Source organism: Streptomyces sp. NPDC033174 (assembly GCF_055577795.1).
In genome coordinates, this window is record NZ_JBVIPQ010000010.1 from 241,048 (window position 1) to 289,221 (window position 48,174).

36 protein-coding genes and 1 pseudogene are annotated in these 48,174 nt (G+C 72.8%); 18 read left to right on the top strand and 19 right to left on the bottom strand.

Going from position 1 to position 48,174, the window contains the following annotated elements; translation table 11 throughout:
* Window positions 1–167 precede the first annotated feature (167 nt).
* The 4 genes from ACZ5VC_RS28855 to yczE form a co-directional block, all read right to left on the bottom strand.
* Window positions 168–542: an RNA polymerase-binding protein RbpA gene (locus ACZ5VC_RS28855; protein ID WP_026278069.1), complete on the bottom strand. Its 375-nt coding sequence runs from the start codon at window positions 540–542 to the stop codon at window positions 168–170.
* 254 nt (window positions 543–796) lie between these two features.
* Window positions 797–2,164, bottom strand: coding sequence for an MFS transporter (locus tag ACZ5VC_RS28860; RefSeq protein WP_469122910.1), 1,368 nt, complete (start codon window positions 2,162–2,164; stop codon window positions 797–799).
* 70 nt (window positions 2,165–2,234) lie between these two features.
* The gene (locus ACZ5VC_RS28865; protein WP_469122911.1) at window positions 2,235–2,999 is read right to left on the bottom strand and encodes a glycerophosphodiester phosphodiesterase; all 765 of its coding nucleotides are present in this window, start codon (window positions 2,997–2,999) and stop codon (window positions 2,235–2,237) included.
* Complete coding sequence (gene yczE / locus ACZ5VC_RS28870; RefSeq protein ID WP_469122912.1) at window positions 2,996–3,709, bottom strand: membrane protein YczE; 714 nt, start codon at window positions 3,707–3,709, stop codon at window positions 2,996–2,998. The genes ACZ5VC_RS28865 and yczE overlap by 4 nt, the downstream gene beginning before the upstream one ends.
* Before the next feature lie 64 nt (window positions 3,710–3,773).
* Here yczE and ACZ5VC_RS28875 point away from each other — a divergent pair, with 64 nt between their 5' ends.
* Window positions 3,774–5,291 (top strand): SCO1417 family PLP biosynthesis transcription factor, encoded by a 1,518-nt coding sequence (locus ACZ5VC_RS28875; protein ID WP_469122913.1) that lies wholly within the window; start codon window positions 3,774–3,776, stop codon window positions 5,289–5,291.
* Window positions 5,292–5,471: 180 nt separating this feature from the next.
* On the opposite strand, the gene ACZ5VC_RS28880 is transcribed toward ACZ5VC_RS28875, so the two are convergent.
* Both ACZ5VC_RS28880 and ACZ5VC_RS28885 read right to left on the bottom strand, forming a co-directional pair.
* A complete protein-coding gene (locus tag ACZ5VC_RS28880) occupies window positions 5,472–7,052 on the bottom strand; it encodes a hypothetical protein (RefSeq protein ID WP_469122914.1) in 1,581 nt (526 codons plus the stop codon).
* Between the two features lie 36 nt (window positions 7,053–7,088).
* On the bottom strand, window positions 7,089–7,283 hold the full coding sequence (locus tag ACZ5VC_RS28885) for a hypothetical protein (protein ID WP_215073481.1): 195 nt from the start codon (window positions 7,281–7,283) through the stop codon (window positions 7,089–7,091).
* Window positions 7,284–7,613: 330 nt separating this feature from the next.
* On the opposite strand from ACZ5VC_RS28885, the gene ACZ5VC_RS28890 reads away from it, so the two are divergent.
* The 4 genes from ACZ5VC_RS28890 (at window position 7,614) to ACZ5VC_RS28905 (ending at window position 14,362) form a co-directional block, all read left to right on the top strand.
* Window positions 7,614–8,006, top strand: coding sequence for an ankyrin repeat domain-containing protein (locus tag ACZ5VC_RS28890; RefSeq protein WP_469122915.1), 393 nt, complete (start codon window positions 7,614–7,616; stop codon window positions 8,004–8,006).
* A 231-nt stretch (window positions 8,007–8,237) separates the two neighbouring features.
* Window positions 8,238–9,665 carry a HEAT repeat domain-containing protein gene (locus tag ACZ5VC_RS28895; RefSeq protein ID WP_469122916.1) on the top strand — a complete coding sequence of 476 codons (1,428 nt, stop codon included), beginning with the start codon at window positions 8,238–8,240 and terminating at the stop codon, window positions 9,663–9,665.
* 936 nt (window positions 9,666–10,601) lie between these two features.
* Complete coding sequence (locus tag ACZ5VC_RS28900; RefSeq protein WP_469122917.1) at window positions 10,602–10,775, top strand: hypothetical protein; 174 nt, start codon at window positions 10,602–10,604, stop codon at window positions 10,773–10,775.
* Window positions 10,772–14,362 (top strand): hydantoinase B/oxoprolinase family protein, encoded by a 3,591-nt coding sequence (locus ACZ5VC_RS28905; RefSeq protein WP_469122918.1) that lies wholly within the window; start codon window positions 10,772–10,774, stop codon window positions 14,360–14,362. The genes ACZ5VC_RS28900 and ACZ5VC_RS28905 overlap by 4 nt, the downstream gene beginning before the upstream one ends.
* Here ACZ5VC_RS28905 and ACZ5VC_RS28910 read toward each other — a convergent pair whose 3' ends face one another.
* From ACZ5VC_RS28910 to ACZ5VC_RS28925, 4 genes are read right to left on the bottom strand one after another with little or no spacing between them, the layout of a single operon-like run.
* Window positions 14,363–15,223 carry a 5-oxoprolinase subunit C family protein gene (locus tag ACZ5VC_RS28910; RefSeq protein ID WP_469122919.1) on the bottom strand — a complete coding sequence of 287 codons (861 nt, stop codon included), beginning with the start codon at window positions 15,221–15,223 and terminating at the stop codon, window positions 14,363–14,365. It lies immediately after the preceding gene.
* Window positions 15,220–15,846 (bottom strand): 5-oxoprolinase subunit PxpB, encoded by a 627-nt coding sequence (gene pxpB / locus ACZ5VC_RS28915; RefSeq protein ID WP_469122920.1) that lies wholly within the window; start codon window positions 15,844–15,846, stop codon window positions 15,220–15,222. Before pxpB ends, ACZ5VC_RS28910 begins: the two co-directional genes overlap by 4 nt.
* Complete coding sequence (locus ACZ5VC_RS28920; protein ID WP_469122921.1) at window positions 15,843–16,607, bottom strand: LamB/YcsF family protein; 765 nt, start codon at window positions 16,605–16,607, stop codon at window positions 15,843–15,845. Before ACZ5VC_RS28920 ends, pxpB begins: the two co-directional genes overlap by 4 nt.
* A 25-nt stretch (window positions 16,608–16,632) precedes the next feature.
* Complete coding sequence (locus tag ACZ5VC_RS28925; RefSeq protein WP_469122922.1) at window positions 16,633–17,913, bottom strand: MFS transporter; 1,281 nt, start codon at window positions 17,911–17,913, stop codon at window positions 16,633–16,635.
* Window positions 17,914–18,055: 142 nt separating this feature from the next.
* On the opposite strand from ACZ5VC_RS28925, the gene ACZ5VC_RS28930 reads away from it, so the two are divergent.
* The 4 genes from ACZ5VC_RS28930 to ACZ5VC_RS28945 all read left to right on the top strand — a co-directional run bounded on the left by ACZ5VC_RS28930 (window position 18,056) and on the right by ACZ5VC_RS28945 (window position 26,720).
* A complete protein-coding gene (locus ACZ5VC_RS28930) occupies window positions 18,056–18,772 on the top strand; it encodes a GntR family transcriptional regulator (RefSeq protein WP_469122923.1) in 717 nt (238 codons plus the stop codon).
* A 90-nt stretch (window positions 18,773–18,862) separates the two neighbouring features.
* The gene (locus tag ACZ5VC_RS28935) at window positions 18,863–20,389 is read left to right on the top strand and encodes a hypothetical protein (protein WP_469122924.1); all 1,527 of its coding nucleotides are present in this window, start codon (window positions 18,863–18,865) and stop codon (window positions 20,387–20,389) included.
* A gap of 511 nt (window positions 20,390–20,900) precedes the next feature.
* On the top strand, window positions 20,901–21,824 hold the full coding sequence (locus tag ACZ5VC_RS28940; protein WP_469122925.1) for a hypothetical protein: 924 nt from the start codon (window positions 20,901–20,903) through the stop codon (window positions 21,822–21,824).
* Between the two features lie 27 nt (window positions 21,825–21,851).
* A complete protein-coding gene (locus ACZ5VC_RS28945; protein WP_469122926.1) occupies window positions 21,852–26,720 on the top strand; it encodes a hypothetical protein in 4,869 nt (1,622 codons plus the stop codon).
* Between the two features lie 28 nt (window positions 26,721–26,748).
* Here the strand turns inward: ACZ5VC_RS28945 and ACZ5VC_RS28950 are convergent, their stop codons facing one another.
* Window positions 26,749–27,231, bottom strand: a complete 483-nt coding sequence (locus ACZ5VC_RS28950; protein WP_469122927.1) for a hypothetical protein — start codon at window positions 27,229–27,231, stop codon at window positions 26,749–26,751.
* A 377-nt stretch (window positions 27,232–27,608) separates the two neighbouring features.
* On the opposite strand from ACZ5VC_RS28950, the gene ACZ5VC_RS28955 reads away from it, so the two are divergent.
* The 4 genes from ACZ5VC_RS28955 to ACZ5VC_RS28970 are packed head-to-tail and all read left to right on the top strand — an operon-like array spanning window position 27,609 to window position 32,040.
* Window positions 27,609–30,440, top strand: coding sequence for a sensor histidine kinase (locus ACZ5VC_RS28955; protein ID WP_469122928.1), 2,832 nt, complete (start codon window positions 27,609–27,611; stop codon window positions 30,438–30,440).
* On the top strand, window positions 30,437–30,877 hold the full coding sequence (locus ACZ5VC_RS28960) for a roadblock/LC7 domain-containing protein (protein WP_468712971.1): 441 nt from the start codon (window positions 30,437–30,439) through the stop codon (window positions 30,875–30,877). Before ACZ5VC_RS28955 ends, ACZ5VC_RS28960 begins: the two co-directional genes overlap by 4 nt.
* A gap of 10 nt (window positions 30,878–30,887) precedes the next feature.
* Window positions 30,888–31,454, top strand: a complete 567-nt coding sequence (locus ACZ5VC_RS28965; protein WP_469122929.1) for a DUF742 domain-containing protein — start codon at window positions 30,888–30,890, stop codon at window positions 31,452–31,454.
* Window positions 31,435–32,040, top strand: a complete 606-nt coding sequence (locus tag ACZ5VC_RS28970; RefSeq protein WP_469122930.1) for a GTP-binding protein — start codon at window positions 31,435–31,437, stop codon at window positions 32,038–32,040. The genes ACZ5VC_RS28965 and ACZ5VC_RS28970 overlap by 20 nt, the downstream gene beginning before the upstream one ends.
* 242 nt (window positions 32,041–32,282) lie before the next feature.
* Here ACZ5VC_RS28970 and ACZ5VC_RS28975 read toward each other — a convergent pair whose 3' ends face one another.
* From ACZ5VC_RS28975 to ACZ5VC_RS28990, 4 genes and pseudogenes are all read right to left on the bottom strand, one after another.
* Window positions 32,283–33,473, bottom strand: coding sequence for a lipid-transfer protein (locus tag ACZ5VC_RS28975; RefSeq protein ID WP_469122931.1), 1,191 nt, complete (start codon window positions 33,471–33,473; stop codon window positions 32,283–32,285).
* Between the two features lie 164 nt (window positions 33,474–33,637).
* A pseudogene (locus tag ACZ5VC_RS28980) lies at window positions 33,638–34,003 on the bottom strand (Zn-ribbon domain-containing OB-fold protein); the annotation flags it as partial.
* 286 nt (window positions 34,004–34,289) lie between these two features.
* Entirely contained in the window at window positions 34,290–34,637 is a 348-nt protein-coding gene (locus ACZ5VC_RS28985) for an Mpo1-like protein (RefSeq protein WP_469122932.1), read from the bottom strand.
* A 129-nt stretch (window positions 34,638–34,766) separates the two neighbouring features.
* Window positions 34,767–35,585, bottom strand: coding sequence for a M15 family metallopeptidase (locus tag ACZ5VC_RS28990; RefSeq protein WP_469122933.1), 819 nt, complete (start codon window positions 35,583–35,585; stop codon window positions 34,767–34,769).
* Window positions 35,586–35,749: 164 nt separating this feature from the next.
* Between ACZ5VC_RS28990 and ACZ5VC_RS28995 the strand changes: the two genes are divergently transcribed.
* Both ACZ5VC_RS28995 and ACZ5VC_RS29000 read left to right on the top strand, forming a co-directional pair.
* Window positions 35,750–36,310 carry an NUDIX domain-containing protein gene (locus tag ACZ5VC_RS28995; RefSeq protein WP_469122934.1) on the top strand — a complete coding sequence of 187 codons (561 nt, stop codon included), beginning with the start codon at window positions 35,750–35,752 and terminating at the stop codon, window positions 36,308–36,310.
* A 185-nt stretch (window positions 36,311–36,495) separates the two neighbouring features.
* Window positions 36,496–37,239, top strand: coding sequence for a class I SAM-dependent methyltransferase (locus ACZ5VC_RS29000; protein WP_469122935.1), 744 nt, complete (start codon window positions 36,496–36,498; stop codon window positions 37,237–37,239).
* A gap of 100 nt (window positions 37,240–37,339) precedes the next feature.
* On the opposite strand, the gene ACZ5VC_RS29005 is transcribed toward ACZ5VC_RS29000, so the two are convergent.
* Window positions 37,340–39,697: a glycoside hydrolase family 31 protein gene (locus ACZ5VC_RS29005; protein WP_469122936.1), complete on the bottom strand. Its 2,358-nt coding sequence runs from the start codon at window positions 39,695–39,697 to the stop codon at window positions 37,340–37,342.
* Between the two features lie 214 nt (window positions 39,698–39,911).
* Here ACZ5VC_RS29005 and ACZ5VC_RS29010 point away from each other — a divergent pair, with 214 nt between their 5' ends.
* Entirely contained in the window at window positions 39,912–41,888 is a 1,977-nt protein-coding gene (locus ACZ5VC_RS29010) for an acetoacetate--CoA ligase (RefSeq protein WP_469122937.1), read from the top strand.
* Window positions 41,889–41,916: 28 nt separating this feature from the next.
* On the opposite strand, the gene ACZ5VC_RS29015 is transcribed toward ACZ5VC_RS29010, so the two are convergent.
* Complete coding sequence (locus ACZ5VC_RS29015; RefSeq protein WP_469122938.1) at window positions 41,917–43,236, bottom strand: aminotransferase class I/II-fold pyridoxal phosphate-dependent enzyme; 1,320 nt, start codon at window positions 43,234–43,236, stop codon at window positions 41,917–41,919.
* A gap of 112 nt (window positions 43,237–43,348) precedes the next feature.
* On the opposite strand from ACZ5VC_RS29015, the gene ACZ5VC_RS29020 reads away from it, so the two are divergent.
* Window positions 43,349–44,554, top strand: a complete 1,206-nt coding sequence (locus tag ACZ5VC_RS29020) for an MFS transporter (RefSeq protein ID WP_469122939.1) — start codon at window positions 43,349–43,351, stop codon at window positions 44,552–44,554.
* A 22-nt stretch (window positions 44,555–44,576) separates the two neighbouring features.
* Window positions 44,577–45,467 carry a hypothetical protein gene (locus ACZ5VC_RS29025; RefSeq protein WP_469122940.1) on the top strand — a complete coding sequence of 297 codons (891 nt, stop codon included), beginning with the start codon at window positions 44,577–44,579 and terminating at the stop codon, window positions 45,465–45,467.
* 86 nt (window positions 45,468–45,553) lie between these two features.
* Here ACZ5VC_RS29025 and ptsP read toward each other — a convergent pair whose 3' ends face one another.
* A complete protein-coding gene (gene ptsP, locus ACZ5VC_RS29030) occupies window positions 45,554–47,224 on the bottom strand; it encodes a phosphoenolpyruvate--protein phosphotransferase (protein ID WP_469122941.1) in 1,671 nt (556 codons plus the stop codon).
* Between the two features lie 81 nt (window positions 47,225–47,305).
* Entirely contained in the window at window positions 47,306–47,755 is a 450-nt protein-coding gene (locus tag ACZ5VC_RS29035) for a PTS sugar transporter subunit IIA (protein WP_469122942.1), read from the bottom strand.
* Window positions 47,756–48,174: the final 419 nt, after the last annotated feature.

Here is a 48,174-nt window from a genome sequence, read left to right on the forward strand (position 1 = left end):
CGCACGGCCGCGGGCGACCTGGGCTGATCGGTTCGATGTGAGATACGGCCCCGGGGCTCTCCCCCCGGGGCCGTTCGCTTTCACCCACACCCCCCCCCCCCCCCCCCCCCCCCCCCCCCCCCCCCCCCCCCCCCCCCGCGGCTCTGTTTCGGCCTGAAGTGGTGCGCTTAGGCGGACTTCCGGCTGTCGCGCGGATGCACGGCAATGTTCATGGCACCGGAGCGCAGGACGGCCAGCCTCTCGGCCAGCACCTCCTCCAGCTCTTCGCGGGTGCGCCGCTCCATGAGCATGTCCCAGTGCGTACGCGCGGGCTTGCCCTTCTTTTCCTCGGGGCCGTCCCCGTCTACGAGGAGTGCCTGGCTTCCGCAGACCTTGCACTCCCACTCCGGCGGAATCTCCGCCTCGACCGAGAAGGGCATCTCAAAACGATGTCCCTTCTCGCATGCGTACTCCACCGCCTGGCGCGGGGCCAGATCGATGCCGCGGTCGGTCTCGTAGCTGGTCACCACGAGGCGCGTGCCGCGAAGAGCTCGCTCACTCATGAATCGTGCCTCCCGGGCTTGTCGCCCACAGGACAGGTGTCGCTGTCGTCGTCATCCGGTCAACGTCCGGTCGGCGGTAAAGATTCCCGTTGCGGGTCATGCGTCGCCCGTCGTGCCGCCCCTTGTTGTACCCACCAGTGCCCGGTTTGTCACATCTGGCAGCAGATGTCACCCAGCGTCTTCACTTTTAGAGCACGCAGTAACGGTCCGCCTGGCAGGCCAAAGGCGTACACTACCGGTTTTCACTTCAACGGCTAAATCCGTTCCGGAACCGGGTTTCCCGCAGCGGCCACCGCACGCCTCACGGGTACCCGCGCCAGCAGCGCGAAACCCAGTCCGAAGAAGATCACCAGCGAGATGATGGCATCCCGATAACTGCCGGTCAGCTGGTACGCGAGGCCGAACACCAGGGGCCCCAGCCAGCTCAGACCGCGATCGCTCATCTCGTAGGCCGAGAAATACTCGGCCTCCTTGCCGCGCGGCACCAGGTGTGAGAACAGCGAGCGCGACAGTGCTTGACTGCCCCCGAGGACCAGGCCGATCGCCGCCGCCATGCCGAAGAACCAGACCGGCGCCCCGGCCGGCAGGAAGTACCCGGCGGCCAGGATCAGCGTCCAGACGGCCAGCGAACCCAGGATCGTGCGCTTGGCGCCGTACGACCGGGCCAGCCGTCCCATCCCGAGCGCACCCGCCACTGCAAGGATCTGGACCAGCAGGACCGCGGTGATGAGCGTCGTCTGGTCGAGACCCAGCTCCTCGGAGCCGTAGATCGACGCCTGCGAGATGACCGTCTGCACGCCGTCGTTGTAGATGAGGTAGGCGAGCAGGAAGGACAGCGTCAGCGGATGGCGGCGCATGTCCTTGAGGGTCGCCGTCAATTGGCTCCACCCGCCGCCGACCGCGCCCTCGCCGCCCTGCACCACCCGTCGGTCGCGCAGCCGCCGCAGCGGTACGAGCGTGAACGCGCCCCACCACAGGCCCGCCGACGCCAGACAGATCCGGATCGCCGTCCCCTCCGACAGGCCGAAGGAGTCGTGGCCCGAGTACAGGACCAGATTGAGGACCAGCACCAGCGCGCCCGACGTGTAGCCGAAGGCCCAGCCGCGCGAGGAGACCGCGTCCCGCTCGTCCGGCTCCGCGATCTGCGGCAGATAGGCGTTGTAGAGCGCCATCGACACGGCGAGCGAGGCGTTCGCGACGATGAGGAGGAAGACGCCCAGCAGATAGCGGTCACCCTCGAGGAAGAACATCCCCGTCGTCGCGGCCGCCCCGAGATACGCCGCGACGGCCAGCAGCGGCTTCTTGCGCCCCGTACGGTCCGCGGCCGCGCCCACGGCCGGCATCGCCAGCACGGCCACCACGATCGAGGCCGACACGGCGTACGCGAACAACGACCCCGCGCGGACCGGGATGCCCAGTGGATGGACGAACCCCTCCGCGTCCGCCCCCGCCTTGGCGACCGAGGTCAGATAGGGGCCGAGGAAGACCGTCAGCACGCTCGTCGAATAGACCGAACACGCGAAGTCGTAGAAATACCAGCCGCGTTGCTCGCGTCTGCGGTCGCCGGGACCGGCGGTGTGCCCGCCGGCGGCTCCCTCTGTGTCGACGGTGTCGCCGCTCACGCCCGCGCCCCCTCGTTCGTCCCCGTGGCGAAACGCCCCGCCCGGAGGGCCGGACCCGGACTCCCGGTCGTCAGACCCAGACTCCCCGGTCGGTGAGCACCGTGCGCAGCGTCTCCAGATGATCGGTCATGATGCCATCCACCCCCAGGTCGAGGAGAGTGCTCATGCGCTCCGGATCGTTGACCGTCCACACATGGACCTGAAGGCCGCGGGCGTGGGCCGTATCGACGAACCGGCGGTCCACCACCCGTACGCCGTTCTGGCTCTCCGGGACCTGCGCGGCGACCGCGCCCCTCCGCAGCGCCGCCGGGATCCCGTACGACCGCAGACGCAGACCGAGCACCCCGCCCACGCCGTACGACGTGGCCAGCCGGGGACCCGCCAGCCGCAGCGCCCTCGTCACCCGCCCCTCGTTGAACGAGCCCACGCACACCCGGTTCCAGGCGCCCCTGCGGCGTATCAGCTCGATCAGCGGCGCGAGGGCCGACTCCGCCTTGATGTCGACGTTCCAGCGGGCGTCGGGGAACTCCTCCAGAAGGTCCTCGAACAGCGCCAGCGGCTCCTTGCCCGCCACCCGCGCCTCGCTCACCGCGCTCCACGGCAGGTCCCGGATCCGGCCGCGGCTGTCCGTGACCCGGTCAAGGGTCGCGTCGTGGAAGGCGACCAGCGCGCCGTCCGCCGTCGTGTGCACATCCGTTTCGAAGTAGCGGTATCCGGCCGCGGCGGCCCGCCTGAAGGCGGCCGCGGTGTTCTCGAGACCCTCGGCCGTTCCGCCCCGGTGGGCGAACGGGATGGGCGCGGGGTGGTCCAGGTAGGGGTGGCGTACGCGAGTCACCGCCGCAGTATCGCCTGCTCCGGGGTCCCGGAGGCGACCACGGTGCTGCCGTCGCCCTGAGCGGGGATGGCGAAGACGCGCAGGAAGACCTGCGCGAGCGGGCCGATGGCGAGCGCGTAGAGGACCGTGCCGACGCCCAGCGAGCCGCCGAGCAGGAAGCCGGTGACGACCACGGCCACCTCGATCGCCGTCCGGACCAGCCGGATCGAGCGGCCGGTGGCCCTGTGCAGACCGGTCATGAGCCCGTCACGGGGCCCGGGGCCGAAGCGGGCCGCGATGTACAGACCCGTCGCCACCCCGTTGAGGACGATGCCGGTCGCCATCACCGCGATCTGCGCGGTGAGACCGTGGCCCTCCACGTCCGGGACGAGGGCGAGGGTGCCGTCCATCGCGATACCGATCGCGAAGACGTTGGAGACCGTGCCCAGGCCCGGCTTCTGCCGGATCGGGATCCACAGCAGCAGCACCGCCGCGCCCACGATGATGGAGACCACGCCGATCGTCAGACCCGTGAGCTCGGCGAGGCCCTGATGGAGCACGCCCCACGGCTCCAGCCCGAGGCCGCCGCGGACCAGAAGGGCCGAACTGACCCCGTACAGAGCCAGTCCGACGTAGAGCTGAAGCAGGCGACGGGTGAGATGCCGGCCGGAGCGGCCGGAGGCGTCGGACAAGGTGTGCCCCCCTGGTGTGGTGGTAGTGGACTGGTTCATGACACTCTGTGGCTGTGGATCGGATGCCAACCAGGTCCAATTCGAGGAAGGTGGACTGAGTTCCATGGCGCAGTGGACTTCGGCGGTGGGACCGGCTCAGCTGGCCCGGCAGCTCAGCGCGCAGCAGCCCCGGCCCGCGGGCCCCGGCACCCGCAAGCCTCCCGCCTACCGCGGACTGGCCGACGGGATCCGCCTGCTCGTGCTCGAAGGACGGGTCCCCGTGGCCGCCCGGCTGCCCGCCGAGCGCGAGCTGGCACTGGCACTGTCCGTGAGCCGCACGACGGTCGCCGCGGCGTACGAAGCCCTGCGCGCGGAGGGCTTCCTCGAGTCCCGGCGCGGCGCCGGGAGCTGGACCGCCGTACCCGCGGGGAACCCGCTCCCCGCCCGTGGTCTCGAACCCCTGCCCCCCGAGTCCCTCGGCTCCATGATCGACCTCGGGTGCGCGGCACTGCCCGCCCCCGAGCCCTGGCTCACCCGCTCCATCCAGGGCGCGCTCGAGGAACTGCCGCCGTACGCGCACACCCACGGGGATTACCCGGCCGGCCTGCCCGCGCTCCGGCAGATGCTCGCCGACCGGTACACCGAGCGCGGCATCCCCACGATGCCCGAGCAGATCATGGTGACCACCGGTGCGATGGGGGCCATCGACGCCATCTGCCATCTCTTCGCCGGGCGCGGGGAGCGCATCGCCGTCGAATCCCCCTCGTACGCCAACATCCTCCAGCTCATGCGCGAGGCCGGCGCCCGGCTGGTGCCCGTGGCCATGGCCGAGGGGCTGACCGGCTGGGACCTGCCCCGCTGGCGCCAGGTGATGCGGGACGCGGCGCCGCGCCTCGCGTATGTCGTCGCCGACTTCCACAACCCGACCGGAGCGCTCGCCGACGAGGACCAGCGGCGGCAGCTCGTCGACGCGGCCCGCTCGGCGGGGACCGTTCTCGTCGTCGACGAGACCATGTCCGAGCTCCACCTCGACGACGTGGAGATGCCCCGGCCCGTCTGTGCCTTCGACCCCGCCGGCAGCACGGTCCTCACCGTCGGCTCGGCCAGCAAGGCCTTCTGGGCGGGCATGCGCATCGGCTGGGTCCGCGCGGCGCCCGACGTGATCCGCTCTCTGGTCGCCGCCCGCGCCTACGCGGACCTGGGCACGCCCGTCCTGGAGCAGCTGGGTGTCAACTGGCTGATGGGGACGGGTGGTTGGGAGGAGGCGGTGGCGATCCGCCGCGACCAGGCGCGGGAGAACCGGGACGCTCTGGTCGGCGCGGTCCGCGCGCAGCTGCCGGACTGGGAGTTCGTCGTGCCCAAGGGCGGGCTGACCCTCTGGGTCCGCACCGGAGGGCTGTCGGGCTCCCGGCTGGCAGAGGCCGGCGAGCGCGTGGGCGTCCGGGTGCCGTCGGGACCGCGCTTCGGCGTCGACGGGGCCTTCGAGGGATATGTCCGCCTGCCGTTCACGGTGGGCGGCCCGGTCGCCGAGGAGGCGGCGGCGCGGCTGGCGGCGGCGGCGCGGCTGGTGACGTCGGGTGGTGCGGGGACGGCGGCGGGGGCGGGGCCGGGTGCGGAGCCGCCGAGGACGTTCGTGGCGTAGGCCTTGGGCGGCCGGGGGGGCGGCCGGTCGGTCCGGTCACCGCGTGGGTGGGGCGGGGGTAAGCGTCCCGCCGGCTGAGGGCGACTGGGCCGCCGGGGTGGGGATCCGGTCCCCCCGGACGGCGTCCGGGGGAGGGTGGGCGCAGCCGCACGGCCGGCTGCCGGCAAGCCGCGGCCCGGGTCAGCCCTCCGCCGGGACCGGGGGCAGGGACTCCGCTGCCGGGCCCGGGTCCGGGCCGGGGACGGAGCCCATGGGTGCCTGTCGCTCGGGCAGCAGGTCCAGGACCGCCTGGCGGTGTGCCTCGCTCGTCTCGTCGTCGTACGGATCGGGCGTGGCCGGGACCTGGAGCCGCAGGACCTCCCCCGTACCCAGCCGGGCGTACCCGCGGCCCGGGGGGACGGTCGGCGTGGGGGTCGTGTGGGGCTCGGCGCCCAGGACGGACGCGATCTGCTGCGCTGACGCGGGCCCCAGGACGACCCGGGCGCGCGTGTGCGTCCGTACCGTCTCGCTCAGCGCCTCCACGCAGTCGAACTGCTCGGCCACGACCACCGTCACCTGGGCCGTCCTGCCGTGGCGCAGGGGCACCTGGAGGAGCTCCTGCGGGTCGGGCCGCCCGTCGGCCGCCGCGAGGTGGCCGAGGACGCTCGGGCGGTCCAGCAGGATCCACAGCGGGCGCTTGGTGTCGTCGGGGGGCGGGTGGCCCGCCTGGCGCGCCCGGTTCGCGGCGATCAGGCGGCGTTCGGTCTCGTGGGCCGCCCACTCCAGGCTTCCCAGCGCCCCGGCGAGCCCGCACTCGACCGTGAGGACCCCGGCGCGGCCGGTGAGGCATGCGTACTCCCCGGTGCCGCTGCCCTCGACGATCAGTACGTCGCCGTGCGGCAGGGCCTGGAGGGCGAGCGAGCGCAGCAGTGTGGTCGTGCCGCTGCCGGGCTGGCCGACGACCAGCAGGTGCGGCTCGGTCGAGCGCGGGCCGGTGCGCCAGACGACCGGGGGCGCGTCAAGAGGGCCGTCGTCGGTCGTGACCGGGACCGTGCGCGGGACGGCGCCGGCGTCGGTGAAGCCCAGCACCGTCTCGCCGGGAGCGGTGACGAAGTGCTGGGCGGCGATCGTGGTGGGCAGGGCCGGCAGCACGCTCATGTGGAGCTGGTTGCCCTCCTCGTCCCAGTCGAAGAGGTACTCACGGCCGCGCCCCGACTTGGCGCGCAGCAGCTGTTCGATGCGGGCCCGGGCGGTCGGCTCGCCGTCGGTGAAGTACGCCGGGTAGGCGATCCGCAGCCGGGTGGGCCGCCCGCCGTCGTCGAAGGCGTGGTCGGCGAAGACGGCCGACCAGTCGCCGCCGTGGGTGAAAAGCGGCGCCGGGTCCTCCGGCACGGAGAAGTACGGGACCAGTGCCTCGTACAGGCCCCGGAGGCGCTCTCGCTCGGATTCGTCGGGACCGGTCTTGGCGACCGTGCGCTCACGCCCCTTCCACGCGGCCGCCGCCATCACCGAGACCAGGGCGAGAAGCGGCCCGTACGGCACGAGGGCGACGACCAGGACACAGGCCGCGACCAGGAACAGCAGGGGACCACGCCGGTCTGTGGGGGTCGCGGCCCACTTGGCACGCACGAGGGCGGCCAGCCTCCGCAGACCACGAGTGATCATGATCAGCGGATGGAGGACGTCGGTGGCGCTGTCGGCGGCCGTGCGCGCGATCTCTCGGCTGCGAGCGATCTGGGCGCTGCCGCTGCTCAGAATGCGGGGAAGTGGTCGCCGGGCCACGTCGTACTCCTGAGGTGTGGAAGGGGGCGCGAGGCGTCAGAAGTTGATCCCGCCCAGGAGGCTGGCCAGGCTCTGGCCGCCTGCCGTGATACTCGGCGCGATCGCGGTGCCCGCGAGGTAGAAGCCGAAGAGCGAGCAGACGAAGGCGTGGGAGGCCTTGAGCCCGTCCTTCTTGAAGAACAGGAAGCAGATGATTCCGAGCAGCACCACACCTGAGATGGACAGGATCATGAGAGTTCTCCTGGTTGAGGGGGACAGTCACCATGAGTCCTTCCAGGTTCACAGGAAGTATCTATGCGATAAAAGGTGCTAATGGGTGAAAGTCGGACGTTTTCACTTGACTGGCCGATGGGCGGCGACCCCCCCGGGTGGCGGCCTGGTACGCGAGCCTTTCCGGGGACGGTTGGGGGGACGCCGGGCCGGGAAGGGTCGCCGTGATCTTTGCCATGGACGGGCCGGGTCATGTCGCCGGGCGCGCAGTACCCTGTCGATTCACTCGTACGGCGGCCCTGCCGTGCAGGTCAGCATGGGAAACGAAGCAAGCGAGAGGTGGTCGGTCCGATGAGCGAAGCCCCGGACTCCGAGGTGATCGAGCTGGCGTCCAAGATCTTCGATCTGGCGCGCCGGGGGGAGGCGGAGGCGCTCGCCGCATACCTCGACGCCGGCGTCTCCGCGAACCTCACCAACGACAAGGGTGACTCGCTGGTGATGCTCGCCGCCTACCACGGCCACGCCGGGGCGGTGGAGGCCCTGCTCGCCTGGGGCGCCGACGCCGACCGCGCCAACGACCGCGGCCAGACTCCGATCGCGGGCGCCGTCTTCAAGGGCGAGGACGCGGTCGTCCGTGCGCTCCTCGACGGCGGCGCGAATCCGGAAGCCGGGACTCCGTCCGCCGTGGACACCGCACGTATGTTTGGGAAGACGGAACTCCTGGAGCTGTTCGCCTCCCGGTGAACGGGGGTTGAACCGCAGGTGAGAGCCGTGCCGTAAATGTGGTCGCGGTGGCGAAATGGGTGGGTCATCATGACGTCGAGCCCGCATGGGGCCACCGACGAGAGGCAGAGGAAGATGGGAAACAGCAAGCGGAAGACGACGGGCGGCCACACATGTTGCTGCGCGGCCTAGGCGATCACCTTGTTCCGGTATTCCCCGGTTGCGTCGACAGCTTGATGTGAGGCATCTTCCATGTTCGATCCAGTCATAGCGCCGAGCGGCACCCTGCTCGGCCTGCTGCAGAGAGGCCGCGGCGACGGCACACTGCACGCGCTCGCGGCGCCTCGCGCCGAAGCGCTGGCCGCCCTCAACCACTGCGTTCTCCAGGACCCCCGCCACGACTGGCAGGTCGAGAACCGCTCCCTCTACTACGCCCGTCTCTTCCTGGACCTGCACGGCGGTCTCCAGGAGATCGAGGCCCACCTCTTCTGCGCCGAGGACCACTTCGAGGACGAGGAGTCGAGGACCGGGCTCGCGCTCGCCGTCCTCGGACACCTCGCCTCCTACGGCCGCAAGGATGCCCTGGTGCTGCTGCGGCGCTACGCCGCCACCGGTGCCAACTGGGCGTGGGCCCTCGACGAGCTCGCCCTGCGCGACGACGACTCCGGGCTGCGCTCCCTCGCCCTGCCGGTCCTCGCCCGTTTCCCGGCGACGCCGGAGGGCGCGGCCGAGCTGGGCGCCGCCGTACGGGACGCCTTCGAGCCCCGGCCGTGGCGGCTGTGGGCCGAGGACCCCCGGGACGCGGTCGGCGCCCGGGTGCGAGCCGCCCAGGAGCAGGGCTCCTTCGACCGCTGGCAGCGGCAGATGCGCCCCAGCGGCCCCCGGCCCGGCTGGAGCGTCCAGGCCGTCTTCGACTGGGCCCAGCAGGGTCTGGAGCGCGGCAGCCCGCTGCATGTGCCGGCCGCCCGCTGCCTCACCGCCGTCGCGGGCCCCGAGGACCGGCCCCTGATCCTCGACGCCGCGCGCGGCGGCCCCGACGGCGCCCGGTGCGCCGCTCTCCACTACCTCGCCGAATCACGCGACCCCGCCGTGCTCGACCTGATCGAAGCCGCCGCGGGCAGCGCCTCCCGTACCGTCGCCGAAGCCGCCGTCAGCGCCTTCGAGCGCATGTGCGGCGAGGACGCGGTCGACCGGGCCCGAGGCTGGATCCACCGGCCCGACGCGCTCGGCGCCTCCGCCGCCGGCGTCCTCGCCTGCCGCGGCGGCGCCCAGGACGCCCAGCTCGTCCTCGGCGCCCTGCGCGAGACCGTACGGGCCGAAGGCCCCGACGCCACGCCCCTCTACACCCTCGTGGACGGCGCGGGCCGGCTCGGCATCGCCTGTGCCGCGCCCGTACTGCGCCATGTCTACCGGGAGACCTCGTCCTCGCAGCTGCGCGGACGCACGGCCCGCGCCCTCGCCGCGACCGACCCGACCTTCCCCATCGGCTTCGCCGTCGAATGCCTGTGGGACTGCGAGGAGACGACCCGCGAGGTCGCCGCGCTCCACGCCGAGACCGGCGATGTGCGGGTGGCCGAGCGCCTGCGGCGACTCGCCGCGGACCCGGCCGAGGAGGCCGACGTACAGCTGGCGGTACGGAGCCGCATCGGCGGAGGCGGCCAGGAGACACCCGCCGTGTGAGCGGGGTGGCCGGGCGGGACCGGAGCGCGTGCGACAGGCCGCGTGACCGGGCGCCGAACAGGCCGGAGTGACGTTCCCGCGGTGTGACCGGCCGGCGGGACGGGGGAACGGCCGCCCTTCGGCACGGCAACACTGCGGCAGCCAGCCAGCCAGCCAGCCAGCCAGCCAGCAGGCCAGTCAGCCCGCCCACAGCGGCAGCCATCACGCGCGGCACGGCGCGGAAGGACGATCCGGCAAGCGGTCCCATGTCCTTGGCTCGGGGCCGTATGAAACGCGGCTTCCCCGCATGCCTCGCACGGGCCGGGGTCAAACGCTCATAGGACGTTCCCCGCCCGGAAAGATCCACGTTGGCGCAGCCACGCTGGGCGCGACGACAACACGAGTACGCGTGTCGTCATCGTCACCGAATCTTTCCCCCCGACGTCAACGGTGTGGCGCACTGCGCGGTCGGATTCCGGCCCGACATCGCGGCCGTCGTCGTCGGCGTCAACGACACCCTCAGACGCCCCCTCGACATCGAGGAGTTCGCCCTGCGCATCGACCGGGTCTGCGCGGACCTCACCGGGCGCGGGGCCGTGCTTCTCACCGCCTGTCTGCCCGACCCGGGCCGGATGCTCGCTCTGCCCGCCCCGCTCGCCCGGCCGCTTGCCCGCCGGCAGCGGGCCGTCAACGCCGTGATCCACGCGCTGTCCGCCCGCTACCGCGCCGTGCACGCGCATCTCGCGGACGTGGCCCGGGTCGACGACCGGAGGAAGTGGAACGCCGACCGGGGCCGCACCCCGGCGAGCGCGGCCACCGGATGGTCGCCAGGCGGTTTCACGCGCTGCTGGACGCCGAGGGCCTGGCCCGTGGCCCGGCGCCGGGCCACGAACCGGAAGAGCAGCCCCCCAGCCGTACGGACACCCGCACTGGCCGGCCACCGCCGGCACCGGCTGGGTGGCCCGGCGGTGCCACGACCTGCTGCCGCAGCTCCTGCGGCTGGCCGGCGCCGGACTGCGCCACCGGGCCGACGGCACCGGCGCCCGCCTCGACCGCCATGCCGAACACGCGCTGAGCGCCGCACTCGCGGCGGTGTCCCTGGACGTTCCGACGGCCAGAATGGGGGAATGAGCGGGCGCTGGGAGTTCTGGATCGACCGTGGCGGCACCTTCACCGATGTCGTCGGCCGCAGGCCCGACGGCCGGCTCGTGACCCGCAAGCTGCTCTCCCACGATCCGGAACGCCGTCAGGACGCGGCCGTCGCCGGGATCCGGCTGCTGCTCGGGCTCGGCCCCGACGACGCCGTACCGGCCGACCGGATCGACATGGTCAAAATGGGCACGACCGTGGCCACCAACGCCCTGCTGGAGCGGGGCGGCGAGCCCACCGTGCTGGTCATCACCCAGGGTTTCCGGGACGCGCTGCGGATCGCGTACCAGAACCGGCCCCGGCTCTTCGACCGCCGCATCCTGCTCCCGGAGGCGGTCTACGAACGTGTCGTCGAGGTCCCGGAGCGGATCGACGCGCACGGTGGCGTCGTGCGTCCCCTCGAAGAGGAGCCGGTGGCCGAGCAGTTGAGGGCCGCCCACCGGGACGGCTTCCGCAGCGCCGCCGTCGTCCTGACGCACGGATACCGCAACCCCGGCCACGAGACGCGTGTCGCCGCCCTCGCCCGCTCCGCCGGCTTCACCCAGGTCAGTTGCTCCCACGAGGTCAGCCCGCTGATCAAACTGGTGCCGCGCGGCGACACGACGGTCGTCGACGCGTATCTGTCGCCGATCCTGCGCCGCTATGTCGACGAGGTCGCCGCCGAACTCGCCGGGATCCGGCTGATGTTCATGCAGTCCAACGGAGGCCTGCGGGAGGCGGCGCACTTCCGCGGCAAGGACGCCGTCCTGTCCGGGCCGGCCGGTGGTGTCGTCGGCATGGCCCGTACGTCACGGCAGGCGGGATTCGACCGCGTCATCGGCTTCGACATGGGCGGCACCTCCACCGATGTGTCGCACTACGCGGGCGAGTTCGAGCGTGAACTGGGTACACAGGTGGCCGGCGTGCGGATGCGCGCGCCGATGATGAACATCCACACCGTCGCGGCGGGCGGCGGTTCGGTCCTGCACTTCGACGGCCGCCGCTACCGCGTCGGCCCCGACTCGGCGGGCGCGGTCCCCGGCCCGGCCTGCTACCGGCGCGGCGGGCCGCTCACGGTCACCGACGCCAACGTGATGCTGGGCCGCGTCCAGCCGGACCACTTCCCCGCCGTCTTCGGGCCCGGCGGCGACCAGCCGCTCGACGCCGAGGTCGTCCGCGAGCGCTTCCGGGTCCTGGCCGACGAGGTGGGCGGCGGCCGCTCGCCCGAAGAGGTCGCCGCGGGCTTCCTGGAGATCGCCGTCCTCAACATGGCGAACGCCGTCAAGAAGATCTCCGTCCAGCGCGGCCACGACGTCACCCGCTACGCCCTCACCAGCTTCGGCGGCGCCGGAGGCCAGCACGCCTGCGCCGTCGCCGACGCCCTCGGCATCGACACCGTGCTCGTACCGCCCCTGGCCGGGGTGCTCTCCGCGTACGGCATCGGACTCGCCGACGCCACCGCCATGCGGGAGCGGTCGGTCGAGGCGGAGCTGGACGGCGAGGCGCTCGACCGGGTCCGGGAGGTGTGCGCGGAACTCGGCGAACGGACCCGGCAGGAGCTGCGCGCCGACGGCCTCCCGGACGACGCCATCACGACACGCGCGCGCGTTCTGCTGCGCTACGCGGGTACGGACGCGAGCCTGCCCGTGCCGCTGGCCTCCGCCGAGGAGATGCGCGAGACCTTCACCGCCACCCACCGCGCGCGCTACGCCTTCACCATGGACAAGCCGCTGATCGTCGAGGCGGTCTCGGTGGAGGCCGTCGGCCTGGCCGGACCGCACGGACCCGCGGCGGTCGGCGAGGCTGCCAGGAAGGGCGCGCCGGGGCCGCGTGCGACGGTACGGATGTACGCGGAAGGCGCACCGGCCGACACCCCGCTGTACCGGCGCGAGGACCTGCGGCCCGGGGACACCGTCCCCGGGCCCGCGATCGTCGCGGAGGCCGACGCCACCACCGTCGTCGACCCGGGCTGGACGGCCTCGGCGGGCGACACGGGGCATCTGCTCCTGAGCCGCGCGACTCCGCGCCCGGCCAGGGTCGCCGTCGGCACGGACGTCGACCCGGTCCTCCTGGAGGTCTTCAACAACCTCTTCATGGCCATCGCCGAACAGATGGGCGTGCGCCTGGAGAACACCGCTCACTCGGTCAACATCAAGGAACGGCTCGACTTCTCCTGCGCCCTGTTCGACGCGGAGGGCAACCTGATCGCCAACGCGCCGCACATCCCCGTACACCTCGGCTCGATGGGGGAGTCCATCAAGGAGGTGTTGCGCCGCAACGGCCCGTCGATGCGGCCGGGGGATGTGTACGCCATCAACGACCCGTACCACGGCGGCACCCATTTGCCCGATGTCACCGTTGTGACACCGGTCTTCAGCGATTCCGGGGAGGAGCTGCTCTTTCTCGTCGCCACGCGCGGACACCACGCGGAGATCGGCGGCATCACGCCCGGCTCCATGCCCGCCTTCAGCCGGACCGTCGACGAGGAGGGTGTGCTCTTCGACAACTGGCTGCTCGTGCGGGACGGGCGGCTGCGCGAGAGCGAGACCCGCGCTCTGCTCACCGGCGCCCCGCATCCCTCCCGCGACCCGGACACCAACCTCGCCGACCTGCGCGCCCAGGTCGCGGCCAACGAGAAGGGCATCGAGGAACTACGGGCCATGGCGGCCCACTTCGGGCTCGATGTCGTCCACGCCTACATGCGGCACGTACGGGACAACGCCGAGGAGTCCGTGCGGCGCATCGTGGCCGGCCTGCGGGACGGCGCCTACCGCTACGAGACGGACAACGGAGCCGTCATCGAGGTCGCCGTGCGCGTCGACCGGGACCGGCGCGGCGCCGTCCTCGACTTCACCGGCACCTCGCCCCAGCAGCCCGGCAACTTCAACGCGCCCACCGCCGTGGTGATGGCCGCGGTGCTGTACGTCTTCCGCACCCTCGTCGCCGACGACATTCCGCTCAACAGCGGCTGCCTGGTTCCTCTCGACGTGCGCGTTCCGGACGGCTCGATGCTCGCGCCCGCCCACCCGGCCGCGACGGTCGCGGGGAACGTGGAGACCTCGCAGGCGGTGACGGGCGCCCTGTACGCGGCGCTCGGCGTCCAGGCAGAGGGCTCCGGCACCATGAACAACGTGACCTTCGGAAACGACCGTGTGCAGTACTACGAGACAGTGGCGAGCGGTTCCGGCGCGGGCGACGGCTTCGACGGCGCCGACGCCGTGCAGACCCATATGACCAACTCCCGCCTGACCGACCCCGAGATCCTGGAGTGGCGCTTTCCGGTGCGCGTGGAGAGTTTCACGGTACGGCGCGGCAGCGGCGGGCGCGGCCGGTGGCACGGGGGCGACGGAGTGGTCCGCCGGATCCGCTTCCTGGAGTCGATGACGGTGGCTCTGCTCACCGGCCACCGCCGGACCGCCCCGTACGGGATGGCCGGCGGGGCCCCCGGCGCGCTCGGCGAGAACCGGGTCGAGCGGGCCGACGGCACCGTCGAGGTCCTTGGCGGCGTCGACACGGTCGAGGTCGGTCCGGGCGACGTACTGGAGGTCCGCACGCCGGGAGGCGGCGGCTACGGCCGCCCGGCGGACTGATCAGAGCACCACGAACCGCAGCGGCGTGCCCGGTACGGCCTGCGCCGCCGCGCCCAGGTCGCGTTCGCGGACCACCGCCACCACCGGATATCCGCCCGTGGTCGGATGGTCGGCGAGGAACACCACGGGACGTCCGTCCGGCGGGACCTGGACCGCGCCCAGCACCATGCCCTCGCTCGGCAGTTCTCCGGCGACGGCCCGTTCGAGCCGTGGGCCCTCGGTGCGCAGACCGATCCGGTTGCTCGCCGCCGAGACCCGGAACGCGCTCCCGGAAAGGAGCCGCCGTGCCGCGTCCGGGAACCAGTCGTGGCGGGGCCCGAGCCGCACCCGCAGCACCACCTCGTCCGGCGGTCCGGGCCAGGGCACCGGATCGAACCGGGCCGGGCGGCCCGACGGCGTCCCCAGCGGCAGTACGGCGCCGTCGCCGAGCGGCTCGGGACCGAGGCCGGACAGCAGATCGGTGGAACGGCTCCCGAGTACCGGCCGGACCGCGACGCCGCCCGCGAAGGCCACATAGGAGCGCAGGCCGCGCGCCGCGGGGCCGATGTCGAGCAGGCCGCCCGCCGGGACCCGTACGGCCGTGCCCCACGCGGCAGGGCGCCCGTCGACCGTCACCGGACAGGGCGCCCCGCCCACCGCGACGGTCACCGTGCGACGCGGCCGCACGGCGCAGCCGTTGACCGTGGTCTCCAGCACCGCCGCGCTCTCCGGATTGCCCACGAGCCGGTTGACGAGACCCGCCGCGTGCGGATCGAGGGCACCGGAGCGCGGCACCCCCAGATGGGCGTGGCCGGGCCGCCCGAGATCCTGCACCGTGGTGAGCGCCCCGGCCCGTACGACCGCGAAGGCCCGGTCGGTCATCGCTGCTCCGCCGGCTCGGGCACGAAACGGACCCTGGTCCCGGGCGCCAGCAGTGCGGCCGGCTCCCGCGCCGGATCCCAGAGCAAGGCCCGGGTCGTGCCGATCAGCTGCCAGCCGCCGGGCGACGAGCGGGGGTAGACGCCGGTGTACGGCCCGGCCAGCGCGACCGAACCGGCCGGGACGGAGGTACGGGGAGTGGCCCGACGGGGCACGGCGTACCGCTCGGGCAGCCCGGTCAGATAGCCGAAGCCGGGCGCGAACCCGCAGAAGGCGACCCGGAATTCGGTCGCCGAGTGGATCCGTACGGCCTCTTCCACTCCGACTCCCCACAGCGCGGCGACTTCGGCGATGTCGGGACCGTCGTAGCGGACGGGGACCTCGATCGCGGGCGTCGCGCGCGCGTGCGGCGGTGGAACGGTCCACGAGACGATTTGCGCGGCGAGCCCGCCGGGCTCGTCGACACCGTCGAGCAGGACGGTCCGGGCGGCCGGCACGATCTCCCGCACCGGCGGCAGCGCACCGGACGCGCGGCGGCGCAGCAGCTCGGCGTGGAACGCCTCGGTCTCCTCACCGCTGTCCAGCTCGACGAGCAGGGCCCGGTCACCGACCGGCAGGGTCCTCATACGAACGCCTCGACGCGGATCCCGGACGCCTCCATCCGGTCGCGGACGCGGCGGGCGAGCTCCACCGCGCCCGGGGTGTCCCCGTGCAGGCAGAGCGAGCGTGCCCGTACGGCGATGGACCGCCCGCAGCGGGAGGCCACGACCCCGAAGCGCGCCAGGGAGACGGAACGCTCCACAACGGTCTCCGGGTCGGTGATGACGGCGCCCTCCTGCCCCCGTGGCACCAGGGTGCCCTTCGACGTGTACGCCCGGTCGGCGAACGCCTCCGGGACTGCCGGCAGCCCTTCCTTCTCGGCCACGGCGTGCAGCAGGGAACCGGGAAGCCCGAGCACCGGAAGCCGTTCACCGGCCAGCAGCACCCCGTCCACCACGGCCCGTGCCTGCTCCTCGTCGTGAACGACGCGGTTGTAGAGCGCACCATGGGGTTTCACGTACGACACCCTGGAGCCGGCCGCCCGGGCGAAGACCTCCAGCGCGCCGATCTGGTAGGCCACTTCGGCGGCCAGCTCGTCCGGCGGGACGTCCATGGAACGCCGCCCGAAGCCCGCCAGATCGCGGTACGAGACCTGGGCGCCGATCCGTACCCCGCGCTCGGCCGCCAGGGAGCAGACGCGCCGCATGGTGACGGCGTCCCCGGCGTGAAAGCCGCAGGCGACGTTCGCGCTGGTGACGACGGAGAGCAGTCGCTCGTCGTCGGTCAGTTCCCAGCGGCCGAAGCCCTCTCCGAGGTCGGCGTTGAGGTCCATCGAGGCCCAGGTCATCGTCGTGTCTCCCGTCGTGCGCGGATCAGACCAGCTCGCGGCCGCGGGTCTCCGGCAGCCCCAGCAGCGCCAGCACGGCGATGCCGTAGCCGACGGCGCCGAAGACCAGCGCGCCGCCCACGCCCCAGCTGTCGGCGAGGAAGCCGACGAGGGTCGGGAACAGCGCGCCCACGGCGCGCCCGGTGTTGTAGGTGAATCCCTGCCCGGTGCCGCGTACCGCCGTCGGGTACAGCTCGGCGAGGAAGGAGCCGAACCCACTGAAGATCGCCGACATGCAGAATCCGAGCGGGAACCCGAGGAAGAGCAGCAGGGTGTTCGCCCCGGAGGGGAGGTGGGTGTAGGCGAGGACGCACACCGCGGACAGCACGGCGAACAGCGCGATGTTCTTCTTCCGGCCCAGCCGGTCCGTCAGATAGCCCCCGGTCAGATAGCCGATGAAGGCGCCGGAGATCAGGAACGTGAGGTAGCCGCCGGTGCCCACGACGGTCAGCCCGCGCTCGGTCTTCAGGAAGGTCGGCACCCAGGTGGCGAGCGTGTAGTAACCGCCCTGCACACCCGTGGACAGCAGCCCCGCGAACAGCGTGGTGCGCAGCAGGTCCCGCTTGAAGATCGTGGTGAAGGAGCCGCGCGCGGCGCTGGTGAGTCGGGCCTCGGCGGCCTCCGGCGCGTCCTGCACATTGCGCCGTACGTAGACGACCAACAGGGCCGGCAGCGCGCCCGTCCAGAACATCACGCGCCATGCGGTGTCCGCGTCCAGGAAGTGGAACACCAGCGTGTAGACGACCACGGCGAGGGCCCAGCCGGCCGCCCAGGCGCTCTGGACGCCACCGAGCGTACGGCCCCGGTGCTTGGCAGAGGCGTACTCGGCGACCAGGATCGCGCCGACCGCCCACTCGCCGCCGAAACCGAGGCCCTGGAGGGCGCGGAGGACCAGCAGCGTCTCGTAGTTGGGTGCGAAGCCGCACAGGACGGTGAAGAGCGCATAGGTGATCACCGTGATCATCAGCGCCTTCACCCGCCCGATGCGGTCGGCGAGGATTCCGGCGACGGCGCCGCCGATGGCCGAGACGACCAGGGTGACCGTCGTGAGCAGGCCTGTCTGGCCGCTGTCGAGGCTGAAGTAGGCGGAGATCGCCACCATGGACAGCGGCAGCGTGAAGAAGTCGTAGGAGTCCAGGGCGTATCCGCCGAAGGCGCCGCCGAACGCGCGCCGTCCGCGCGGGCCGAGGGCGCGCAGCCAGGCGAACGCACCGGTGTCCTCGGGCAGTTCATCGTGCGCGGATCGGTAGGTCCGGGTCGTACTCATGTGCACCTCGCAGAGGGGGAGGAGCGTGCTGAGTGGGTGACCACAAGGTAGGGGATCGTTGAACGATCCGACAAGAGTCGTGTTGTCTCGTTCTTGTTTCTGCGCTTGACTCGCCGCGGGACGACGGAAGGGAAGAGGCGCTGTGGGCACAGGCGGGGCCGAAACCGGCGCGCTGGCGGACGACCGCCCGCTGCTGGGACGTACGAGCACGGCGGAACGCGTCGCCGACATCCTGCGCACGCGGATCGCGGAGGGCTTCTTCCCGCCCGGCGCGCGCCTCTCGGAGGAGAGCATCGGCGGCGCGCTCGGTGTGTCCCGTAACACACTGCGCGAGGCGTTCCGGCTGCTCACCCACGAGCGGCTGCTCGTCCACGAGCTCAACCGGGGCGTTTTCGTCCGGGTCCTCGCCGTCGACGACGTCGTGGACATCTACCGCACCCGCCGGCTCGTCGAGTGCGCCGTCGTCCACGGCCTCGGCGCCCCGCCGTTCACGCTCGACGGGCTCGTCGCCGCCGTGGCCGACGGCGAGCGGGCCGCCCGCGCCAAGGACTGGAAGGGCGTCTCGACCGCCAACATCCACTTCCACCGGGAACTGGTGGCCCTCGCGGGCAGCGCCCGCACCGACGAGCTGATGCGCGGGGTGCTCGCCGAACTGCGTCTCGCCTTCCATGTCGTCGACGACCCACGCGGCCTGCACGAGCCCTATCTCATACGGAACCGGGAGATTCTGGACGCCCTTCGGGGAGGCGAACGGTCCGCCGCGGAGCGGCTGCTGGCCCGCTATCTCGACGACTCCAGGGCCCAGCTCGTCGACGTGTACGCGCGGTTGGTCGAAGAAGGGGACAAAAGGGATATCTAAGCAGGTGTGCCGCCCTGAGCGGTGGCAGGCACCGCGGTCGCTTCTGCGCCGTTTCGACCGGTGTCAGTGCGAGGACCTAATCTGTGCAGCGTGACTTCGCCTGCCTCGACGGACTTCGTTCCGCCCCAGCTCAGCGCGGGGCCGCGGCCCGCGCAGGGCCCGGCCGCCGACGAAGGGCTCGCGCGGCGGCTGCGTGCGCTCGCGTGCACCGCGCCCCTGCACGACCTGGACACCCGCAAGGCGAATCTGGCCGGCGAGTACTCGGTCTACGCGATGGCGGAAGTGGCGCTCGCCGCGATCGACCTCGTCACCCTCAACATGGACTTCGACACCGGCGCCGACCACGAGCAGATCGTCGCCCGGCTCCTGCCGCGCGTCGCCGCGCAGGCCCCCCGCCGCCCGGCCGCCGAACACGAGCGGGTCGCCCGCTGGGTGCTGGAGAACCTGATCAACGTCGGCAGCGTGGACCGCGGCTTCCGCGCGGTGTACGGCACGTTCGGCGCGGACGGGGTCTATGTCCGCAGGGACTACGACTTCAAGCTCATCGAGGAAGTCCCCGGCTGCGGCGGCAGCGTCTTTCTCCGCACCACCGACGAAGCGGTCAACGTGCTGGTCGGCGCCCTCGACACGGATGTGACCAGCGCCCAGATCGCCGCCGAGGTGAAGCTGGAGGTGCTGATCAGCCGGGGCCGGCTGGCCGACGCCCAGCTCGCCGCCGAGCAGGCGCGGTACCGGACGGTGCAGTACGCCGAGACGCTCCGCAGGACCCTGGAGGCGACCCGGCGCAATGTCCGCGCGGTCGACTGGCTCAACCAGGTACCCGACATGATCGCCGAGGCGCTCGACCATGTCGCCGACCGCTACCGCCACGAGAACGCGATCCTGACCAACATCCGCAAGGCGCGCGACGAGGCCGAGGACCACGAGCACAAGCGGCGCGCGGCCGAGCTCGTCGACATCGTCAAGGACTGCATCCGGCGCCACACCCAGCTCCAGTCCCGGCTCCTGGAGGCGGGCCCGCTGTTCCGCGCCGAGCAGGACCGCCAGGCCTTCGCCAAGCCCGCCGCGCACAGCGGCACAGACCTGTACGGCCAGCTCCTCGCCCCGCTGCTGCCCCTCCCGGTGGAGCGGGCGATCCGCGTCACCGACGCCTTCTTCGCCCACGGCACCGGCCTGCGGACCCCCGCGTCCGTGCGCGTCGGCGACCTCGTGGACATGCTGCTCACGCCCCCCGTCGAACGCGAGCACCTCGGCGCCGAGATGCCCGAACCGGACCTGATCGCGACCCCCGACGACAGCCGCTTCAGCGAAGAACAGCTGGCGAGCGCCAAAGAGCTGCTCGACCTCGAACACGACGCCCCCCGCCGTCTCTCCGGCCTCCTGGCCGAGGCCCGTCGCCGTGACCCCGAACTCCCCTACCTGGTCGCCCTCCTGGCCGTCCACGCGGCGAGCCCGCCGGTCGGCACGGCCTACCGCCAGGGCGAGGAGCGCCTCCTCTTCGCCGTCGACGACGGCACCGAACTCGACGACCCGGAATTCGGCGGAGCCGACCTCATCGTGGGCACGGCCCTCCTGGACGCGGCGGGCATGGCCGCGGACCGGAAGGAGTCCGCATGAGCGGGGCGGGAGCTCGCACGGGCACGACGGCACCGGGCACCGCGGTGGCGCCCGCGCGGCCGGCGGTACTCGCCGGGCAGGTCCGCCGGGCCGGATGCGGACCGGCGCACGGGGGAGTCGTACGCACCGCTCCGGGCGCCGGGGCGACCGGGGCGGCGTCCGCGCGGGCGGTCGTACTCGCCGGGCATACCGCCAAGCGGGGTGAGGCGCCGGCGTGCGGGGGAGCGGCCGTAGGTTCCTCGCCGGGCGCCGCTGGATTGAGCGCGGCGCCGGGGTCCCGGTGGGCGGTCGTACTCGCCGGGCGCGCCGCCGGGCAGTGTGAGGCGCCGGCGCGCGGGGGAGTCGTACGCACCGCGCCCGCCGCTTCACCGGCGCCGGTGGCCGACGCACCAGCCGTCCCCGCGCGCCGTGGCGGCCCCATCACCCCGCCGCCGGTCCCGGCCCCCACCGGCCGCACCGGCCCCCTTCCCCGTCCCGTCCTCCCCACCTTCCGTACCGAGGAGTCCCCGTCGTGAGTGACCACCACGCAGAGCACGCCGACGCGTGGAGCGAGTCCGACGGGGCACAGGCGGCGTCCGCCGCCACCACGCCGACCGGTTCCGCCGCCGTCACCCCCGTCACCCCGGCCGACGCCGCCGACGCCGCACGGCTCGTCTCCTTCGGGCTGCAGCCCAAGCTGCTGCCGGCCCGCGACGCCGAGTACACCGACCTGCTGCGCCGCTACCGCGAGGAGCCCGCCTTCGCGCGCCTCGCCGACGCCGTCGCGACCGGCCTGGGCCTCGTCGTCCTCGAGGTCTCGCCCCGCGCCGGAATGGCCGTCACCGCCGGTGAGGACTCCGTCTTCGCCGTGCGGATGGGCGACTACGCGCGCCGCGCCTCCGCCGACTCCGCCGACCGGTTCCTGCACGGCCTGGCCCATCTCGCCGTCGCCGCCATGGCGTTCCCCCGCCCCGAGGACCTCGCCGACGACGGTTACATCGGCCGGCTCACCGTCAACGGCGTCGACGCGTTCGTACGCCAGGCCTGCCGCCGCCTGGAGGAGCGCGCCGACGCGGAGGGGGAGAACACCGACCCGGCCTCCGACGCTCCCGGGCTCGAGGCCGCCTGGCGGATCTACGCCCGCCGCAGCGCCACCGGCGCCACCAAGGACGCCCGCCGGCTGGCCGGATCCACCACCGGAATCGTCGGCAAGGCCGTCGCCTTCCTCACCGACTCCGGCTTCCTCCAGCGCACCGGCGACGACGCCGGCGGCTCGTACCGCACCACCGCCCGCTACCAGCTCCAAGTCCGCGACATGGCCGGCAGCGCCGCGATGGCCGAGCTCCTCGAACTCGGCGTCGTCCCCGTCGGCGACGGCACCGCGACCCTGCTGCCGCCGCCCGACGGCGACGACCTCGAGCTCGCCGCCGACGCCGGCCTGCCCTTCCACGCGTAACCACCTCCTGACGACGAGAGTCCGCTGATGTACGAGCTGTCCCGGGTCCGCCTCTACTCCATCGGTCCCGCCGGTGCGCGCTACGCCGACACCGTGCTGGACCTGCGAGGAGTCGGCGAGCCCGTGCCGCACCCCGCCCCCGCGCAGGCGGAGTTCTTCGAGGAGGAGCCGGTCGGGCCGCCCCGCCGCCCCGCACCGGCCGGCGTGCTCTTCCTGGAGAACGGCGGCGGCAAGTCGGTCCTGCTCAAGCTGATCTTCTCGGTCATGCTGCCCGGCCACCGCAACACCCTGGGCGGCGCCAGCTCGGGCGTGCTGCGCAAGTTCCTGCTCGCCGACGACTGCGGCCATGTCGCCCTGGAGTGGCAGCACACCCTCACCGGCGAACTCGTCGTCGTCGGCAAGGCCAGCGAGTGGCGCGGGCGCCAGGTCTCCAACGACCCGCGCAAGTTCGCCGAGGCCTGGTACTCCTTCCGCCCCGGCCCCGGACTCAGCCTCGACTCGCTGCCCGTCGCCGAGGCCACCTCCGTCCGCCCGCCCGTCGAGGGCGCCTCCGGCGCCCAGGGCCGCCGCCGCACGATGAAGGGCTTCCGCGACGCGATCACCGAGGCGGGCAAGGCGTATCCGCACCTGGAGGTGTACTGGGAGGAGATCCACGACCGCTGGAACGAACACCTCGGCGACCTGGGCCTCGACCCCGAACTCTTCCGCTACCAGCGGGAGATGAACGCCGACGAGGGCGAGGCCGCCGGCCTCTTCGCGGTCAAGAAGGACTCCGACTTCACCGACCTGCTGCTCCGCGCGGTCACCGACACCCGCGACACGGACGGCCTCGCCGACCTCGTCAGCGGCTTCGGCAACAAGCTCGGCCGCCGCGCCGAGCTCACCGCCGAGCGCGACTTCACCGCCGGTTCCGTCGACCTCCTCGGCCGGATCGTCGAGGCCGCCGAGACCCGCGCCCGGACCCGCGACATCCACGCCGGTGCCGAGCGCCGCACCCGTACCCTCGCCCGTCGTCTCTCGGCCCGCGCCGGCGAGGAGCGCGGCCGCGCCGCCGAGCTCGCCCAGCAGGTCACCGCCGCCGCCCACACCGTCACCGAGGCCGAGCAGGCCCGCAGCCGCAGCTCCCTGATCTCCGCCGAACTGGCCTACCGCCACGCCTCGCTGGCCCTCACCGCCGCCGAGAAGGGCGCGGCCTCCCAGCGGCGCGAGCTGACCGACGCCCGTACGCTGCACGCCGCCTGGCAGGCCGCCGAATCGGTGCTCCGCCACCGCGCCGCCGCCGACCGTTCCGCGCGTGTCGCCGCCGCCATCCGCGAGGCCGAGCGGGACGCCGCCCCGGCACTCGCCGCGCGTGCCAAGGCCGCGGGCGACCTCGTACGGGCCCTGCACGCCGCCGCCGAGGACGGCGAGCGCCACGCGACCGAGGAGGAGGAGCGCTCCGCCGCCCTCCAGGAGGCCGGCGAGGCCGCGCACCGCGACGCCACCGCCGCCGCCACCGAGGCGCAGCGCGCCCGCAGTGAGGCGGGCCATCTGCGCCAGCGCCTCGCCGAGGTCGAGCAGGAGACCGCCGAGGCGGTTCGGGCCGGCTGGCTCGACGACACCGCCCCCGACGCCGACCCGGCCCGCGCGGCGCTCGCCGCGAGCGATGCCGAGAAGACCGCCGTCGCCACGTGGGACACGGCCCGCGAGGCCGCCCGTACGGCCGCCGAACGTGCCAGGGAGGCCGCCGCCACCGAGAGCCGCGCCGAACTGGCGGCCGCCCGCGCGGCCGACGCGGCCCGCGCCGCGGAGAACGCGTACGGCGCCGAACACCGCGCCGCCGAGTCCCTCGCGTCCGACGAACGGCTCGCGGAACTGCTGAGCCTCCCCACGGCCCCGACCGCGTCGGCGCTTCCCGGCCAGCGCGTCTCGGGCACGGGCCCGGGCGCGGACGGCCCTCTTGCGGCCGGCCCCGGCGACGGCCGCTCCGGATCGGCCGCGGCCGCATACGGCCGGGGTCCAGGTGCCCCCGGCCGGGCCCCCGCCGCGGCGAGCGGCCACGCCCCCGGCTCGGGCACGGCCGCCGACCGCGCCGGCTCCGCAGCCGGCGCCGGGCCCGGGACCGAGCCCGGGCACCCCGAGGGCCCCCTCACCGTCGCGGAGTTCGACCGGTACGCCGACGAGCTGCGGGAACTGCTCGACCAGTCGATCGCCTCCGCCGAGCGAAGCCTCTTCGACCTGCGTACGGCCGCCGCCGACGACTCCCGGATCCTGGGCGCCCTCGGTGACGGCGGGCTGCTGCCGCCCGGCCCCGACGTCCTCGCCACGGTCGAGTACCTCGGAGAGCACGGCATCCCCGCCCTCCCCGGCTGGCGCTACCTCGCGCAGGCCGTCGACCCGGCCGACCACGCGGCGGTACTGGCCGCGCGCCCGGAGCTCGTCGACGGTGTGGTCATCACCGACCCCGTCTCGTACGCCCGCGCCCGTGACGTCCTGGCCCGTGCGGCTCTGCTGCCGCGTTCCGCCGTGGCCGTCGGTACGACCGCCGCGCTGCTCGCGCCCGTGCCCGGACCCGGCACCGGGGAGGACGCGGGTGTCTTCCTCGTACCGCCGAACCCCGCGATGCACGACGAGCACGCCGCCGACGAGGAGCGCCAGGCACTGCGCGCCCGCGCCGCCGCCCGCGACGAGGAGATCCGCACGCTGGCGGCCCGGCTCACGGCCGACCGTTCGCTCGCGGCCCGTATCGGCTCGTGGCGCGCGGACTGCCCGCCGGGCATGCTGACCGAGCTCGCGGAGGCGGCGGCCACCGCACGGGAGGCGGCCGAGGCCGCCGAGGCGGCGCTCGCCGAGGCCCGGGCCGCCCGGACGGAGGCCGACGAGGCCGCCGCCGACACGGCCCGCGTACGCGACGAGCGCCAGGAGGCCGCCCAGCGCGCCCGCCGCGCCGCCGACGCCCTCGCCGGCCTGGCCTTCCGGCTGCGCGAGCGAGCCGGATGGCAGGCGCAACTCCGCGAACTCGCCGACGACGCGGCCGAGTCGGAGGCCCGCGCCCAGACGTTCCTGGAGCGGGCCCGCGCCGCCGACGAGGACCGCCGCGCGGCCCAGCGCGCCGCCGACGACGCCCACCGCACCGCCCGCGCCCTGCGGGCCGAGCGCGCCGAGATCGCGGGCGCCCCGGAAACCCTCCCGGAGGCCGACCCCGACGCCCCGCGCGTCTCCCTGCCCGCGCTGCGTGAGGCGTACCGCGCCGCGTCCCAGCTGTACGAGAAGGTCGGCGTCGGCGCCGACCTGCGCGCCGAGCAGGCCCGGGCCGAGAGCGACGAGAGCGCCGCCCTCGCCGAGCTGGACCGGCTCACCAACAAGGTCCGCACCCGCGCCGAGCACCTCCTCGAATCCACCGACGGCGCCGACGGCCCGTCGCGTCAGGCCGCCGCCGCACGCGCCGAATCGCTCGTGCAGATGCTGGAGACGCGCGCGTCGGAGGCGAGCGAGAAGCTCGGCCGGCTGCGCGGTGAGGCCGAGCGGCTGGCCCCCGCCGACGGCGAGGCGCACACCGAACTCCCCGAGGAGCTCGTCCCCGCCGACGCCGAGCAGGCCCAGACCCTGCTGCGAACCGCCACCACCGAACTCGCCGCCCGCACCGACGCCCTGGAGACCGCCCGCGCCACCCACGCCGGGCTGCTCCAGGCCCACCGCGCGTCCGAGGACGCCGCCGGAGGGTTCGACGAGACGTCGGCCCTCCTGCGCGACCTCCTCCGCGACCACACGGAGGAGGAGCAGGAGGAGACCGAGCCGTACGCCGGCACCCTGGAGGAGGCCCGGCACTCCGCCGCCGAGGCGCGCCGTTCCCTGCGCGGCTGTGCGGCCGACCTGTCCGCCGCCGACGCCGCCGTACGGGAAACCTGTGACGTGCTCGTACGGCACGCCAACTCCACCCGCTACGAACAGGTGCGCACCCCCGCGCGCCAGCAGATCCGCGAACTGCCCGCCGCCGCGCTGCCGGAGCACGCCGCCAAGTGGGCCGAGGCGTTCGCGCCGCGCCTGCGCGTCCTCACCGACGAGCTGGTGCAGCTGGAGCGCAACCGTGACTCCATCGTCGACCGGCTGCGCGGCCTCGTGGAGTCCGCGCTCACCACTCTGCGCTCCGCGCAGCGTCTGTCCCGGCTCCCGGAGGGGCTGGGGGAGTGGTCGGGCCAGGAGTTCCTGCGGATCCGCTTCGAGGAGCCCGACCAGGCCACCCTCACCGAGCGGCTCGGCGAGGTCATCGACGAGGCGACCCGCGCCGCCGTCAAGAAGAACTCCGACCTGCGCAGGGACGGCATGTCACTGCTGCTGCGCGGAGTCCAGGCGGCCCTGGAACCCAAGGGCATCGCCGTCGAGATCCTCAAGCCCGACGCCGTTCTGCGGGCCGAGCGCGTCCCGGTCGGGCAGATGGGCGACGTCTTCTCCGGCGGACAGCTGCTCACCGCCGCCATCGCGCTCTACTGCACGATGGCCGCCCTGCGCAGCAACGACCGGGGCCGCGACAAGCACCGCCACGCGGGCACGCTCTTCCTCGACAATCCGATCGGCCGCGCCAACGCCACCTATCTGCTGGAGCTCCAGCGGGCGGTCTCGGACGCCCTCGGTGTCCAGCTCCTGTACACCACGGGCCTGTTCGACACGACGGCCCTCGCGGAGTTCCCGCTGGTCATCCGACTGCGCAACGACGCGGACCTGCGGGCGGGGCTGAAGTACATCAGCGTCGAGGAGCACCTGCGCCCCGGGCTGCCGCAGCAGAACCCGGACGGCGAACCGGTGCACGGAGAGATCACCGCCACCCGGATGTTCCGCCGCGGTGGGACAGAACCGGCGGCGGCCGTGCCGTCGCGTGAGCCGGCGGGCAACCAGGTGGCTGACCCGGCCTCGGCCTGACGACGGTATCTCCGCGGGGTACGGGAGTTCAGGCCCGGGAGAGCCTGCCCGTGCCCCGCCGCCGTATCCGGGCGCGCGCCGCCTCGCGGCCCGACGCCCGTGCCTCACGCCGCGCCCTGCGGCGCTCCCGCCGCAGCTCGCGCGCCGTGCTGCTCGGCATGGAGACCACGCCGTGGCGCTGGTTCCACACCTGGCGCGTCACCCACACATCCAGCACGCTCCACGTCGCCACGACCGTGCTGGCCACACTGCTGAGCACCATCGGAAACGCCAGCCAGGAACCGGTGAGCGTGGCGAAGAAGGCCACCATCGCCTGAATGAGCGTCACGGACGTCAGCAGCACCGCGCGCACCGCGGCCGTTCTCACCGGGTCCGGCATCCGGCGCCGCACCGCCGGCTCCTCCACCCACAACTGCCGCGGGGCTTCCCGCTCGTCCGCCGCGGCCGGTATCGCCGCTCGCGTTCCGTCCGTCTCCGGCGCCGCCTCTGCCCGGCGCTCGTACGTGTCCATCGCTTCCGTCACTCCCCACCACTGACCGACTTCAGGGTGGCTGCCCGTCTTCAGTCGCTTTACGCAGACAGTCCCCGTCCCCGTACATAAGGACGACTGGTCGGAGAAGAAGATTCCCTCCGAAGCGCTCTCCGAACGAAGACTTCCAGCCATCCGTCCCTCTGGGAAAAATGAGGCTCCGCCAGGTGTCCTGCGCCACGGCGAGAATGCCAACTCGCCGAATACCAGGACAACTCATGATCAAGACGCCCCTCCTCGGCCGAAAATCGTCCGGACGTGTCTTCGAGTTGGCTGGGAGGCAGTAGTAGGCTCACGCCGTTTGTTGCCGGTTGACGCGAGAACTCCCGTTCCAAGCGGGGGTTGAGCTGGGGGAGGCCATGCGCTTTCGCGGGAAGTCCATCCGCAGGAAGATCGTGGCGTTGCTCCTTGTGCCGCTTGTCTCCCTCACCGGTCTCTGGGGCTTCGCGACCGTGCTCACGGGACGCGAGGCCGACCAACTCCTCGACGTCGGCTATGTCATCGAGAAGATCGGCTATCCGCTCGAGGACGCCGTCCGCGTCATCCAGAAGGAACGCCGGCAGACCCTGATCTATCTCGCCGACCCCCGCGCCTCCGACGCCCTGGCCGCACTCCGCGAGCAGCGCACCGCCACCGACAAGGCCATCTCCAGGATCCGCGTCAACGCCGAGGACGCCGACGTCCGCGAGGCGATGCGGCTCCCGGCGAGCCAGCGGCTGAACTCCCTCCTCGAAGCCCTCGACGGGCTCACCGCCCTGCGCCGCTCGGTGGAGAACCGCAGCCTCGGCCGGATGCAGGCCCTCGAGTTCTACAACCGCCTCGTCGACCCGTGCTACGGCTTCATGATGACCCTCCACGCTCTGGAGAACGTGGAGATGGACAAGCAGGGCCGGGCTCTCGTCGGTGTTGCCCGGGCCCGGGAGACACTCGCCCGCGAGGACGCCCTCGTCGTCTCCGCACTCATCACCCGTCGCGTCACCACCGCGGAGCTCCGCGCCGTCTCCGACCTCATCGCGAGCCGCAAGCAGTTCTACGAGGTCAACCTCGAGGTCCTGCCCGCCTCCGAACGCGAGATCTTCGAGCAGTACTGGCAGAGCCCCGACACCGAGCCGCTGCGCGACGCCGAGGACGCCCTCATAGTCGCCGGCCCCAGCAAGAACCCCCGCACGACCGATGCCGCCCGCTGGCAGGAGATGGCGGGGCCCGTCCTCGACGACCTCGCACGCGAGGACACCGAGGCCGGCGACCGCTACCAGGACCGCGTCCAGCCCGCCGCGTACAGCGTCCTGCTGAAGGCCGGTGTCGCCGGTGTCCTCGGCTTCCTGGCGCTTCTCGTGTCGGTGATCGTCTCCGTGCGCATCGGCCGGGAACTCGTCCGCGACCTGCGACGCCTGCGCAAGGAGGCCCATGAGGTCTCCGGCGTCCGGCTGCCCAGCGTGATGCGCCGGCTCGCCGCCGGCGAGCAGGTCGACGTCGAGACCGAGGCGCCGCACCTCGAATACGCCAAGGACGAGGTCGGCGAGGTCGGCCAGGCCCTCAACACGCTCCAGCGGGCCGCCGTCGAGGCAGCCGTCAAGCAGGCCGACATGCGCCGCGGTGTGGCCGAGGTGTTCGTCAACCTGGCCCGCCGCAACCAGGTGCTGCTCCACCGCCAGCTCACGCTCCTCGACGCCATGGAGCGGCGCACCGAGGACACCGACGAGCTCGCCGACCTGTTCCGCCTCGACCACCTCACGACCCGGATGCGGCGCCACGCCGAGGGCCTCGTGATCCTCTCCGGCGCCGCCCCCTCCCGCCAGTGGCGCAAGCCGGTTCAGCTCATGGACGTCGTACGGGCGGCGGTGGCCGAGGTCGAGGACTACGAGCGCATCGAGGTGCGGCGACTGCCGCGCCTCGGCGTCGGCGGACCCGCCGTCGCCGACCTCACCCATCTGATCGCCGAACTCCTGGAGAACGCCACGGTGTTCTCGCCCCCGCACACCGCGGTGCAGGTCCTCGGCGAGCGTGTGACCAACGGCTTCACCCTGGAGATCCACGACCGCGGCCTCGGCATGGCCCCCGAAGCGCTGCTGGACGCCAATCTGCGGCTGGCGGAGACCCCGGAGTTCGAGCTCTCCGACACAGACCGGCTCGGCCTCTTCGTGGTCAGCCGCCTCGCCCAGCGACAGAACGTACGCGTCTCGCTCCAGCCCTCGCCCTACGGCGGCACGACCGCGGTGGTCTTCATCCCGGCCACGCTGCTCACCGACGCCCCCGAGACCGAGGGCACCGGCTTCCGCCTGGACCGCAAGGGCGGCGAGAACGCCTCGCGCCGCCCGATGCTCTCCAAGGTGCCTTCGCCCGGCGGGAAGCGCGTTCTCGACGGCCCGGTCGAACTCGAACCGCCGCTCGGCATACCGGGGTTCGACGACCGGCCGCTGCCGGGCCCGCGGCGGGGGAGCGGGATGCGCCCGGCCCACGGCGAGCGGCCCGCCCTCACCGACCGGCCTGCGTTCACGGCCGCCGACGCGCTCCTCGACCCGATGACCGACCCGCTGACCGATCCCCTCACCGGGACCGGGAGCGGCCCGGTTCCCGGCCGGGCGGCCGACCCGAGCGCCGACCTCGACGAGACGGAGAGCGAGCGCGGCGGCATCTTCCGGGCCCGGGCGCATCTGCGCAGGATGCCCTCGGAACAGCACCAGCAGGCGGCCGACCAACTGCCCGAGCGCGCCACCGGACCCGTCCCGCTGCCCCGCCGCCGCCCGCCGACGCTGATCGCCGATCACGGTCGCCGGGTCGACGAGCCGGGGCGCGCGCACCCGGCGCCCCCGCAGGGCCCGGACGGCCGGTCCGCCCAGGCGCCCTCGCATCCGCTCACACCCGTGAACCAGCGCTCGGCGTCGGCCTCACCGGCGCTGTCCTCCGTGCCGACGCCGGACGATCCTCCCGCCGGGCTCGGCGGGCTGCCCCGCCGGGTCCGCCAGGCCAGCCTGGCCCCCCAGCTGCGGGAGACCACCGAGACGGGAGCGGCCGACCGCGCGGGCGCCCCGGCACAGACGGACAGCGACATCGAGCGCGACGCGGAACAGGTACGCAACCGGATGGCATCGATGCAGCGAGGCTGGCAGCGGGGCCGCCGGCAGAACGCCGCCATGGACCAGACCGGCGGGACAGCACCAGGAACGACACCGGAGGGGGACGGTCGATGACCGCACCGAACGCCGCAGCACAGCACGCCACCGGAAGCGGGTCCGGCGAACTCAACTGGCTCCTCGACGAGTTGGTCGACCGCGTCGGATCCATCCGCAAGGCCCTCGTGCTCTCCAGCGACGGCCTCCCGACCGGCACGTCCAAGGACCTGACCCGGGAGGACAGCGAGCACCTGGCCGCCGTCGCCTCCGGATTCCACAGCCTCGCCAAGGGCGTGGGCCGTCACTTCGAGGCAGGCAGGGTGCGCCAGACCGTCGTCGAACTCGACGACGCCTTCCTCTTCGTCACCGCGGCCGGGGACGGCAGCTGTCTCGCCGTCCTGTCCGACGCCGACTCGGACGTCGGCCAGGTCGCGTACGAGATGACGCTCATGGTCAAGCGGGTCGGGGTCCACCTCACGACGGCACCCCGGACCGGCCTGCCCGCCGGAGGGTGAGTGGGATGGCATGAGTGACACCGGCCGCCGTACCCAAGAGGACGCCCGGGCCCATGAGGCCACCGGGGGCCCGGGGCACCCCCCGGCCTCCGGGGGGCCACGGACCGCCGAGGACGCCCGGACCCTCACCGACTCCCGCGGCTCCACCGACTCCCGGTACCCCGGCGGCGCCCCGCCCTCCGAGGACGCCCAGGACGGGCACCCGCACCACTGGTTCGACGACGAGGCGGGGCCGGTGGTCCGCCCGTACGCGATGACCCGGGGGCGCACCAGCAGCGCCTCCCGCCACCGGCTCGACCTCATCGCCCTGGTGGTGCCCGAGCCCGCGGCCGACGACCCCGGCCGGGACCAGACGCTCTCCCCGGAACACGTCGAGATCGTCGAGCGGTGCAGTGAGCTTCCCCAGTCGATCGCCGAACTCGCCGCCGGGCTCGACCTCCCCGTCGGGGTGGTACGGGTCCTGGTCGGCGACCTCGTCGAGGACGAACTCGTCCACGTAACCCGCCCCGTTCCGCCGGCCGAGCTGCCGGACGTGAGCATTCTCCGCGAGGTGATCAATGGCCTTCGGGCGCTCTAGCCGCAAGAAGCGGCTCGTCGAACCGGTGACGCTGAAGATCCTCGTCGCCGGCGGCTTCGGGGTGGGCAAGACCACCCTGGTGGGCGCGGTCAGCGAGATCAGACCTCTGCGCACCGAGGAGACGCTGAGCGAGGCCGGCCGCCCCGTCGACGACGTGCACGGCGTCGAGAGCAAGACGACGACCACGGTCGCCATGGACTTCGGGCGGATCACCCTCCGCGAGGACCTGGTGCTCTACCTCTTCGGCACGCCCGGCCAGGACCGCTTCTGGTTCCTCTGGGACGAGCTGGCGCAGGGAGCTCTGGGGGCCGTCGTCCTCGCGGACACGCGCCGCCTGGAGGACTCCTTCGCGGCCGTGGACTACTTCGAGCGGCGCGGGATTCCGTTCACCGTCGCCGTCAACTGCTTCGAGGGGGCCGACCGGTTCCCGGCCGAGACGGTACGCGCCGCGCTCGATCTGGACCCCGAGGTCCCGCTGATGATGTGCGACGCGCGCGACCGGGAGTCCGTCAAGGACGTCCTGGTGTCAGTGGTCGAACACGCGCTGCTCCTGGCCGCCCGGGAGCGTGAGCCGGCGACGACCTGATCCACGACACGCACCACGGGAGCGAGGCCGGGCACGACCGGCGCAAGGTCACACCCGACCTCGCTCACCGGTGGCGGTGTCAGGGGCCACGGCGGCGCGAGGTCATGCCCGACCGGTCTCCTCCCAGCCGGAGCTCCGCTCCACCGCCTTGCGCCAGTTCGCGTACTCCCGCTCCCGCGCCGGCGCCTCCATCCGTGGCGACCACTCCACGTCCCGCTGCCACTGGGCGTACTCCGCCGGTCTCAGCGCACCACGACGACCGCCGACCCGTGCCCGAAGAGCCCCTGGTTCGCGGTGAGGCCGACTCGTGCGTGCGGAACCTGCCGGTCACCCGCTGTGCCGCGCAGCTGCCAGGTGAGTTCGCAGACCTGGGCGATGGCCTGCGCCGGCACCGCCTCCCCGAAGGAGGCCAGCCCCCCGCTGGTGTTCACGGGGACGCGTCCGCCGAGCGCGGTAACACCCTCGCGTACGAGCTTCGCGCCCTCGCCGGTCCCGCAGAGCCCGATGTCCTCGTACCACTCCAGCTCCAGCGCGGTCGACAGGTCGTACACCTCGGCCAGAGACAAATCCTCGGGGCCGATCCCGGCCTCCTCGTATGCGGCCCTGGCGATGGAGGACCGGAACGTATGGGGCGAGGGGCTGACGGCCGCCGCCGAGTCGGTGGCGATGTCGGGCAGGTCGAGGATCGCCTTCGGATAGGTCGGCGTGACGGTGGAGACCGCCCGGATCCGCACCGGGTCGGCGGCCCCGCGCCGGCGTGCGAACTCCATGCTGGACAGCACCAACGCCGCCCCGCCGTCCGATGTGGCACAGATGTCGAGCAGCCGCAGCGGATCGGCCACGATCGCCGAGGCGGCGACCTCCTGGGCCGTCACTGCCTTGCGGTACCGGGCCCGGGGGTTGAGCGCCCCGGCGGCCGAGTTCTTCACCTTGACCTGCGCGAAGTCCTCCGGAGTGTCGCCGTGCAGTGCCATGCGACGGCGGGCGTACAGCGCGAAGTACGCGGGGTTGGTCGCCCCGAGCACACGAAAGCGCAGCCAGTCGGGGTCGTCCCGCCGGTCTCCTCCCGGGGGAGCGAAGAAGCCCTTCGGGGCGGCGTCGGCGCCGACGACCAGGACGACGTCCGCCATACCGGCGAGGATCTGCGCACGCGCCGTGCTGATGGCCTGGGCCCCGGAGGCGCAGGCCGCGTACACACTGGTCACCCGGGCCCCTTGCCAGCCGAGCGCCTGGGCGAAGGTGGCTCCGGCCACGTATCCGGGATAGCCCCCGCGGACGGTGTCCGCGCCCACCACGGACCGGATGTCCTGCCACCCGATTCCGGCATCGGCGAGAGCCTCGCGGGCCGCCGCCGTGCCGTACTCCACGAAGCCGCGCCCCCACTTCCCCCAGGGGTGCATTCCGGCGCCGAGCACGGCGATGTCACCCATCACGCCACCTCTCGAGGGGGCACCCGGTCCGAATCCCGGTCCTTCGCATGATCCGAGACACGGTCCGAGACACGGTCCGAGACACGGTCCGAGACACGGTCCGAGGCCTGGTCCGACGCGGCAGGCGCCGACATGGCCGGCTCGGAAGTTCCTCGCTCCCGCGCGACCGGTCGCCAGTGCCAGGTGGTCCAGATCGTCCGTGCGTCCTCGTTGAGGACGCCCGGCACGACCTCGACCTCCATGCCCACGGCCAGATCCCCGACGCCGATCCCTGGCGCGGCCTGCCCCAGAACGACCATCGCCTCGGCCTCCAGCTCGACGGCGACGAGAGTGTACGGCTCCCACTCCGCCTCCGGGTCGGAGACGTACGGTGCGGGCGGCCGGTATCGGCCGTCGGTGTAGGACCAGACGCGGCCGCGCTTGGAGAGCGGCACCTGCACCAACTCCGTGCCCTCGCAGGCCGGATTGCGGCAGAAGGAGTCCTCGCGGGGGAAGAAGACCGAGGCGCAGGCCGTGCAGCGGGTGCCCAGCAGCCGGAACCCCTCATCGCCCGCACCGAGTTCGCCCGCACCGAGTTCGCCCGCACCGAGGTCGCCCGTACCGGGGTCACCGGCGCCCGGGTGGCCGCCGTCATACGTGGTGAACCAGCCGGCGACGACCGGCGTACGTGATGCGCTTGGCACACCCGCCCCACCAGCCGCCAACGCCTCACCGGCCGTACCCGCTGCCCTGGCCGTGCTCGCCGACTGCGTCAAGATCCCTCCCCGGCTCCACTCATCTGACGGATCGTCAGGAGTGTGCCATGGATCGCCGCAGGGGTCAGCGGTTCTCCGCGAGCCATTTGGCCGCGATCTCGGCCAGCTCCGCGTCCCGCCCGGCCAGCATCATGCGGATCATCTGCGCGTCGCCCCGCAGCGACCACCCCGGATGCCCGAAGGTCGCCGGGTTGTTCTTCTCGATGAAGAAGTGCGCCGGCCACGCGGTGCCGTACCCGATCAGCGGCAGCGCGGCCAGATACCGCTTGCGCCCCCGGGCCAGCCCGTACGCGCCGATCGCGAGCCCCGTCAGGGTTCCCGTCAGATGCACCCACCGGGTCGCCGCACGGGAGTGCATGGCGACGTAGTAGGGCCAGAATTCCTCGTACGAATCAAACGTCTGCTCGGTCATGGGGGAACCGTAGTGCCGTTCCGGAGAACCGGATACGGGCCCACTGCGTCCGTCAGAGAAGAACGGGCGGCCGGGATCCACGGGGGTGGTCCCGGCCGCCCGTTCCTCGCCTCCTCGGCCGGGGCTCGCTCAGTGCCCGGCCACCGACCGCCGGGCAACCGGGAAGTCGAAGTAGGTGGACGGGAACGGCTCGGGCTTGAAGGTGAAGTGCCACCACTCCTCCGGCAGGTTCACGAAGCCGAGCTCGCCGAGGGTTGTCCTGAGCAGCTGCCGGTTGGCCCGCTGGGCGCCCTGGACGCGCGGGTCGTCCGTGTGCGACAGCGTGTCGAAGCAGTCGAAGCCCGTTCCCATGTCGACGGAGTTGTCGGGGAAGCGCTCGGCCCGGGGGGCGTAGCACTCCACCAGCTCCTCGCCCGGGACGTACGGTCGCGTCGGCGCCGCCGGCAGCTGCACCAGGGTCAGGTCGACCGTCGAACCGCGACTGTGCCCGGACTTCTCCGCGATGTAACCGTCCGTGAACAAGCGCGACTTGTCGACATGGGGATAGAACTCCGCCTTCATCCTCTCGTCGGCCAGGTCCTCGGCCCAGCGAACGAAGTGATCGACGGCCCGCTGAGGCCGGTAACAGTCGTAGACCTTCAGGGAGTAGCCCTGCCTCAGCAGCTTCAGCTGCGCCCGGTGCAGCGCCTGTGCGGCGGGCCGGGTCAGGATGCACAGGGGCTGGCGGTAGCCGTCCACCGGTTCACCCACGAAGTTGTGCTCGGTGGTGTAGCGCATCTCCTGGATGATCGTGGGGTCCACCGAGCGCAGTGCCACGAACTGCTCGGGGGCCTTCGGCTCGGGCGTGGCCCGTGCGGCGGGCGCGGAGGCGGTGAGGGCGCCGGCCGCGACGATCCCGGCCGTGGCGGTGGCGAGCAGGGAACGGAGGGCGGAAGCAAGTCCTGTCATGTGCACCGTCTATCAGTTCCGGACCGGGTCGGGAAAGACCGATCGCATACGGTCCACGCCGACCGGCCTCCGGCTCGCGAACCGGCCCCGCCCGTCCCTTGCGCACACCGCCCCCGCCCGTCCCTTGCGCACACCGCCCAGGACCTCCGCTATCGTCCGCGCCCGTGAAGAACTCCCATTGCTCCGCCTGCGGCACGCCCTACGCCTCGACCGACGCCTGGCCCCGCGTCTGCGCCGCCTGCGGTGACCTCGCGTACCGCAATCCGCTGCCGGTCGCGGTCACGCTGCTCCCCGTAACCGATCCCGATGGCACGTCACTTGTCGTCATCACCCGCACCATCGAGCCCCAGCGCGGCGGCATCGCCCTCCCCGGTGGCTTCATCGACCACGCCGAGGACTGGCGCCACGCCGTCGTCCGCGAGTTGAGGGAGGAGACCGGGATCGACGCGGCGGAGAGCGAGGTCCGGCTCGCCGACGCGATGAGCTCCCCCGCGGGCCATCTGCTGCTCTTCGGCCTGCTGCCCGCGCGCCCGGCTGCCCAACTCCCGCTCTCCGCCGCCACGGACGAGACCGAGGGGTGGCATCTGCTGCGCGCGCCCGCGGAGCTGGCCTTCCCGCTGCACACCGCGGCGGTACGGAACTGGTTCGCGGGCAGGTACTCCCAGCCCCAGCCCCAGCCCCGGCCCAGTCCCCGTACCCCTCCGACCCCCCACCCCCAGCCCTAGGCCGTGTCCACCCTCGAACTCGCAGGTCCGCCTGTGTGGAAGCCCGGGACGGTGTCGCTATTTTCGTGGTTTCCGCCAAGCCTGACGGCCTGCCAGTTTAGGAGAGACTGCCAGCCAGAGGCCGCGCCCCGCCCCGATCGCGGGCGGGCCGCCGGCATGGTGAAACACACGGGGAGGACGGCACGATGAGCGCGCAGCAGCAGTACGACGAGATCGGTGAGGCGTACGAGGGGTTCAAGGCCCTGCCTCTGGAACAGTATGCGGTGGTGCCCGGCTTCCTGGCCCTGGTCGGGGACGTGAGCGGCAAGTCGGTCCTCGACCTGGCCTCCGGCACCGGCTTCTACAGCCGGGAGTTCAAGCGACGCGGCGCCACGGACGTGCTCGGAATCGACATCTCCGGCGAGATGGTTGCCGTGGCGCAGAAGCTGGAGGAGCACGACCCGCTGGGCGTGCGCTACGAGGTCGGTGACGTGTCCGCGCTGCGGAGCTTCGAGCACCCCTTCGACGTGGGCCTGGCGGTCCAGCTGCTCAACTACGCACCGGACATCGCCACCACCGAGCTGATGTGCCGCAACATCCACCAGAGCCTGAAGCCCGGCGCCGAGCTGTTCGTGCTCAACCAGTCGCCCGACTTCCGCTTCGACGGGCCGTCCCCGGAAAAGTACGGCTTCCGCAGCGAGCTCACCGGCGAGGAGGTCGAGACCGGACCGCAGGTCCGGACCACGGCGCTGCTCGACCCGCCCGTCTCGTTCGTCGCCAACCGTCCGCGCCGCGAGGTGTACGAGGACTGCCTGAAGGCGGCCGGATTCAGTGAGCTGACCTGGGTCCCGGTGGAGGTGTCCGAGGCCGGCGTACGCGAGTTCGGTGCCGACCACTGGGCGGACCTCTACGCCAACCCCCCGCTGGAAATGCTGCGCTGCCGCGCCTGACGACCCACCGGGCATCCCGGCGGCCCGACCTCCGATGCGCCCGCACCGGGGCCGGGCCGCCGGCTCCGGTGCGGTCCCGGCAAGATCCGATGGAGACGACCTAGTCCCGGCCCAGCCCCCGTACCCGTACCCGGTCCGTCACCTCCACCGCTCCCTCGTCCGTCATCCGTTCCACCACCACCCGGTCGTCCACGAGCCGCGTCGTGTACCGCTCGATCTCCGCCGGCTCCCATCCGTCACCCGTGTCCCGGACGACGAGTCCGCCCCCGGTGCGCCCCACCGCCGGGGCCCAGACCTCCAGCTCCACGTCACCGTCCCCGCCGCGCACCGCGAGGACCGCGCCCGCCCTCGCCAGTACCGGGATACGGGAGAGCGGCGCGTCGACGAGCACCTGTCCGGGCCCCTCGTACGCCTCGCCGGTCACGGTGTCGTACCACCGGCCGCGCGGCAGCCGGACCGCCCGCCGGTCCGTGCCGCGCTCAAGGACGGGCGCCACCAGCAGGGCGTCTCCGAGGAGGAAGGCGTCCTCGCAGTCGCGCAGCGCCCGGTCCTCCGGTGCGCCCCACCACAGCGGCCGCGCATAGGGGGCGCCCGTCAGCCGGGCGAGCTGCGCCAGGGTGATGAAGTACGGTCGCAGCCGTTCCCGCTCCGCGAGCGCCGCCCGCGCGTGCTCCAGCACGGCCGGGCCGAACTCCCACGGCTCCCGCCGCCCCGCGTCGATCGCCGCGTGGGTGCGGAACAGCGGCAGCCACGCCCCGAGCTGGAACCACCGCAGGAACAGCTCCGGTGTCGGGCTCCCGTCGAATCCGCCCACGTCCGGGCCCGAGTACGGCACACCGCACAGCCCCATCCCGAGGACGAGCGACAGCGAGGCCCGCAGTCCCGGCCAGCCGGTCGTCACGTCTCCGGACCAGGTGCCGCCGTAGCGCTGCATCCCCGCCCAGCCCGACCGCGAGAACAGGAAGGGCCGCTCGTCGGGCCGCAGCCGCCGCAGCCCTTCGTACCCGGCCCTCGCCATCGCGAGGGCGTACACGTTGTGGGCCTCGCGGTGATCGCCACCGCGTCCCTCCAGCGCGTGCCGTGCCGAGCGCGGCAGCGTCCGGTCGCCGAACGGCGCGAACGACACGGGCTCGTTCATGTCGTGCCAGATTCCCGAGAAGCCCTGCGCGAGCCGCTCCGCGTACAGGCCGCCCCACCATTCCCGTACGGTCGGATCGGTGAAATCCGGATAGGCGCACTCCCCGGGCCAGACGACGCCCCGCACCTCGTTCCCCCGGGCGTCCCTGACGAACGCGTCCGCCGCCCTGCCGCTGTCGTAGACCGTGTTTCCGGGCTCAGCCTTGACCGCGGGGTCGACGATCGACACCAGCCGCACCCCCTCGGCACGCAGCTCCTCGGCGAGCGCGGGCAGGCCGGGAAACCGCTCCCGGTCGACGGTGAAGACCTGATGCCCGTCGTAGTGGTCGATGTCGAGGTGCAGTACCGACAGCGGCAGGCCCCGGTCCCGGTATCCGGCCACCACCCGGCGTACCTCCCGCGCGCTGCCGAAGCCCCACCGGGCGTGCTGCGGGCCCAGCGCCCACGACGGCGGCAGCGCCGGCGCGCCCGTGAGCGCCGCCCAGCCGTGCAGCACGCGCGCGGGGGTGCCCACGACCACCCAGCAGCGCAGGGGCCCACCGCCCATGCGTACCTCGCTGGTGGCCGGCCGGTCGTGCCCGGACCCGGCCCCCTCCTCGCCCTCGCGCAGCGTGACCTGCCCCTCCCAGGAGTTGTCGTGGAACGCCAGATGCGTCCCGGCGTCCGCCACCACCAGCTGCACCGGCATCGTGATGTACAGCGGATCCGCGCCGGGGAAGACGCCGCCCCGGGGGTCGGTGTTCCACAGCCGGTACGTGCCGTCCCTCAGCCGCGGCCCGGACGCCCGCCCCCCGAGGCCGAAGAACCGGGCGTCCGCCGGAAGCTCGGACCGCTGCACCCAGCGCGCGGGCCCACCCGCCACCGGCTCCCACCACCGGGGCGGCAGATCCCGCCGCAGCACCACACCCCCGGGCGTACGGATCTCCACGTCGCCGTGCCGGGACACGGCGACGGTCACCCGCTCCGAGACCACCCGCCAGCCGCCGTCCTTGTCGGGCTCCAGCTCGGTGCGCGGATCCGGCTCGGGCGGCTCGCCCGCCAGCGCGTACGAGGGCAGCGGCTCCGCCCCGTCCCAGCCCCAGAAGACCGCCCCGCCGGTGGTCACGGACACGCGGAGCACGGACCGGGCGAACCGGACGGTCCCCCCGCCCGCCATGGGCTTCGCGCCCTCGACCTGCCCGGGCACGCGCGCCCTCTCCGGGCCGCGCGGCGGCAGCCCCAGGGCATCCGTCCGCCGCTGCCGCCACGCCGACCGCATCGCCCGCAGCCCCCGCACCGACCCGATTTCCCGCACCGAACGCACCAGCTCACGACCGTCCATGGCGCCCACCCTGCCATTTGGATCAGGTCGTACGGGGTGCGTTCAACTGCCGTTCACCCGTGGTGAGACCACATATTCAGCTATCCGACCATGGGTGGGGAGCCCTGGTGCGAAAGACGATCACATGGCATCGTCCTGTCAGCCGCGTCACGCGTACACCCCAGCACGTGCGCGGGACACACGCCTACACCGCGTACAGCCCGGGAGCCGCCCCATGACGTCAGAGACCACCGAGCCGCTCTGGCAGCCCGACCAGGACCGCGTCGACGCCGCGGCCGTGACCCGCTTCCAGGCGTGGGCCGCCGAACGGTACGGCGCCCCGGCCGACGGCGGATACCCGGCCCTGCACCGCTGGTCCGTCGACGAGCTCGAAACGTTCTGGCAGGCCGTCGCCGAGTGGTTCGACATCCGCTTCGCGACGCCGTACGAGCGCGTCCTCGGCGACCGCTCGATGCCCGGAGCCCAGTGGTTCCCCGGCGCGACCCTCAACTACGCCGAGCACGCCCTGCGGGCCGCCGCCGAGCGCCCCGACGAGCCGGCACTGCTCCACGTGGACGAGACGCAGGTTCCGACCCCCATCAGCTGGGCCGAGCTGCGCCACCAGGTCGGCGCCCTCGCCGCCGAGCTGCGCGCCCTCGGCGTACGCCCCGGGGACAGGGTCAGCGGCTACCTGCCGAACATTCCGCAGGCCGTCACCGCTTTCCTCGCCACCGCCTCCGTCGGCGCCGTCTGGACCTCGTGCGCCCCCGACTTCGGCGCCCGCAGTGTCCTCGACCGCTTCCAGCAGGTCGAGCCGGTCGTCCTGTTCACCGTCGACGGCTACCGCTACGGCGGCAAGGAGCACGACCGCCGCGACACCGTCGCGGAGCTCCGCGCCGAGCTGCCCACCCTCCGCGCGGTCGTCCACATCCCGCTCCTCGGTACGGAAGCGCCCGAAGGCGCCCTCTCCTGGTCCGACCTGATCGCGGCCGAGACCGAGCCGGTCTTCGAGCAGGTCCCTTTCGACCACCCCTTGTGGGTCCTGTACTCGTCGGGCACCACCGGCCTGCCCAAGGCCATCGTGCAGTCCCAGGGCGGCATCCTCCTGGAGCACTTCAAGCAGCTCGGACTGCACTGCGACCTCGGCCCCGAGGACCGCTTCTTCTGGTTCACCTCCACCGGCTGGATGATGTGGAACTTCCTCGTCTCCGGCCTGCTCACCGGCACCACGGTCGTCCTGTACGACGGCAGCCCCGGCTACCCCGACACGGGTGCCCAGTGGCGGATCGCCGAGCGGACGGGCGCCACCCTCTACGGCACCTCCGCCGCGTACGTCATGGCCTGCCGCAAGGCGGAGGTCCACCCCGCCCGTGACTTCGACCTCTCCCGGATCAAGTGCGTCGCGACCACCGGCTCCCCGCTCCCGCCCGACGGCTTCCGCTGGCTCCACGACGAGTTCGCGGACGCGGGCGCCGACCTCTGGATGGCGTCCGTCAGCGGCGGCACGGACGTGTGCTCGTGCTTCGCCGGGGCGGTGCCCACCCTCCCCGTCCACATCGGCGAGCTCCAGGCGGCCTGTCTCGGTACGGACCTCCAGGCCTGGGACCCCCAGGGCAAGCCGGTCGTCGGCGAGGTGGGGGAGCTGGTGGTCACCAACCCCATGCCGTCCATGCCCATCCGCTTCTGGAACGACCCCGACGGCAGCCGCTACCGCGAGAGCTACTTCGAGATGTACCCGGGTGTCTGGCGGCACGGCGACTGGATCACGATCACCGACCACGGCTCGGTGATCATCCACGGCCGCTCCGACTCCACACTGAACCGTCAGGGCGTCCGTATGGGCAGCGCCGACATTTATGAGGCCGTCGAACGGCTCCCCGAGATCCGCGAGACCCTCGTCATCGGCCTCGAAGAGCCGGACGGCGGCTACTGGATGCCCCTCTTCGTCCATCTCGTCCCGGGCGCGACCCTGGACGACGCCCTGCGGGACAGGATCAAGCAGACCATCCGCACCGAACTCTCCCCCCGGCACGTCCCCGACGAGATCATCGAGGTCCCGGGCGTCCCGCACACGCTGACGGGCAAGCGCATCGAGGTTCCGGTCAAGCGCCTCCTGCAGGGCACGGCCCTCGCGAAGGCCGTCAACCCGGGATCCGTGGACAACCTCGAACTGCTCCGCTTCTACGAGGAACTGGCGAAGAAGCGCCGCTGAGCCCCCGACGGTCCGGCCCGCCGGACCGCTAACCCCCGTAGGTGGCCTCGGACTCGCCCAGTACCCCGGCGAAGTCCGAGGCCAGCCGGGCGGCCTCCGCGGGCTCCAGCGTCGCCGTGGTGATCCGTACGGCCGGCGGCGCCGCGATCCGGAACCGCGCTCCGGCGGCCACCCACCAGCCGCGCGAGCGCAGGCCGTTGACGACCCCCGACTCGTCCCGCACCGGCACCCACACATTCAGCCCGCTCGCCCCGTGGGCGCCGATCCCGCGCCGCGCCAGCTCCCCGATCAGGGCCTCACGCCGCTCCGTGTACGCCCCCTGCGCCGAGGCCACCAGCGCGCGCACGCGCTCGTCGGCCAGCAGGCCCGCCACGGTCTCCTGAAGGACATGACTGACCCAGCCGGAGGTCAGCAGCAGCCGCCCGTCGTGCCGCGCCAGCGTGGCGGCGTCGCAGGCCAGGCCGGCCCACCGCAGATCGATTCCGAGATGCTTGGACACCGTGCGGATCTGCGCCCAGCGGGCCGGTCCGGCGGCGGCGAGGGAGTACCCCGGGGCGCCGGAGATGTCGGCGTTGTGGTCGTCCTCGATCACCAGGACCTCCGGGAAATCGCGCAGCACGCGCGCGAGTTCGTCCCGCCGGCCCTCCGAGAAGCAGGCGCCCGTGGGGCTCTGTCCGCGCGGACTGCACACCAGGGCCCGCACCCCGGCGCGCAGCGCGCCGCGCAGGGCCTCGGGCAGTAGTCCCTCGTCGTCCACGGCCACCGGGACCATGCGCAGGCCCAGCGCGGGGATCAGATCCAGCAGATGGTGGAACCCGGGGTCCTCGACGGCCACCGAGTCACCGGGCCGCAGCTCAGTGGAGAGCAGCCGGCCGATGCAGTCCAGCGCCCCGTGCGCGAACGTCACGTGCTCCGCGGGTACCGCGTCCCGCGCGAACCACGCCCGCGTCAGCCCCTCCAGGCCGGCCAGCCGGGGCGACGCGCGGTGGGACCCGTACACCGGGCTCACGACTGCCGGCGGGCGCAGCTCCGGCATGAACGCCGGATCGGGGTGACCGCCCGCGAGATCACGCAGCCCGGCGGGGACCTTCGGCGGCCGGCGCGAGGCGACCGAAGGAGCCGCGGCCACCACCGTCCCCCCGCGTCCCCGGGTCACCACCACGCCGCGCTGCCGCAGCTCCTTGTACGCCGTCGCGACCGTGCCGGGACTCACCCCGAGCTCGTCCGCGAGCCGCCGCACCGGAGGCAGTGCGGCCCCCGGCCCGAGCCCGCCTTCGGACACGCCCCGCTCCACGGACGCGGCAATGCCCTTGGCCGTCGTCCCACTGATCGCATATTGTGTTGCCACGTACTCCAGTCTGTACTGATACATAACTGAAGTCAAGGGGGAGACAGTGAGCCTGCACCAACGCCGGGCCGCGCTATCCGCACGCATCCCGGGCGGCCGCGACGGACGCCGGATGCTCCTCATCGCATTCATCGACAAGACGGGCACCGGCCTCTGGGCAGCCGCCACCGCCCTCTACTTCACCTACGTCACCGGGCTCTCCGTCGGACGGATCGGCCTGCTCATAGGCGTCTCCGGAGCCATCGGCATCGCCGGAGCACCGCTGGCCGGCCGTCTCGCCGACCGCTTCCCGGTCACCCGCGTGCTCATGGCCGTCCAACTCCTGCGAGCCGCCGCCCTGCTCGCCCTGCTGACCACGGACGTCTACGCCCTGCTCGTGCTCTACTCGGCACTGGGCGCCCTCCCGGACCGCGCCGCCAACGTCCTCACCAAGCTGTACGCCGCTCGCGTGGCGGGCAAGGACCGTGTCCGCTACCAGGCCATCAACCGCACCGCAGGCAACCTCGGATGGGCCGTCGGCGGCCTCGCGGCCGCGGCCGCCCTCGCCGTCCACACGAGCACCGTCTACCAGCTGCTCCTCGTCGGCAACACCCTCACCTACCTCGTCATGGCCGCCCTCACCTTCCGCTGCGGCGAGCCACCCGCGCCCTCCCGCATCGTTGCCGACTCCCGCACCGAAGCCTCCACCCCGCTCTCCAACCCCTGGCGGGACCGCACCTTCCTGCTCTTCACCGCCACCGAAACCGCCCTCTTCCTCGACGACACGATCCTCCAGGTCGCCATGCCGCTGTGGATCGTGCACGCCACGGACGCCCCCGTCGGACTCGCGCCCCTGCTCCTGGTCCTCAACAGCGTGCTCGTCGTGGCGCTCCAGGTGCCGCTCACCCGCTTCGGCTCCACCACGAAGGCAGCCCGCACCCTGCTCGTCCCGCTGGCCGGCCTCCTCGCCGCGGGCACGCTCGCTCTCGCTGCTTCCGCCTCCGGCGGCCGCTGGTTCGCCGTCGCCATGCTCGTCGCCGCGGCCGTGTTCCTCACGTTCGCCGAGATGATCCACGCCACCGCGTCCTGGGAACTCTCCGTCGCCCTCTCCGCGGACGACGCCCAGGGGGCCTACCTCGGCGTCCACGGCCTCGCCGTCGCCGTCCAGCGCAGCGCGGGCCCACTTCTGCTCTCCGCCGTCATCGCCGCAGGGCCCCTGGCCTGGCCCGTCCTCGGCGCGGGCCTCGTGGCCACCTGCGCGACCCAGCACCGCCTCACGGGCAAACGCCTCCTCCGGACGTCACTGTCAGTGCCCCCGGTTACGGTGAGTGAGCACTGATCGACAGCGCACAGGGGGATTCATGGCGCACACCAGCACGACCACATCCATGCGACGCGCACTGCGCCGCGAAGTGCCCAGCACCGTCGGCCTCCTCGCCGACGCGGAGGACTTCGCGGCCATGCGCCACTACCGCTCCTTCGCCTTCGACGACCACCCGGCGTACCTCCGCCAAGTGGAAGGCCTGCTGCGCGCACTCGCCTCGCAGGGCGGCCACACCACCGTCGCCCTCTTCGATCCCGAGGAGTACGCGGCGTACTGCGACGACACCGGACTCGACCCCGACAGCGCCGCGAGCCGCAGCCGCTACATCGCCGAGATCGCCGCGACCGGCGCGCGCGTCCCCTACACCGGGCAGCCCATGGACACCCTGCTGCCCACCCTCATCACGACCGCCGTCCGCCAAGCCACCTGGGAATACGCCACCATGCTCCTGGCCGACCTGGGGGAGTGCGCCGACTGCGGCCAGGACGTCGGAAGAGCCGCCTTCGACCGTGCCTCCCACGTCCTGATGACCCTCCTCGAGGCAGCGGGACCGGGCACCCACCACCTCGTCTGCAGCGTCCCCTCGACCGACGAACCCCTCATGGCGGCTCTGCACGCCACCCGCGAGCCCGACACCCCCACCCACCTCGACGCGACCGAAGGCGCCGAATTCGTCACCGTCCTCGCCGCCGGCATCGCACTCGACAGCCCGGGCGGAGTCGTCCTGCGCACCACCGCTCCCGACACCCCGGACCGGCTCCACGGCTGGCGCCTGCGCCAGGGCACGCTCCACCCCCTCACCGAGGCCGAGGTGTTCAGCGCCTACTGCACCGACGCCGACACCGGCGAACCCGTCTCCCCGGAACCGGGCGTGGAATACCGCGCGGGCTTCCCGCTTCCCACCGACGACTGGCCGAGCCACCACTGAGCCCTCCGGACGAGAAGGCGAGAACAAGAAGAAGGGGCTCCCCGCCGCGACCGGCGGGAAGCCCCCTCAGAACCCAACAGCCCGGATCACTCCCCGGACAGCACCGCCTGCGCGGCCACACGGGCCTCCTCGGCGGAATCAGCGGCGCGCGCGGCGGCCGCCGCACGCTCGCACTGGGCCAGCGTGTGCTTGGCCAGCGTCGCCCGCACATACGGAATCGACGCCGCGCCCATGGACAGGCTGGTCACACCCAGACCCGTGAGCACACAGGCCAGTAGCGGGTCCGACGCCGCCTCTCCACACACACCGCAGCTCTTGCCCTCGGCCTTGGCGGACTCGGCCGACATCGCGACCAGGTCCAGCAGCGCCGGCTGCCACGGATCCTGCAGTCGCGACACCGCACCGACCTGCCGGTCAGCGGCGAAGGTGTACTGAGCGAGGTCATTGGTGCCCAAAGAAAGGAACTCGACCTCCTGCAGGATCGAACGCGCCCGCAGCGCGGCGGACGGAATCTCCACCATCGCGCCGAACTTCGCGTTCAGCCCCGCCGCACGGCACGCGTCGGCGAACGCCTTCGCATCCGTACGGTCGGCCACCATGGGGGCCATGACCTCCAGGTACACCGGCAGTCCTTCGACTGCCTTCGCCAGCGCGGTCAGCTGCGTCCGCAGCACCTCCGGGTGATCCAGCAGCGTCCGCAGACCCCGCACACCCAGCGCCGGGTTCGGCTCGTCGGCCGGAGTCAGGAAGTCGAGTGGCTTGTCGGCGCCCGCGTCGAGCACCCGCACCACCACGCGCCCCTCGGGGAACGCCTCCAGCACCTTGCGGTACGCCTCGACCTGCTTCTCCTCGGACGGCGCCTGCTTGCTGTCGTCCAGGAACAGGAACTCCGTACGGAACAGACCGACACCCTCGGCCCCGGCGTCCACGGCGGCCGGCACGTCGCCCGGCCCGCCGACGTTCGCCAGCAGCGGCACCTTGTGCCCGTCCGAGGTGGCACCGGGACCACTGGACGCGGCCAGCGCGGCCTTGCGCGCGGCAGCCGCCTCCTCGAGCTCCGCGCGCTTCTCGGCACTCGGCTCGACGAAGATCTCGCCGGTGCTCCCGTCGACCGCGATGAGCGTGCCCTCGGCCAGCTCACCCGCCCCCGGCAGCGCCACCACGGCCGGCACACCCAGCGCCCGCGCGAGAATCGCGCTGTGGCTGGTCGGCCCGCCCTCCTCGGTCACGAAACCCAGGACGAGCGCCGGGTCGAGCAGAGCCGTGTCGGCGGGCGCAAGATCCCGCGCGATCAGTACGTACGGCTCGTCACTGTCCGGCACACCCGGCATCGGCACACCGAGCAGCCGCGCGACGATACGGTTCCGCACGTCGTCCAGGTCGGCGACCCGCCCGGCCATGTACTCGCCCGCACCCGCCAGCAGCTCCCGGTAGTGCGAGAACGCGTCGTAGATACCGCGCTCCGCCGTGCTGCCGACCGCGATGCGGCGATCGACGTCGGCGATCAGCTCCGGGTCCTGAGCGATCATCGCCTGGGCCTCGAGCACTGCCTGCGCCTCGCCCCCCGCCAGATTGCCTCGCGCGATCAGATCGGCGGCGACAGCTTCGACGGCCTGGCGAGCGCGCCCCTGTTCGCGCTCAGCCTCCTCCGCCGGAATCTGCTTCGCCGGCGGCTCCAGGACCGCCGTGCCCATGTGCCGGACCTCGCCGATCGCCACACCGTGGCTCACACCGACGCCTCGCAGCGTTGTCTCCATCTCACCCGTCTCCGATTGAGCGGCGGCCCCAGCCGCCGCGTGGAATGTCCGGCTCGCGGTCGTCACGGGGACGACGCCGGCCTACTGCCAGCTGAAGAGCGAGTCCCCGGCCTTCACATCGCCCTCGTCGACGACATCGGAGAGAGAGCCCGCCGTGGCCTCGAGCGCGACGACGGGGCAGATCGCGGACTTGCCCGCGGCCTCGACCGCGGCGGGGTTCCAGCGCACGACGCCCTGTCCGCGCGTGACCGTGTCCCCCTTGCCGACGAGCAGCTCGAAGCCCTCGCCATTGAGCTGAACGGTGTCGATACCGAGGTGGGTGAGGACCCCGTGCCCGTCACCGTCCACGACGACGAACGCGTGCGGGTGCAGAGAAACAATGACGCCGTCGACGGGCGAGACCGCCTCCGACGGCTCACGTACGGGATCGATGGCGGTACCGGGCCCGACCATGGCACCGGAGAAGACCGGGTCGGGTACAGCGGCAAGACCGATGGCGCGTCCAGCAAGTGGCGACGTCACGGTTGTCATGGGAAGCCTCCCAGGGGCGGAGATTGTGTCGCCGTCACTACCTGTCCCGGACGGCGTACTGATCAGAAGGGTAAGTCATAAGAAGTCCTAGTTCCGCACGGGAAGCACCAGTTGGCGGCCTAGGGACTACCGGAAGCGATTTGCCTCTACTGACGGTGGGATGTACTGTCGTAGTCCTGCCTGGCCCCAACGCGGCGTTGAGTCGTAGGTCGGCAGCACCGATTGAGTCGAGATTCTAACTGGTCTAAACCACTCCTGGTCTACACCTCTGCGCGTCTGCAGGGTGGTGGTCAGGGAGACGGAAAAGTCCTGCTAGAGTCTGACCCGCCGGAAAGGGAATCGCGAAAGCGAGGAACTGGAAAGCAAATCGAACCCCGCTCCGACGGGGAATCGGACACGAAAGAGTCTGATAGAGTCGG

Bases quoted from the DNA above. Each gene is read 5' to 3' on its own strand.
- ACZ5VC_RS28855 (WP_026278069.1), bottom strand. From the start codon at position 542: ATGAGTGAGCGAGCTCTTCGCGGCACGCGCCTCGTGGTGACCAGCTAC.
- yczE (WP_469122912.1), bottom strand. From the start codon at position 3,709: ATGAACCAGTCCACTACCACCACACCAGGGGGGCACACCTTGTCCGAC.
- ACZ5VC_RS28875 (WP_469122913.1), top strand. From the start codon at position 3,774: ATGGCGCAGTGGACTTCGGCGGTGGGACCGGCTCAGCTGGCCCGGCAG.
- ACZ5VC_RS28885 (WP_215073481.1), bottom strand. From the start codon at position 7,283: ATGATCCTGTCCATCTCAGGTGTGGTGCTGCTCGGAATCATCTGCTTC.
- ACZ5VC_RS28890 (WP_469122915.1), top strand. From the start codon at position 7,614: ATGAGCGAAGCCCCGGACTCCGAGGTGATCGAGCTGGCGTCCAAGATC.
- ACZ5VC_RS28895 (WP_469122916.1), top strand. From the start codon at position 8,238: ATGTTCGATCCAGTCATAGCGCCGAGCGGCACCCTGCTCGGCCTGCTG.
- ACZ5VC_RS28905 (WP_469122918.1), top strand. From the start codon at position 10,772: ATGAGCGGGCGCTGGGAGTTCTGGATCGACCGTGGCGGCACCTTCACC.
- ACZ5VC_RS28910 (WP_469122919.1), bottom strand. From the start codon at position 15,223: ATGACCGACCGGGCCTTCGCGGTCGTACGGGCCGGGGCGCTCACCACG.
- pxpB (WP_469122920.1), bottom strand. From the start codon at position 15,846: ATGAGGACCCTGCCGGTCGGTGACCGGGCCCTGCTCGTCGAGCTGGAC.
- ACZ5VC_RS28920 (WP_469122921.1), bottom strand. From the start codon at position 16,607: ATGACCTGGGCCTCGATGGACCTCAACGCCGACCTCGGAGAGGGCTTC.
- ACZ5VC_RS28925 (WP_469122922.1), bottom strand. From the start codon at position 17,913: ATGAGTACGACCCGGACCTACCGATCCGCGCACGATGAACTGCCCGAG.
- ACZ5VC_RS28945 (WP_469122926.1), top strand. From the start codon at position 21,852: ATGTACGAGCTGTCCCGGGTCCGCCTCTACTCCATCGGTCCCGCCGGT.
- ACZ5VC_RS28950 (WP_469122927.1), bottom strand. From the start codon at position 27,231: ATGGACACGTACGAGCGCCGGGCAGAGGCGGCGCCGGAGACGGACGGA.
- ACZ5VC_RS28955 (WP_469122928.1), top strand. From the start codon at position 27,609: ATGCGCTTTCGCGGGAAGTCCATCCGCAGGAAGATCGTGGCGTTGCTC.
- ACZ5VC_RS28960 (WP_468712971.1), top strand. From the start codon at position 30,437: ATGACCGCACCGAACGCCGCAGCACAGCACGCCACCGGAAGCGGGTCC.
- ACZ5VC_RS28965 (WP_469122929.1), top strand. From the start codon at position 30,888: ATGAGTGACACCGGCCGCCGTACCCAAGAGGACGCCCGGGCCCATGAG.
- ACZ5VC_RS28970 (WP_469122930.1), top strand. From the start codon at position 31,435: ATGGCCTTCGGGCGCTCTAGCCGCAAGAAGCGGCTCGTCGAACCGGTG.
- ACZ5VC_RS28985 (WP_469122932.1), bottom strand. From the start codon at position 34,637: ATGACCGAGCAGACGTTTGATTCGTACGAGGAATTCTGGCCCTACTAC.
- ACZ5VC_RS28990 (WP_469122933.1), bottom strand. From the start codon at position 35,585: ATGACAGGACTTGCTTCCGCCCTCCGTTCCCTGCTCGCCACCGCCACG.
- ACZ5VC_RS29000 (WP_469122935.1), top strand. From the start codon at position 36,496: ATGAGCGCGCAGCAGCAGTACGACGAGATCGGTGAGGCGTACGAGGGG.
- ACZ5VC_RS29005 (WP_469122936.1), bottom strand. From the start codon at position 39,697: ATGGACGGTCGTGAGCTGGTGCGTTCGGTGCGGGAAATCGGGTCGGTG.
- ACZ5VC_RS29010 (WP_469122937.1), top strand. From the start codon at position 39,912: ATGACGTCAGAGACCACCGAGCCGCTCTGGCAGCCCGACCAGGACCGC.
- ACZ5VC_RS29020 (WP_469122939.1), top strand. From the start codon at position 43,349: ATGCTCCTCATCGCATTCATCGACAAGACGGGCACCGGCCTCTGGGCA.
- ACZ5VC_RS29025 (WP_469122940.1), top strand. From the start codon at position 44,577: ATGGCGCACACCAGCACGACCACATCCATGCGACGCGCACTGCGCCGC.
- ptsP (WP_469122941.1), bottom strand. From the start codon at position 47,224: ATGGAGACAACGCTGCGAGGCGTCGGTGTGAGCCACGGTGTGGCGATC.
- ACZ5VC_RS29035 (WP_469122942.1), bottom strand. From the start codon at position 47,755: ATGACAACCGTGACGTCGCCACTTGCTGGACGCGCCATCGGTCTTGCC.